Source organism: Pseudomonas sp. BT76 TE3572, from assembly GCF_050435365.1.
Lineage (GTDB): Bacteria > Pseudomonadota > Gammaproteobacteria > Pseudomonadales > Pseudomonadaceae > Aquipseudomonas > Aquipseudomonas fluorescens_W.
The window spans coordinates 4,788,513-4,844,443 of sequence record NZ_JBNDKE010000001.1; the positions used below are offsets into that span (position 1 = coordinate 4,788,513).

The following is a 55,931-nucleotide window of genomic DNA, read 5'->3' on the forward strand; positions in this document are numbered from 1 at the left end:
AGGATCTGTCCTCAAGATTCCGATCAGGGCGCGTCATGGACTTCATTCTGTATGCGGTGCCGTTTTTCTTTGTGCTGATAGCCGTCGAACTGCTGGCCGACCGTTGGCGCGGAGTGAGCAATTATCGCGTGGCGGACGCGATCAACAGCATGAGCACCGGCGTGCTGTCGACCACCACCGGCCTGTTGACCAAAGGCGTCGGCCTGGTGACGTATGCGTTTGCCCTCAAGCATCTGGCGCTGTTCCAGCTCTCGGCAGACAGCGTTTGGGTCTGGGTCTTTGCCTTTGTCCTCTACGACTTCTGCTACTACTGGCTGCATCGCATGGGCCACGAACGCAACATCCTCTGGGCGGCGCATTCGGTGCATCACCAGAGCGAGGATTACAACCTGTCCACGGCGCTGCGCCAGACCAGTACCGGCTTCCTGCTGAGCTGGATTTTCTACCTGCCGATGGCCGTGCTCGGCGTGCCGCTGCTGGTGTTCATCAGCGTCGCCTCGCTGAACTTGCTGTACCAATTCTGGGTGCATACCAAACACATTCCCAAGCTCGGCTGGTTCGAGTGGTTCTTTGTCACGCCGTCCAATCATCGGGCCCACCATGCACAGAACGCTCTCTACATGGATCGCAACTACGGCGGGGTGTTCATTATTTGGGACCGTCTATTTGGCTCGTTCCAGGAAGAGGACGACAACGAACCGGTGATTTTCGGTGTCACCACGCCGCTGGCGAGCTGGAATCCGTTGTGGGCGAACGTGCAGTTCTACGCGCAGCTGTGGGATGACTCGCGGCGTGCGCAAAGCACATGGGACAAGCTGCGCATCTGGTTCATGCGCACCGGTTGGCGGCCGGCGGATGTGGCGGCCAAGTACCCGATGAACAAGCCCGACCTGAGTCAGTTCCGTAAATTCGAGGTGCCGCTGGACGGGCGTCAGCAGCTTTACGTCGTGTTGCAGTTCTGCGTCTACATCGCGCTGGGCAGCTACTTGATGAACCTGGAGCAGCGTTTGCCAACCGCCGCGCTGGTGCTCGGCTGGAGTGCCGTGGCGCTGGGTTTGTTTACGTTGGGCGTGGCCCTGGAGAATCGCCCGTGGGCGCTGAAGCTGGAGCTGCTGCGCCTGGCGTCGAATGTGCCGCTGGTATGGCTGGCGCCGGTCGTCGGGCTGTGGCCGGCCAGCGCAGTGGGCTGGGTCGGCCTGCTGAGTTACAGCCTGCTCAGTGGTATCGGTCTCTACTGTTGCAGAAACCGTTTCACTCGACTGGCGTCGTAGGTTCGTTGGTTTTGGCTTGTTCCGCTTTCAAGGCCTGCTCGTCGGCGTAGATCTTCTTCGCCAGACGGGCGTTCTTGAGGCGCCGGCGTAACCACAGGCAAAAGCCCAGTATCAGCAGGGCACCAAGCACCCACAGTTCGTACTTCTTGACGCTGCCCAGCATGCCTTCGAGCACTGCACCGAAGTGATACGCGGCAGCAGCCAGCGCGGCGGCCCAGATCGCGGCACCAATCCCGTTGAGCAGCAGATAACGTCCCGGCGGATAGCCCGACAGGCCGATCGCCACTGGCATCACCGTGCGCAGGCCATAGACAAAGCGGAAGCTCAGTACCCAGATGTCCGGGTGCCTGCGGATGTGTTCCAGCGCCCTGTCACCCATCAATTGCCAGCGCGGTTTGCGCGCCAGCAACTTGCGGCCGTGCTTGCGCCCCAGGAAATACCACAGCTGATCACCGGCATAACTGCCGAGGAACGCCACGATCATAACCACTTTGAGGTCCATGTATCCGCGGAACGCGAGGAAGCCTGCGAGCACCAGAATGGTTTCGCCTTCGAAAAACGTGCCGAGAAAGAGGGCGAAGTAGCCGAATTCCTGAAGAAATTGTTGGAGCATTGTCTGGATGCTGGCGAAATGAACGCGCAGCCTAACCCTTCGGGAACATTCATGAAAGTGTCCAAATGTGTCTCGACGTGAACATTTCCTACAAGGACAATGGAATGCGACTACCTGTCACAGGGGTGCGCACAACTGTAATACGTTCGTCATAATGGCCGCTTATAACTGTCACGCTCGCCCGCCAGCGCGGGCTCAGGAGTCTGCCGTGAGCTTTACCCCCGCCAACCGTTTGTTTCCAGCAACCCGCCTGCGTCGCAATCGTCGTGATGATTTCTCGCGTCGACTGGTCCGTGAAAACGTTCTGACCGTCGACGATCTGATCCTGCCGGTGTTCGTGCTGGACGGTGAAAACCGTCGCGAAGCGGTGGCGTCGATGCCAGGCGTCGAGCGCCTGACCATCGATCTGTTGCTTGAAGAAGCGGCCAAGTGGGTCGAGCTGGGGATTCCGGCATTGGCGTTGTTCCCGGTGACGCCGCCGGAGCTCAAGTCCCTGGACGCCGCCGAAGCCTGGAACCCGAACGGGATTGCCCAGCGTGCCACCCGCGCGTTGCGTGCGCAGTTCCCTGAGCTGGGCGTAATCACCGATGTCGCCCTGGACCCGTTCACCACTCATGGCCAGGACGGTATCCTCGACGAAGAAGGCTACGTGCAGAACGACATCACCGTCGACGCGCTGGTCAAGCAGGCGCTGTCCCACGCCGAAGCCGGTGCTCAGGTGGTAGCCCCGTCGGACATGATGGACGGTCGCATCCAGGCAATCCGCGAAGCACTGGAACTGGCCGATCACGTCAACGTGCGGATCATGGCCTACTCGGCGAAGTACGCCAGCGCCTATTACGGCCCGTTCCGCGATGCGGTCGGTTCGGCGCTGAACCTGGGCAAGGCCAACAAGGCCTCGTATCAGATGGACCCGGCCAACAGCAATGAAGCCCTGCATGAAGTAGCGGCGGACTTGTCAGAAGGCGCGGACATGGTCATGGTCAAGCCAGGCATGCCGTATCTGGACATCCTCTACCGGGTCAAAGAAGAATTTAAAGTGCCGACCTTTGTTTATCAGGTCAGCGGTGAATATGCCATGCACATGGCGGCGATCCAGAATGGCTGGTTGAGCGAAGGGGTTATCCTCGAATCCCTGACCGCTTTTAAACGTGCAGGCGCTGATGGCATCCTGACTTACTTTGCCGTCCGTGCTGCTCAATTGTTACGAGAGCAAAAATAGCCCTCCCAGGAACATTCGATGAATACCGAAGTGCTCACTGAAGTTGCCGTAAAAGACGCTCAACCTGTGGTGGAGCAAATCGCTGAAACCCCGCCGGAACTGGAGCCTGTTGCTCCCGCGGTGGTGGCCGAGCCCGCAATAGCGGCGCCAGCGATTGCCATTCCCGGCCTGGATGACAGCAGCCTGTACATCCATCGCGAGCTCTCGCAACTGCAGTTCAACATTCGCGTGCTGGAGCAGGCGCTGGATGAGTCCTACCCGTTGCTGGAGCGGCTGAAGTTTCTGCTGATCTTCTCCAGTAACCTGGACGAGTTCTTCGAGATTCGTGTGGCCGGCCTGAAGAAACAGATCACCTTTGCCCGTGAACAGGCTGGCGCCGATGGCCTGCAACCGCACCAGGCCTTGGCGCGCATCAGCGAACTGGTGCACGGTCACGTCGACCGCCAGTACGCGATCCTCAATGACATTCTGTTGCCGGAACTGGAAAAGCATCAGGTCCGCTTCATCCGCCGGCGTCACTGGACCACCAAGATCAAAACCTGGGTGCGCCGCTATTTCCGCGACGAGATCGCGCCGATCATTACCCCGATCGGCCTCGACCCGACGCACCCGTTCCCGTTGCTGGTGAACAAGAGCCTGAACTTCATCGTCGAGCTCGAAGGTATCGACGCCTTCGGCCGCGATTCCGGTCTGGCAATCATCCCGGCGCCACGTCTGCTGCCGCGCGTCATCAAGTTGCCGGAAGAAGTGGGCGGCTCTGGCGACAACTACGTGTTCCTGTCGTCGATGATTCATGCGCACGCCGATGACCTGTTCCAGGGCATGAAGGTCAAGGGCTGCTACCAGTTCCGTCTGACCCGAAACGCCGACCTCGCCGTCGACACCGAAGATGTAGAAGACCTGGCCCGCGCCCTGCGCGGCGAGTTGTTCTCCCGTCGCTACGGTGACGCGGTGCGTCTGGAAGTCGCCGATACGTGCCCGAAACACTTGTCCGACTACTTGCTCAAGCAGTTCAACCTGCACGAGACCGAGTTGTATCAGGTCAACGGTCCGGTCAACCTGACCCGCCTGTTCAGCATCACCGGCCTGGACAGTCAGCGAGCGCTGCAATACACGCCGTTTACCCCGCAGATCCCGAAACTGCTGCAGAACAGCGAGAACATCTTCAGCGTGATCAGCAAGCAGGACATCCTGTTGCTGCACCCGTTCGAGTCCTTCACTCCGGTGGTCGACCTGCTGCGCCAGGCCGCCAAGGACCCGCATGTATTGGCGGTCCGTCAGACCCTGTACCGTTCCGGCGCCAACTCGGAAATCGTCGATGCGCTGGTCGATGCCGCGCGTAACGGCAAGGAAGTCACCGCGGTGATCGAGTTGCGTGCGCGGTTCGACGAAGAGTCCAACCTGCAACTGGCCAGCCGTCTGCAAGCGGCCGGTGCGGTGGTGATTTACGGCGTGGTCGGCTTCAAGACCCACGCCAAGATGATGCTGATCTTGCGTCGCGAGGCTGGCGAGATTGTCCGTTATGCCCACTTGGGTACCGGCAACTACCACGCGGCCAACGCCCGTCTGTACACCGACTACAGCTTGCTGACCTCGGATGACGCCTTGTGTGAAGACGTTGGCAAACTGTTCAGTCAGCTGATCGGCATGGGGAAAACCCTACGCATGAAAAAGCTGCTGCACGCGCCGTTCACGTTGAAGAAGGGCATGCTCGACATGATTGCCCGCGAAACCCAGTTCGCCCTCGACGGCAAACCGGCGCACATCATCGCCAAGTTCAACTCGCTGACCGACCCGAAGATCATCCGCGCGCTGTACAAGGCCAGTCAGTCCGGGGTGCGTATCGATCTGGTGGTGCGTGGCATGTGCTGCTTGCGTCCGGGCATCGCCGGGGTTTCGCACAACATCCACGTGCGCTCGATCATCGGCCGCTTCCTGGAGCACACCCGGGTCTTCTACTTCCTCAATGGCGGCGAAGAGCAGATGTTCCTGTCCAGCGCCGACTGGATGGAGCGCAACCTCGACAAGCGCGTCGAGACTTGCTTCCCGGTCGAGGGCAAGAAGCTGATCTTGCGGGTCAAGAAAGAGCTGGAGCTTTATCTCACCGATAACACCCACAGCTGGAGCCTGCAGGCGGACGGTCGTTACATCCGCAACACGCCGACCGGCAACCAGAACCCGCGCAGCGCGCAGGCGACTTTGCTGGAGCGCTTGGGTAGCCCGATTCTGACTGTTCGTTAACGCAGATTCGGATGGGCAAAAAAAGGGCGATCCATATGGATCGCCCTTTTTGGTTCTAGCTACTTACCTGTGGTGAGGGGATAAATCCCCTCTCCACAGAAACGGTGTTAGCGGACGTTAAGCACAAAGCCGACGCGGGTCAGCCACTCTGCTTCCAGGGCGAAGTCGGCCTGGGTCAGTTGGTTTTCGTCCAGCCAGTTTTCCGGGAACAACACATCCAGGCTGTCGCCATTGGCCTGCAGCACGACCTGGGGCATTTCCTGGGTGCCGCGGATGTGATGGAACAGGATCGCAAAGCGCAGCAGTACGCACAGGCGAATCAGCTTGATGCCCTCGTCACCAAAATCCGCAAACCTGTCCCGGGGAATATTGCGGCGGTGGCCACGCACCAGTAACGCCAGCATCAGTTGGTCTTCGCGGGAGAATCCGGCCAGGTCTGAATGCTCGATCAGGTAGGAGCCGTGCTTGTGATACTGATAGTGGGCGATGTCCAGGCCCACTTCATGGACCTTGGCGGCCCAGCCCAGCAGTTCGCGCCAGACGCCGTCATCCAGATCCCAATCTTCGGCGACTTGATCGAAGGCATGCAACGCCTTGCGCTCAACGCGCGCCGCTTGTTCCAGGTCGACGTGATAACGCTCCATCAACGAGCTGAGGGTGCGCTCACGGACGTCTTCGTGATGATGACGGCCCAGCAGGTCATAGAGCACGCCTTCGCGCAGGGCGCCTTCACAGTGGTCCATGCGTTGCAGTTCGAGTGCGTCGAAGATCGCTTCGAGAATTGCCAGGCCCGCCGGGAAGATCGCCCGGCGGTCAGGCTTGATGCCTTCGAAGTCGATCTTCTCGATGTCGCCGAGCTTGATCAGCTTGCGTTTGAGCCAGGCCAAACCCTGGGCGTTGACCTCGCCCGTGCCATGCCCGCCGGCCTTCAGCGCCAGGCCGATGGCGCGAATGGTGCCCGAGGAGCCGATGGCTTCATCCCAGGTCAGGCGATGCAGGGCGTGTTCGATGCTCATGATCTCCAGCCGCGCCGCGGTGTACGCCTGGGCGTAGCGGGCCGGGGTGATCTTGCCGTCCTTGAAATAGCGCTGGGTGTAGCTGACGCAGCCCATTTGCAGGCTTTCGCGCAGCAGCGGCTCGAAGCGCTGGCCGATGATGAATTCGGTACTGCCGCCGCCGATGTCGGCCACCAGGCGTTTGCCCGGAGTGTCGGCGAGGGTGTGGGAAACGCCGAGGTAAATCAGGCGTGCTTCTTCACGGCCGGAGATGACTTCCACCGGGTGGCCGAGAATTTCTTCAGCGCGGCGGATAAATTCGCCACGGTTACGGGCTTCACGCAGGGCGTTGGTGCCGACGATTCGCACGGCGCCGGGCGGCATACCGTTGATCAGTTGGGCAAAACGCTTCAGGCAATCGAGCCCGCGTTGCATGGATTCTTCACTGAGCTGACGCTCATCGTCGATGCCGGCGGCCAGCTGAACCTTCTCCCCGAGACGTTCGAGAATACGGATTTCGCCGTTCTGGGCCTTGGCCACGACCATGTGAAAGCTGTTGGAGCCCAGGTCGATTGCGGCGATCAGGGACAGATTCTTGGCTTGGGATTGCGGCATGGTCAGGGGGTCTCGGTCGATAACCTCGACATCGTGCCACGATCAAACGCTGCCGCCAACGCGCAGTGTTCAATGCCTTGATCCAGCGCACCCTCGCCACAAGGGTTAGCCGACGGTCTCAACCGTCCCAATGAAATTCGCCAGCTCCGCCGTTTGCGGATTGGCAAACAACACCTTCGGATCCCCGACCTCATGCACCTTGCCCTGATGCATGAACACCAATTTGTCCCCAACCTCCCGGGCAAAACGCATCTCATGGGTGACCATAATCAACGTCATCCCTTCCTTGGCCAGTTGCCGAACCACGCTCAACACTTCATTGACCAATTCCGGGTCCAGCGCCGAGGTGATTTCATCGCACAGCAAGACCTTCGGCGACATCGCCAGCGCCCGGGCAATCGCCACCCGCTGTTGCTGCCCGCCAGATAACCGATCCGGGAAGGCATCGAATTTCTCCCCCAGCCCGACCCGCTCCAGCATCTCCCGCGCCAGTTCGGTCGCTTTGGCTTTCGGTACTTTCTGCACCACCTGCGGCGCGAGCATCACGTTCTCGCCGACCGTCAGGTGCGGAAACAGGTTGAACTGCTGAAACACCATTCCGACTTTCTGTCGCAAGCTGCGCAGATCGGCACGGGCGGCGTCGAGGTAGTCGCCGTCGACTTCAATCACGCCGTCGTTGATCGATTCCAGACCATTGAGGGTGCGCAGCAAAGTGGATTTCCCCGAGCCGCTGCGGCCGATGATCGCCACCACCTGGCCTTCCTCGACGCTCAGGTCGATGCCTTTGAGCACATGGTGGTCGCCGTAATATTTATGCAGGGCCGAGATTCTAAGCAGAGGCATGCAGTCTCCTTTCCAGGTAGCGGGCACTGAGGGACAAGGGGTAGCAGAGCAGGAAATAACCAAGGGCCACGAGGCCGTAGACCATGAACGGTTCGAAGGTCGCGTTGGCGAGCATGCCGCCGGTCTTGGTCAGTTCGGTGAAGCCGATGATCGAGGTGACGGCGGTGCCTTTGACCACTTGCACCGAGAAGCCCACGGTCGGCGCCACGGCGATCCGCAGCGCTTGCGGCAGGATCACGTAGCGCAGTTGCTCCAGAGGATTGAGCGCCAGGCTTGATGAAGCTTCCCACTGGCCGTTGGGGATCGACTCGACGCAACCGCGCCAGATCTCCGCCAGGTAGGCGCTGGTGAACAGCGTCAGGGCAATCGCCGCGGCCATCCACGGCGAAATCTCAACCCCGGCCAACGCCACACCGAAGAACACCAGAAACAGCTGCATCAACAGCGGTGTGCCCTGGAACAGTTCGATGTAGGTGCGGGCGAAGCTGCGCGGCAGGGATTTTTTTGAGATGCGCATGACCATGATCAGCAAGCCGATCAGTCCACCGCCAATAAACGCCACCAGCGACAGCGCCAGGGTCCATTGCAGGCCGGTGAGCAGGTTGCGTACGACGTCCCAGAAGGTGAAATCGCTCATTGGCTGCTCCTTGCGACAAAACGGCGGCCGATCCAGTTCAGCAATTGGCGGATCAGTAGCGCCATGCACAGGTAGAGCAGCGTGGTCAGGGCGTAGGTTTCAAAGGCGCGGAAGTTGCGCGACTGAATGAAGTTGGCGGCGAAGCTCAGCTCTTCGGTGGCGATCTGCGAGCAGACCGCCGAACCCAGCATCACGATGATGATCTGGCTGCTCAATGCCGGCCAAACCTTGCCTAGCGCCGGCAGCAGCACCACGTGGCGAAAGGCTTCGAAGCGCGTCATCGCCAGCGCCGCAGCGGCTTCAAGCTGTCCTCGAGGGATGGCTTGAATGCCGGCGCGGATGATCTCGGTGGAATAGGCGCCGAGGTTGATCACCATCGCCAGCACTGCCGCCTGCCACTCGGAAATCTGAACGCCCAGTGACGGCAGACCGAAGAAGATGAAAAACAACTGCACCAGAAATGGCGTGTTGCGGATCAACTCGACGTAGACCCCGAAAATGCCGGCGAACGGACGGATGTTCCACGCCCGCACCAGCGCCCCGACGATGCCCAGACCCACTCCGAGCACCGCGCCGATGGCCGTCAGTTCAAGGGTGAACAGCGCACCGCGCAGCAGCAGGTCGGTGTTTTGCACCACCGGTACGAAATCGAACTGATAAGCCATGTTCAGGCTCCTTGTTTAAACGGCGTCGCAACGACGATCAGAGATCGGCCGGCAGCGGCTCTTTGAGCCAGGTCCGGGAGTTCTTCTCCAGCGCGCCGTCGGTCTTGGCGGTGGCGAGGATCTGGTTGACCTTGTCCAGCAGCGCCGGCTCGTTTTTGTTTACGCCGACGTAGACCGGCGAATCCTTGAGCTTCACTTTCAGCGCCGGAATGCGTTTCGGGTTGCGTTCGCTGATGGTCACCATCACCACGTTGCCACTGGCGATCAGGTCAACTTGCCCGGCGAGGTAAGCGGCGATGGTCGAGTTGTTGTCTTCGAAACGCTTGATGGTCACGCCTTCGGGCGCGACTTTCGTCAGCTCGATGTCTTCGATGGCGCCACGGGTGACGCTGATGGTTTTGCCCTTGAGGTCGTCCAGGCTTTTGATGCTGGCGTCTGGTGGACCGAATACGGCGAGGTAGAACGGCGCGTAGGCACGGGAGAAATCGATAACCTTTTCGCGCTCGGGGTTCTTGCCGAGGCTGGAGATCACCAGGTCGACCTTGCCGGTGGTCAGGAACGGGATGCGGTTGGTGCTGTTGACCGGCGTCAGTTCGAGTTTGACCTTGAGTTGGTCGGCCAGCAGCTTGGCGGTGTCGATATCGAGGTCGCGCGGTTTCATGTCCGGGCCGACCGAGCCGAAGGGCGGGAAGTCCTGAGGCACGGCCACCTTGAGGACGCCGCGCTTGACCACATCCTCCAGACCGTCGGCGTGGGCGGGCGCCTGGCTCAGCATCAGGCTGGCAAACAGGGCGGCGAGGAGGGCGCTGTAACGCTGGGTCATGGCAAATCTCCGAATCGGCGAGAAGTGAATTCTGCGGATCGACAGAGCATGGGCCGTGCCAATATCGGGTTTTGGGGGCGCCAGGCCACGGTTTTACTGGCGTTTATCGGTCTTACTGGTCTGAACAGTCGTGCACGGTTTCGCACCCCGATAGCGCATCGCCGAAATTCGCCGAACCCCCATGGGGCACGACTTGCCGGGCGTCGCGAATAGCTTTACAACTAACCGCTCATTGGCCTGGTTCGTCTGAAAAACCATGAACTCGATCTCTCGCGCCGTACCTGAAGTGGCGCTGCAAGCCATCCGTAAACTGATCACCGAACAGGGCTTCGGGCCTGGGGATGCCTTGCCCTCGCAACGGGATTTGGCGGTGCAATTAGGGGTCAGTCGGGCATCGCTGCGCGAAGCGTTGTCGTCATTGAGTGCATTGGGGGTGATCAGCATCCAGCCGGGCAAAGGCGTGTTCGTGCAGTCACCGGTTGATTTGCCGCGAGGTGATGCGGCGCTGAGTTGGCCGTTCGCGGCCCAGGCCTCGCCGCTCGATATCTTCCAGTTGCGCTATGCCCTGGAAGGTTTTGCCGCCGGTTTGGCGGCGGTGACCCTGAGTACTCACGAGCTCGATGCACTGGAAGATAACGTCGCCGCCATGCGCCTCGAATTGAAGGCCGGCGACTTCGAGGCCGCGGCGCGACTGGATTTCGAGTTTCACCGGCGCATCCTGCTGGCGAGCGGCAATCAGGCGATGCTGAGCATCCTGACGGCCAGCGCCGACATCTTTCTAGAGAGCCAGAAACTACCGTTCATCCGGGCGGAACGGGCCATGGAAACCTGGCAGGAACACCGCAAAATCCTCCGCGCACTGGCCCGGCGGGCGTCTGGCGCGGCGCAGAAGGCCATGCAGGAGCATGTGCGCAATGCAGCCCTGCGCACCGGAATTGCCTTCGTCGCTCCCGCCACCTCGTGACTTGGTCTATACCCAAACTCATGCGGCACCATAGCGAGACTCAATCATCTGCACCTTCCTGAACGAGGGAAGGGCAGCTATGATGGGCCACGTTTTTTTGCTTACAACCTGGAGACTTCCATGAGCAGCGATCTTATTAAACACGTCACCGACGCTAGCTTCGACGTCGACGTCCTCAAGGCCGAAGGCGCTGTACTGGTCGACTACTGGGCTGAATGGTGCGGCCCTTGCAAAATGATCGCTCCTGTTCTGGACGAAATTGCTGAAACCTACAAAGGCAAACTGACCGTTGCCAAACTGAACATCGACGAGAACCAGGAAACTCCGGCCAAGCACGGCGTGCGTGGTATCCCGACTCTGATGCTGTTCAAGAACGGCAACGTTGAAGCGACCAAGGTCGGCGCACTGTCGAAGTCGCAACTGGCTGCTTTCCTCGACGCCAACATCTAAGCGTCGTTTAAAGCGTCATCAAAAAGGCCCCGCACATTGCGGGGCCTTTTCGTTATTGAGGGCTAGACGCTCCGAAACTCAGGTGGTACATTCGGCCCCGCACTGGTTTCTCCACTGCCCCCTGCTAGCCGTCGCCGACGCACTCCTTTTCGAATAAGTACGCGATCCTGTCGCCTTCTCTGCGGCGCGGCCTCATTAAGCCAAAAGCTTAATTTCCCCCCTCCATAAATGATTACGTCATTCCTATATGAATCTGACTGAACTCAAGCAAAAGCCGATTACCGAACTGCTCGAATTGGCCGAACAGATGGGCATAGAAAATATGGCCCGTTCGCGCAAGCAGGACGTGATTTTCTCCCTGCTCAAAAAGCACGCTAAAAGCGGCGAGGAAATCTCCGGTGATGGCGTGCTGGAGATTCTCCAGGACGGCTTCGGCTTCCTTCGCTCCGCTGACGCTTCCTATCTTGCCGGCCCAGACGATATCTACGTCTCGCCGAGTCAGATCCGTCGCTTCAACTTGCGCACCGGTGACACCATCGTTGGCAAGATCCGTCCTCCAAAGGAAGGCGAGCGTTATTTCGCGCTGCTCAAGGTCGACACGATCAACTACGATCGTCCCGAGAACGCGAAAAACAAGATTCTCTTCGAGAACCTGACCCCGCTGTTCCCGACCGTGCGCATGAAGATGGAAGCCGGCAACGGTTCCACTGAAGACTTGACCGGTCGTGTCATCGACCTGTGCGCCCCGATCGGCAAAGGCCAGCGCGGTCTGATCGTTGCACCGCCGAAAGCCGGTAAAACCATCATGCTGCAGAACATCGCAGCCAACATCGCACGTAACAATCCTGAAGTTCATCTGATCGTATTGCTGATCGACGAACGTCCGGAAGAAGTAACCGAAATGCAGCGCACCGTGCGCGGCGAAGTGGTTGCCTCGACGTTCGATGAGCCGCCAACCCGCCACGTGCAGGTTGCCGAAATGGTGATCGAGAAGGCCAAGCGCCTGGTCGAACACAAGAAGGACGTGGTGATCCTGCTCGACTCCATCACCCGTCTGGCTCGCGCCTACAACACCGTGATCCCGAGCTCCGGCAAAGTACTCACCGGTGGTGTCGATGCCCACGCCCTGGAGAAACCGAAACGTTTCTTCGGCGCCGCGCGGAACATCGAAGAAGGCGGTTCGCTGACCATCATCGCCACCGCGCTGGTTGAAACCGGCTCGAAGATGGACGAAGTGATCTACGAAGAATTCAAAGGCACGGGCAACATGGAACTGCCGCTGGATCGTCGAATCGCTGAAAAACGCGTCTTCCCGGCCATCAACATCAACCGTTCCGGCACCCGCCGCGAAGAGTTGCTGACAGCCGACGACGAGTTGCAACGCATGTGGATCCTTCGCAAGCTGTTGCACCCGATGGACGAAATCGCTGCCATCGAGTTCCTGGTCGACAAGCTGAAAACGACCAAGACCAACGATGAGTTCTTCCTGTCGATGAAACGCAAGTAAGTCGATAGACCAGCAGAAGCCGGGGAAACCCGGCTTTTTGCTATCTGATTTTTGATCAATGGCCAGTTCGTGGTTCTGAATAGAGGGGTTCGGCGCTAAACTGCCACCCCCGAACGGCACGGCCAACACGAGGCTCACGCATGCAGTATCGCGACTTGCGCGACTTTATCAGCGGTCTGGAAAAGCGCGGCGAACTCAAGCGCATCCAGGTTCCGGTGTCCCCAGTGCTCGAAATGACCGAGGTCTGCGACCGCACCCTGCGTGCCAAAGGTCCGGCCCTGCTTTTCGAAAACCCTACGGGTTATGACATCCCGGTGCTCGGCAACCTGTTCGGCACCCCTGAGCGCGTGGCGCTGGGGATGGGCGCAGAAGCGGTCAGCGAATTGCGCGAGATCGGCAAGCTGCTGGCGTTCCTCAAGGAACCCGAGCCGCCCAAAGGCCTGAAAGATGCGTGGTCCAAGCTGCCGATCTTCCGCAAGATCATCGCCATGGCACCGAAAGTCGTCAAAGACGCGGTGTGCCAGGAAGTGGTCATCGAAGGCGACGACGTCGACCTCGCGATGCTGCCGGTGCAGACCTGCTGGCCGGGCGACGTCGGCCCGCTGATCACCTGGGGGCTGACCGTCACCAAAGGTCCGAACAAGGATCGCCAGAACCTCGGCATTTACCGTCAGCAAGTGATTGGCCGCAACAAGGTCATCATGCGCTGGCTGAGCCACCGTGGCGGCGCGCTGGATTACCGCGAGTGGTGCGAGAAGCATCCTGGTCAGCCGTTCCCGGTGTCCGTGGCGCTGGGTGCTGACCCGGCGACCATTCTCGGCGCTGTAACGCCGGTCCCGGACAGCCTCTCCGAATACGCTTTCGCCGGCCTGCTGCGCGGCAATCGCACCGAGCTGGTGAAATGCCGGGGCAATGACTTGCAGGTCCCGGCCACTGCCGAGATCATCCTTGAAGGCGTGATCCATCCGGGCGAAATGGCCGACGAAGGTCCATACGGCGACCACACCGGCTACTACAACGAAGTCGACAGCTTCCCGGTGTTCACCGTCGAGCGCATCACCCACCGGATCAAACCGATCTACCACAGCACCTACACCGGCCGTCCGCCGGATGAGCCGGCGATTCTCGGCGTGGCGCTGAACGAAGTGTTCGTTCCGATCCTGCAGAAGCAGTTCCCGGAGATCACCGACTTCTACCTGCCGCCCGAAGGTTGCTCGTACCGCATGGCCATCGTGACCATGAAGAAGTCGTATCCGGGTCACGCCAAGCGGGTAATGCTCGGTGTCTGGTCGTTTTTGCGACAGTTCATGTACACCAAGTTCGTTATCGTCACTGATGACGACATCAACGCACGCGACTGGAACGACGTGATCTGGGCCATCACCACGCGCATGGACCCCAAGCGCGACACGGTGATGATCGACAACACGCCGATCGACTACCTGGACTTCGCCTCGCCGGTTTCTGGCCTGGGTTCGAAGATGGGGCTCGATGCCACGCATAAATGGCCGGGCGAAACCACTCGCGAGTGGGGCCGGGTGATCGTCAAGGACGAAGCCGTTACCCAGCGGATCGATGCCATCTGGAATCAGTTAGGAATAGATTGATGCGTGTAACCTTGCAGCCCTCCGGAGCAGTGCTACAGATTCTGCCCGGCGAGCGGATTCTCGATGGCGCGCGGCGTCTGGGCTATGAATGCCCGCAAAGCTGTCGAAACGGCAATTGCCACGTGTGCGCCGCACTGCTGGTGGAAGGGCGGGTCGAACAGGAAGGCGGTGTGCGCGACCATGGCGAGTTCTACACTTGCATAGCGGAGCCGCTTGAAGACTGCATCGTGCTGTGGGATGGCGTGCTCGCGCTGGGAGAATTGCCGGTGCGCAGCTTGTCGTGTCAGGTCATTGAATGCAGGGATGTCGGCGGCGATACCTGGCGTGTGCGTCTGCGAGCACCGGCCGGCAAGCCACCGCGCTATCACGCCGGTCAGTACTTGATGATCGAGCGCGAGAGTGGCGAGAAATCCGCGTTCTCCCTGGCTTCGGCACCGCATGGCGGGCGTGATCTGGAAATCCATGTGCTGGCGCGCGAAAGCAGTGCGCTAAGCCTGATCGACCAGTTGCAACGCAACCCGATGGTGCGGATCGAAATGCCGTTCGGCGACACCCATCTGGCGGAACTGCCGGACGGTCCGCTGGTGCTGATTGCCGCAGGCACCGGCATGGGCCAGATCCATAGCCTGATCGAACATTGCCGTGCGACGGGCTTCAAGCATCCGGTGCATCTGTATTGGGGCGTGCGTCGTCCTGAAGATTTTTATGCCATCGAACATTGGGATGAATGGCTGAAATTGCCCAATCTGTTCCTGCATAAAGTCGTCAGCGATCAATGCGGCTGGCAGGGGCGTTGCGGGATGCTGCATGAGGCGGTGTGTGAGGACTTCCCTGATCTGAAAGCCTTGCATGTCTACGCCAGCGGCTCTCCGGCCATGGTCTACGGCACGCTGGATGCTTTGGTCAACGCCGGGATGGATGCTCATCAAATGCGCGCGGATGTATTTGCGTACGCGCCTCGATCTTGATCCGCGATTTTGATCTGCGATTTTGATCTGCGATTTTGATCTGCGATTTTGATCTGCGATTTTGATCTGCGATTTTGATCTGCGATTTTGATCCTCGCTCTTAATCGTTATAACTCTCTATATAGCCGATCGGTATTTATAAAATTTTATAAATGCCGGTAGGTTATATGTCATCCAGGCAAATATTTAAGAACTCTGCCATGGCACTTAAATTGCCTTAAAACATATGTGCCTTATTGTTACAGCAGTGCGTTCTATTAAGTAATTCTTCACCCGCGGGGAGCTGAACGCTAATCGCCATGAGCGCCATTGAATCTGCTTTTTTGAATCTGGCTTACCCTCCGCGGCTCGATCTGGGGCCGCAGCTCACGCACGAACAATTGCTCAACTCAATGCAATCGACGATGGCGCGCCACAAGGGCGGGCCGGTGTGGCTGTTCGCTTACGGTTCGCTGATCTGGCGTCCTGAATGCGCAGCGGTGGAACGAGTGCGTGGTCGTGTGCATGGCTACCATCGCGGTTTGTATTTGTGGTCCCACGAGCATCGCGGCACACCCGAAGTGCCAGGGCTGGTATTTGGCCTGGATCGCGGTGGTTCTTGCAGCGGCTTCGCCTATCGCTTGCCTGAAGAACAACTTGAAGCCTCTCTTTACGCACTTTGGCAGCGCGAAATGCCATTCCCGTCTTATCGCCCGCACTGGCTCAACTGCCGTCTTGAAGACGGAAGTCAGGTTCAGGCGTTGGGGTTTGTATTGGAGCGGCATCTGCCCAGCTATGCGGGCAACTTGCCGGATCACGTGCTGAGCCACGTGTTCGAAAACGCTTGCGGGCGTTACGGCACGACTCGCGATTATGTCGAGCAGACCGCCCACGCCCTGCGTAGCCACGCCATGCCAGACCGGAATCTGGAGGCGCGGCTCAAGCGCTGCAAATCAAAGGCCGATCAGGCGATTGCTTCGCGACTCTGACTGGCGACGTTCTTGTGACCCAAAGTGGGTGCCAGGAACGCCATCGCCAGCAGGCAGGCGACGACCAGCAGGATGAAACCGCCATCCCAACCGAAATAGTCCACGGTGTAACCCATCAGGGCGCTGGCCGCGACTGAACCGCCCAAGTAACCGAACAGACCGGTAAAGCCCGCCGCCGTACCGGCAGCCTTTTTCGGTACCAGCTCCAGCGCTTGCAAACCGACCAGCATTACCGGGCCGTAGATCAGAAAGCCGATCGCGAACAGCGAGATCATGTCGATCATCGGGTTGCCCGGTGGATTCAGCCAATACACGATCGTCGCAACGGTCACCAACGCCATGAATACCATACCGGTCAGGCCACGGTTGCCGCGGAAGATCTTGTCCGACATCCAGCCGCACAGCAGCGTGCCGGGAATACCTGCCCACTCGTACAGGAAGTAAGCCCACGAGGTCTTGTCGAAGTCGAAGTGCTTGACCTCTTTGAGGTAAGTCGGCGCCCAGTCCAGGATGCCGTAGCGCAGCAGGTAGACGAAGACGTTGGCCAGGGCGATAAACCAGAGCATTTTGTTGCGCAGCACGTATTTGACGAAGATGTCCTTGGCGCTGAATTCTTCTTCGTGGCTGGCGTCGTAGCCTTCCGGGTAATCGTTCTTGTACTTCTCGATCGGTGGCAGGCCGGTCGATTGCGGCGTGTCGCGCATCACAATGAATGCAAACACGGCGACCAGCAGCGCCACGGCGGCCGGTACATAGAACTTGCTGTGCCAGTCGTTGAACCAGCCCATACCGAGAATGGCCAATGGGCCAATCAAGCCACCGCCAACGTTATGTGCGGTGTTCCAGACCGACACCACGCCGCCGCGTTCTTTCTGCGACCACCAGTGCACCATGGTCCGCCCGCTCGGCGGCCAGCCCATGCCTTGCGCCCAGCCGTTGATGAACAACAGGATGAACATCATGGTCACGCTGGACGTCGCCCACGGTGCGAAACCGAAAACGAACATCACCCCGGCAGATACCACCAGGCCAATAGGCAGGAAGTAGCGCGGATTGGAGCGGTCAGACACGATGCCCATCAAAAACTTGGAAAGGCCGTAGGCGATTGCAATCGCCGACATCGCCACGCCCAGTTGGCCTTTTGTATAGCCTTGGGCGATCAGATCCGGGAATGCCAGGGTGAAGTTCTTGCGTAGCAGGTAGTAACCCGCGTAGCCAATGAAAATCCCGGCGAAGATCTGCCAGCGAAGGCGTCGGTAGGTGTTGTCTATTTCTTCTTCAGGCAATGGAGCCTGATGTGCGGCAGGACGAAAGAAAGCAAACATTCAAGAGCTCCAGATTTCTTGTTTTGACTGCGGATGCGAATGTTACAGTTTCGTTACCGAAAATAGCACCGGTTCGCATTGGTCAAATAGTGGAAATGCTGGAGATTGCATGTTCTTTTATGAACATGTCGCTCAGATATAAATGCAGGGCGTTGTGGGAAACGTTACTTGCAGGTCTACATGCCGCATTTCGGTCCGGCGTAGGACGAGGCTTTGGGAAATGTCCTTCGATTGAATGGGAAGTCGTGGCGTTCTGTTCCCAGTCGTCGAGCCTTAACCTTTACGCAACTGCCAGCTCTGGCATTTCAGTTGCGGGGTTGCTTTAGTCCCGGACAATAAAAAGCGGTCTGAACAACTTCGTTTGAAGTCCAGACCGCTTTCTTTTTTTGGTGGGGGGCTCAGCGAACCTGAACCACCACTTTCCCAACCGCTTTGCGCTGGCCAAGATCATTGATCGCCTGCGCCGCATTGCTCAGTGGATACACTTGCGACACCAACGGCTTCAACTTGCCCTCGGCAAACCAGCCAAACAATTGCTGGAAGTTTGCCGCGTTGTCTTGAGGCTGGCGCTGGGCGAACGAGCCCCAGAACACACCCAGCACCGCTGCACCTTTGAGTAGCGCAAGATTGACCGGCAATTCAGGGATGCGACCGCTGGCAAAGCCGACCACCAGCAGCCGGCCGTTCCAGGCAATGGCGCGGATGGCCTGATCGAACAGGTCGCCGCCCACCGGATCGTAGATCACGTCGGCGCCCTGACCGTCGGTCAGACGCTTGATTTCGTCCCTGAGACTGGTTTCGCTGTAGTTGATCAGCTCATCGGCGCCGGCAGCTTTGGCCACCGCGAGTTTTTCGGCGCTGCTGGCGGCGGCGATCACGCGGGCGCCCATGGCTTTGCCGATTTCCACGGCGGCCAGACCGACACCGCCGGAAGCGCCGAGTACCAGCAAGGTTTCACCCGGTTGCAGGTTGCCCCGTTGCTTGAGCGCGTGCATCGAAGTGCCGTAGGTCATGCTGAAGGCGGCAGCGGTGTTGAAGTCCATCGATGGCGGGATGGGCAGTACGTTGTAGCCCGGCACCGCGATCTGTTCGGCGAAACTGCCCCAGCCGGTCAGCGCCATGACCCGATCGCCGACCTTGAGGTGACTGACCTTTTCGCCGACTTCGCTGACCACACCAGCCGCTTCGCCGCCCGGGGAAAACGGGAAGGGCGGCTTGAACTGATATTTGCCCTCAATGATCAGCGTGTCCGGGAAATTCACCCCGGCGGCGTGCACGTCCAGCAGGATTTCATTCTTCTTCGCGACAGGACTGGCGACGTCTTCCAGCACCAGCGATTCGGCAGGGCCGAAGGCTTTGCACAGCACGGCTTTCATCAGGGCTATTCCTTTGGGAGTGATGGCCGATAAGTGTAGGTGTGTGAGTCGATGGGTCAACGAGCATGCCCGGCCCTGATAGTCAGCCATAAGCTTGTGCTTGAGCGGCGGGTCGTTATGCTAGGCCGCAAACCGGATAAGGAGCGAATTGTGAAAGCGTGGATCATGTTGTTGCTGGCCCTGTCTCTGCCTGTGGCAGCGATGGCCGAAGAAGCCAAAGAAGGTGCAGCTCCGAAGGTCAATTACATCACCCTGAGCCCGCCGTTCGTGGGCAACTACGGGCTGGACGGGACGCCGAAGCTCAAGGTCTACAAGGCCGATGTGGCATTGCGAGTGACCGGTGATGAGGCGACCAAACTGGTGAAAGCCAATGAGCCGTTGATTCGCAATCAACTGGTGGCGTTGTTTGCCCAGCAGACTACTGAAGCGATGAACAACGTCGAGGCCAAGGAAAAGCTGCGTCAGGAAGCCCTGAAGCAGACCCAGCAAATCATGAACGACGAAACCGGTAAGCCGGTGGTTGAGGATCTGTTGTTCAACAACCTGATCATCCAGTAAGTCTTTCGCTGTCCGGGCTGGCCTCATCGCGGGCAAGCCCGCTCCCACAATGGATCTGCGTTCACCGAAGATCCCCCTGTGGGAGTGAGCCTGCTCGCGATGGCATTCTGTCAGGCAATTAATCAATCAAGGCCTTAATGCAATCACCGCTGCCCACTGCTCAGCCGTCACCGACATCACCGACAGTCGCGAGCCTTTCTGCACCAGCGGCATCTCGGCCAGCGCCGCCTGCTGTTTCAGGTAATCCAGCTTAAGCACTTTGGGAAACGTCTCGACATGCGCGACATCGATTGCGCTCCAGGCGTTTTTCTCTGCCGTGGCTTTCGGATCGTAGTAATGACTCTCCGGCTCCAGCGCCGTCGGGTCCGGATACGCGGCTTCGACAATCTTTCCGATCCCGGCGATCCCCGGTTCGGGGCAGCTGGAGTGATAGAAGAAAAACTCGTCGCCCACGGCCATGGCCCGCAGAAAATTACGTGCCTGGTAGTTGCGAACCCCGTCCCAGCGCGCTTTGCCAAGCGTCTCCAGGCCCTTGATCGAGAGCTCGTCGGGCTCGGATTTCATCAGCCAATAAGCCATGGTTTTTGCTCCTTGCGAAGTGGGTGGGCAAGTTGTCGGGGAATTTTATGACAAACCGACGGTCGGTTGACGCCAGCGTTTGCGTGTCGGTTCACGTTGTCGCAGAATGCCGGCCTTCTAAGCTTGACGCTGCTGCACGGCCTACACCTACAACGGAAACCGCTGCTGTCATCGTGTTGATGTGCCTTTGGGGGGCAATCGATGAAACGCAAACCGGATTTACTATGGATTTTGGTTATTTTGTTCGGCCTTGGCGTCGTGACCACCGGCTATGCCCAAAGCCTGTGGAGCATCAAGACCGACGCTCCGATCGAAATCGCGCAGCAACAACAGCCGCCGGCCTTCAAACGCTGAAACTGTCTTCGGACGCCGCTGATTCCAGTGGCGTCTAGCCGGCGAAATACCACGCCTTGTCTGTCACTGTTCCTTGTAACGGCACATCCCAGCTCGCTTGAGCCAATCGCTCGACCTTCTGACATTCATGGGCCAGCCCCAATAGCGTCGGCTTGCGCCAGTTTTTACGTCGTGCCAGGTACGCCAGGCTTCGATCATAGAAACCGCCGCCCATGCCCAGGCGTCCGCCGACATCGTCAAATCCCACCAAAGGCAACAGCACCAGATCGAGCGCCCAGACTTTGCGTTGCCGGGCGAGGTTATGCCGGGGTTCGAGAATACGAAAGCGGTTGGGTTTCAGTTTTTCACCGGGGCGAATTCGCTGGAACACCATTTTGGTTCGTGGCCAGGCGCTGAGCACCGGCAGATACGTTGCCTTGCCACGACGCTGAGCGGCACGCAGCAAAACACGCGGATCGATTTCACCGTCGGTGGGTAGATACAGAGATATATGTTTTGCGCGGCGAAACAGCGGGTGCTGGGCCAATTGCGTGTACAGCCCGCGAGCGGCCTGGCGCTGCTGACTGGCTGTCAGTGCGCGGCGGGCTTTGCGCAGCATGCGTCGAAGTTGCGGGCGGGGCAGCAGCGCAGGTTCGGTCATGAATTCGGGCTTCGGCAGTGCGGGTACATAAAGCGTACCCGTAAAAAAGCCGATGCCGGTATTTAAACCGGCATCGGACTGAAATCAGGCTCCCCGGATGTACCGCTGTCGACTTAGCCCTTGAACCCGAAAGTTCAAGGTGGAAGATGCAGTAGGCTTTAAGGCTTTCCGTCTAGCGGACATGCACACCAGCCCAACGTGCAACCTCCAGGGTATAGCAAATCGGCTCAGGGACATCGCCAACTGGCAAGCACCCCAGGGAGTGATGCGAGTATAACCCAAGCGGTTTCGCGTTTCAGCCCTTGGTGACGTCCGGATCGGTTGCGAGCACCAGATCGACGCGATCCAGCAGGTCGCGAACCTGCTCTCGGGTCGAACCGCTGGCCTGCACATCCGGGCGTTCTTCCTTGTGCAGGAGATCGTGCGTGATGTTCAGGGCGGCCATCACGGCGATGCGATCGGCGCCGATGACTTTGCCGCTGCTGCGGATTTCGCGCATCTTGCCGTCCAGGTAACGGGCGGCGCTCACCAGGTTGCTGCGCTCTTCCTGGGGGCAGATGATCGAATATTCTTTATCGAGGATCTGCACGGTAACGCTATTGCTTGAACTCATGAGTCTTGCTCCAGGGCCTTGAGGCGCGAAATCATTGATTCGACCTTACGCCGGGCGATTTCGTTCTTTTCAATGAGGTGAGCGCGTTCCTCGCGCCAGGTCTTTTCCTGAGCTAATAGGAGTCCGTTTTGACTCTTTAGTTGCTCGACGCGGGTAATTAGCAATTCGAGTCTGGCCATCAGCGCTTGCAGGTCGGTGTCTTCCATTGTGTCCACTGTTGTGTCTGATGAGTGGCAGGGTCTGCACCCGTGCTGGCGGACAGCCTTTAATAGTCTTGGCGAGTCTGTCGATGTAGGATACAAGGCCTTCATTCTAGACATAGCGCCGTCTGGCGCCTAGCTGCCCATGCCCATTCAGAATTCCCCGTACCAAGCCTTCGCCAAACTGCTGACTTCCAGCGGTCATAACGTCTCGCCTGCCGAACTGCATGGCCTGTTGCTCGGCCGCAGTTGCGCCGGCGCCGGTTTCGATGCCGAAGGCTGGCTGATTGATGCCGCCGAGCTGCTCGAAAGCGAGCCGCAGGATAATGTCCGCAACGCCTTGATCGGCTTGCAGGAGATGGTCAAGGGCGAGCTTACCGGCGACGACGTGACCGTCGTGCTGCTGCTGCCGACCGATGACGAGCCACTGGCCGACCGCGCCGCCGCACTGGGCCAATGGTGCCAGGGCTTCCTCAGCGGTTTCGGCCTGAACTGCCGTGACAGCAGCATGCTGAGCACCGAGGCCACCGAAGTGCTTCAGGACCTGGCGGCTATTTCACAGGTGCAAGACGCCCTGGAAGAGTCCGACGACGGCGAAAGCGATTACATGGAAGTGATGGAGTACCTGCGCGTCGCGCCGCTGCTGCTGTTCACCGAAACCAAAAAGCCGGACGCGCCGGCTGCCGCCAAACCGTCGTTGCATTAATCGCGTGCCAGGGAAAGCCATCTGCCCATGATTCATATCCCGAAATCGGAATACAGCCGTCGCCGCAAGGCCCTGATGGCGCAGATGGAACCCAACAGTATCGCCATCCTGCCCGCCGCCGCCGTTGCGATCCGCAACCGCGACGTCGAGCACGTTTACCGTCAGGACAGCGACTTCCAGTACCTCAGCGGTTTTCCCGAGCCCCAGGCGGTCATCGTTTTGATGCCTGGGCGCTTGCATGGCGAATACATACTGTTCTGCCGTGAACGCAACGCCGAGCGAGAGTTGTGGGACGGCTTGCGCGCCGGGCAGGAAGGCGCGATTCGCGACTTTGGCGCCGACGACGCCTTCCCCATCACTGACATCGACGACATCCTGCCGGGCCTGATCGAAGGTCGCGACCGGGTGTATTCGGCCATGGGCAGCAACCCGGAATTCGACCGGCACCTGATGGACTGGATCAACGTGATCCGCTCTAAAGCGCACCTCGGCGCCCAGCCGCCGAACGAATTCGTTGCCCTGGATCATCTGCTTCACGACATGCGCCTGTATAAATCGGCGGCAGAAGTGAAGGTGATGCGCGAAGCCGCACGGATTTCCGCCCAGGCGCACATCCGCGCGATGCAGGCCTGCCGTGCGGGGTTGCATGAGTTCAGTCTCGAAGCCGAGCTCGACTACGAGTTCCGCAAAGGCGGGGCGAAAATGCCGGCCTACGGTTCGATCGTCGCCGCCGGGCGCAACAGCTGCATCCTGCATTACCAGCAGAATGACGCGGTGCTCAAGGACGGCGACCTGGTGTTGATCGATGCCGGTTGCGAGATCGACTGCTATGCCAGCGACATCACCCGCACCTGGCCGGTCAACGGTAAGTATTCAGCGGAACAGAAGGCGATCTACGAGTTGGTGCTGGCGTCGCAAGAAGCTGCATTTGCGGAAATCGCCCCGGACAAACACTGGAATCAAGCCCACGAAGCTACAGTCCGGGTGATTACTGCCGGGTTGGTGAAGTTGGGCTTGTTGCAGGGCGACGTCGACGAGTTGATCGCCAGCGAAGCCTATAAAGCGTTTTACATGCACCGCGCCGGCCATTGGCTGGGCATGGATGTGCATGATGTCGGCGAATACAAGGTCGGCGGCGAATGGCGCGTGCTGGAAGTCGGCATGGCGCTGACCGTGGAACCGGGCATCTACATTGCCCCGGGCAACCAGAACGTGGCGAAGAAATGGCGCGGCATTGGCGTGCGCATCGAGGACGACGTAGTGGTCACCAAAACCGGCTGTGAAATCCTGACCAAAGGCGTACCGAAAACGGTCGCCGAGATCGAGGCCTTGATGGCCGCCGCGCGGACGCAAGCGGCATGAGTCGAGTCAATCTGGCAATCATCGGTGGTGGTCTGGTCGGTGCCAGCCTGGCGTTGGCACTGCAGGCCGGAGCCAAGGCTCGTGGCTGGAAGATCGTGCTGATCGAACCGTTCGCCCCTGGCGACACTTATCAACCGAGCTACGACGCCCGTTCTTCGGCGTTGTCCTACGGCGCCAAGCAGATTTATCAACGGTTGGGCGTGTGGCAGGAAATCTCCCGCCGTGCCGAGCCGATCAAGCAGATTCATGTGTCCGACCGTGGGCGCTTCTCCACCGCGCGATTGTCGGCGATGGAAGAGGGCGTTCCGGCGCTGGGTTATGTGGTGGAAAACGCCTGGCTCGGCCAATGCCTCTGGCAGGGGCTGGACAAGGACGTGATCAGCTGGCGTTGCCCGGCGGAAGTCACGCGCATGGAGCCGCTGATCGATGGCTACCGCCTGACCCTCAATGACGAAACCACTCTGGAATGCGATCTTGCGGTACTCGCCGATGGCGGCCGTTCCGGCCTGCGCGAGCAATTGGGGATCGGCATCAAAAAACGCCCGTACAACCAGAGCGCGTTGATTGCCAACATCACGCCGAGTGAAGCGCACAACGGCATGGCCTTCGAGCGTTTCACCGATGACGGGCCGATGGCCTTGTTGCCGTTGCCGGAAAACCGCTGCGCGCTGGTCTGGACTCGATTGGGCATGGACGCTCAACGGCTGGCGGCCCTCGATGAAAAGAGCTTCCTCAGCGAGTTGCAAGGCGTGTTCGGTTATCGTCTCGGCACTTTGAAGCAGGTTGGCGCGCGGCATTTGTACCCGCTGACATTGATCGAGGCCGAAGAGCAGGTGCGTCCGCATCTGGCGATACTCGGCAATGCTGCCCACAGCTTGCACCCGATTGCAGGGCAAGGTTTCAACCTGTCCTTGCGTGATGCTCAAGCGCTGGCCGATGCGTTGCTGGCCAGCGAAACATCTCCCGGTGATTTTGCGACCTTACAGGCTTACCGCGAGCGTCAGCGTCTGGATCAGAACCTGACCGTGGGCTTCTCCGATCAGGTCACCCGTTTGTTCGGCAGCACTCAACCGCTGGTTTCCCTGGGCCGCAACATCGGTCTGCTCGGTCTCGATCTGCTGCCGCCGGCCAAACGCTGGTTCGCCCGGCAAGCCATGGGTTTGGGTACGCGTCCCGATGCTTAAGTGGCGGTCGGAAAATCCTTTTATAAGCGGCTCAAGCCGCAAGCGAGACAGGCTTAAAGCATGGAAATGCGCGCAGATCTGCTGATTGTCGGGGCCGGAATGGTCGGCAGCGCCCTGGCGCTGGCGTTGCAGGACAGCGGGCTGGAAGTCCTGCTGCTGGACGGCAGCCCCATGAGCGTCAAACCCTTCGATGCCCAGGCTTCGTTCGAGCCGCGAGTGAGCGCCTTATCGATTGCCAGTCAGCGTGTTCTTGACCGTCTGGGCGTCTGGGACGGCATCGCCAATCGGCGCAGCAGCCCCTACACCGACATGCACGTTTGGGACGGCAGCGGCACCGGGCAAATTCATTTCTCTGCGGCCAGTGTGCATGCCGACGTGCTGGGGCATATCGTCGAGAACCGCGTGGTTCAGGACGCCTTGCTCGACCGCTTGCACGACTGCGACCTCGGAATGTTGGCCAACGCGCGCCTGGAGCAAATGCGTCGTTCCGGCGATGACTGGCTGCTGACCCTGGCCGATGGCCGCACCTTGCGTGCACCTTTGGTGATTGCAGCGGATGGCGCTAATTCCGCCGTTCGGCGTCTGACCGGCATGGCGACGCGCGAGTGGGACTATATGCACCACGCGATTGTCACCAGCGTGCGCAGCACCAAACCTCACCAACTGACCGCGTGGCAGCGTTTCACCGACAACGGTCCGCTGGCGTTTCTGCCGCTTGAGCGTGACGGTCAGCAGGATTGGTGTTCGATCGTCTGGTCGACCACGCCGAGCGAAGCCGAACGCCTGATGGCGCTGGACGACGAGGGTTTCTGCAAAGAGCTGGAGCGGGCCTTCGAAGGCCGACTTGGCACCGTGCTCAGCGCCGACCCGCGTTTGTGCGTGCCACTGCGGCAGCGTCATGCCAAGCGTTATGTGGCTGAAGGATTGGCGTTGATCGGTGATGCGGCCCACACCATTCACCCATTGGCCGGGCAGGGCGTGAACCTTGGTTTTCTCGATGCGGCCGTGCTGGCCGAAGTGCTGTTGCAAGCGGCCATGCGTGGTGAGCGTCTGGCGGATGTGAAAGTGCTCAGCCGTTACGAACGTCGGCGCATGCCCCACAACCTGGCGTTGATGGCGGCGATGGAAGGCTTCGAGCGTCTGTTCCAGGCCGATCCGTTGCCGGTGCGCTGGTTGCGCAATGCCGGGTTGAAGATGGTCGACCAGATGCCCGAAGCCAAGGCGCTGTTTGTGCGTGAGGCACTGGGATTGACCGGGGATTTGCCGGCACTGGCCAAGGCCTGAGTCACCCTTGCAGGGCCGCGCGCAACATCTGGTAACGCCTCCGCGAACTGTTCGATTGAGAAGCTAAATGTGAGTCCATATCATTTGGCTTCAATTTTTCAATCGAGAGATCGCTCCCATGTTGGTACCGAAGCGTCTACTGACCGCACTCGCCCTGACCCTGATTGGCAGCACCGCAGCCCAGGCCGCTGACGAGGTGGTGGTTTACTCCTCGCGTATCGACGAGCTGATCAAGCCGGTCTTCGATGCCTACACCGCGAAAACCGGCGTGCAGGTGAAGTTCATCACCGACAAGGAAGCGCCGCTGATGCAGCGGATCAAGGCCGAGGGCGAGAACGCCACCGCGGATCTGCTGCTGACCGTCGATGCCGGCAACCTCTGGCAGGCCGAGCAAATGGGCATCCTGCAACCGTTCACCTCCAAGGTGATCGACGCGAACATCCCGCTGCAATACCGCTCCTCCGCCCATGCCTGGACTGGCCTGAGCCTGCGGGCGCGGACCATCGCTTACTCCACCGATCGGGTGAAACCCGGCGAGTTGACCACCTACGAAGGTCTGGCCGACAAGAACTGGGAAGGCCGCCTGTGCCTGCGCACAGCGAAGAAGGTCTACAACCAGTCACTGACCGCCACGATGATCGAAGTCCACGGCGCCGAAAAAACCGAGAAGATTCTCAAGGGCTGGGTGAGTAACCTGTCCACCGACGTGTTCTCGGATGACATCGCGGTGCTGGAGGCCATCAACGCGGGTCAATGCGACGTCGGCATCGTCAACACGTACTACTACGGTCGTCTGCACAAGCAGAAGCCTGACCTGGCGGTGAAGTTGTTCTGGCCGAACCAGGGCGACCGTGGCGTGCACGTGAACCTGTCGGGCATCGGCCTGACCAAACATGCTCCACACCCGGAAGCGGCCAAGGCCTTGGTGGAATGGATGACCACACCTGAAGCGCAGAAGATCTTTGCTGACGTGAACCAGGAATTCCCGGCCAACCCTGCGGTTCAGCCTTCTGCAGAAGTGGCGAGCTGGGGCAAGTTTGTGGCTGATACGCTGCCGGTGGAAATCGCGGGCAAGCGTCAGGCGGAAGCGATTCGCATGATGGATCGGGCGGGCTGGAACTGAATCTGCTGTTTATTTCGTTGTGGCTTCAAGATCGACCCCTCATCGGAACGCCGCCCGCCCATCCCTCTCCCCAAGGGGGAGAGGGGGAGAGGGGGAAAGGGAGCCGATCTCCATGCTGTTCAAACCCTGAGTTCGACTCGATTTCCTCGGTCGCAAAATATCAAAAAAACAACTCGGTCAGTCCCCTCTACCCCTTGGGGAGAGGGTTAGGGTGAGGGGTCGATCTTGAACCACACACAAAACTCACCGTCTCAGAGACCTTAACTTGGCCCACCCCGCCCAACGCCGCTGGTATCCCCTGGTCTTCGCCATCGCTGCGCTGGTCCTGCTGCCACTTAGCGTTTTGCTGTTGTCATGGCAAACCATCGATCATCAGATCTGGTCCCACCTCTGGGATACCCAGATGCCGCGCCTGCTGGGCAATACCCTGACCCTGGTGCTCGGCGTCGGTATCGGCGTGACGCTCTTGGGTGTGAGCCTGGCCTGGCTTACCAGTCTCTGCGAATTCCCCGGTCGGCGTTGGCTGGACTGGGCGCTGATGCTGCCCTTCGCCATTCCCGCCTACGTGCTGGCATTCGTCTTCGTCGGCCTGCTGGATTTCGCCGGCCCCGTGCAAACCCTGTTGCGCGAATGGTTCGGCACCGGCCTCAGGTTGCCGCGCGTGCGCTCCACCGGCGGCGTGATTCTGGTCCTGGTGCTGGTTTTCTATCCCTACGTTTACCTGTTGGCGCGAACCGCGTTCCTGGCTCAGGGCAAAGGCTTGATGGAAGCGGCGCGAGTCCTGGGGCAATCGCCGTGGCAGGCGTTCTGGCGAGTCGCGTTGCCCATGGCGCGCCCGGCGATCGGCGCTGGCGTGGCGCTGGCGCTGATGGAAACCCTGGCGGATTTCGGTGCGGTGTCGGTGTTCAACTTCGACACGTTCACGACCGCCATCTACAAGACCTGGTACGGATTTTTCAGCCTCTCCAGCGCTGCGCAACTGGCCAGCCTGTTGCTGCTGGTGGTGATGGTCGTGCTGTATGGCGAGCGCCGTGCTCGTGGGGCCAACCGGGCGAGCAACGAACGACCACGGGTCAAGGCGCTGTATCACCTGCGCGGTTTCAAGGCGCTGGCGGCTATGAGTTGGTGCGGTCTGGTGTTCGCCTGCGCTTTTGTCATTCCAGTGCTTCAACTGGTGGTGTGGTTCTGGCAGCGCGGGCGCTTCGACCTGGATGAGCGTTACGCGGGGTTGATCGTCCATACGTTGTACCTGGGCGGCATGGCGGCGCTGATCACCGTCAGTGTTGCTTTAGTGCTGGCGTTTGCCCGGCGCCTGGCCCCGACCCGAGCGATCCGCACCGGTATCAGCCTGGCCAACCTCGGCTACGCCTTGCCGGGTTCGGTGCTGGCGGTGTCGATCATGCTGGCGTTCAGTTACCTGGACCGCGAACTGGTGATCCCGTTGTCGGGTTGGCTGGGGGGCGCCGGCAAGCCATTGCTGCTGGGCAGTTTGTCGGCGTTGTTGTTGGCCTATCTGGTGCGTTTCATTGCGGTGGCTTATGGGCCGCTGGAAAGCAGTCTGGCGCGAATACGGCCATCTTTGCCCGAAGCGGCACGTAGCCTTGGCGTCAGTGGGCCGCGACTGTTTTTCAAAGTGTATCTGCCGTTATTGCTGCCAGGAACGTTGAGCGCTGCGCTGCTGGTGTTCGTCGATGTGCTCAAGGAAATGCCCGCGACCCTTCTGATGCGCCCGTTTGGCTGGGACACGCTGGCAGTACGCATCTTCGAAATGACCAGCGAAGGCGAGTGGGCGAGGGCCTCTTTGCCGGCCTTGACTTTGGTTTTGGTCGGCCTGCTACCGGTCATCGGATTGATTCGACGTTCAGCGCATCGAAACGCCTAGGTGCCAGTCCTACACCTTGAGGCTACAATGCGCGGCATTCGGTGCGGTCCGTCCTACAGACCAGGTAGCTGAAATCGGCTGAAAGCCTTCTATTTCAAGGCTTTCACCCCGTGCAGCACCGGCCCGCACCTTCGCCACGCCCGGAAGGAGAAACCCATGGGACAGCGCACGCCTCTGTATGACCTTCATCTCGCCCTTGGCGCGAAGATGGTCGATTTTGGCGGTTGGGATATGCCTTTGCATTACGGCTCGCAGGTCGAGGAACACCATCAGGTGCGCCGCGATTGCGGGGTTTTCGATGTATCCCACATGACCGTGATCGATGTCAGCGGCCCTCAGGCCAAGGCCTGGCTCCAGCATTTGCTGGCCAATGACGTCGAACGTCTGCACAGCCCTGGCCGTGCCCTGTACAGCACCATGCTCAACGAGCGCGGCGGCATCGTCGACGACATGATCGTCTACCGTCTCGAGGACGGTTATCGTTTGGTGGTCAACGCCTCCACCCGCAATCAGGACCTCGCCTGGATGCAGGCTCACCTCGATGGTTTCGATGTGCAGCTCAACGAGCGCTCCGAGTTGGCGATGCTGGCCATTCAAGGTCCCCAGGCCCGGCACAAAATCTCCGAACTGGTGAGCCAGTCCCGCGGCAACCTGATTCAGATGCTCAAGCCCTTCGAAGGCCAGCCCGATGGTGACTGGTTCATCGCGCGTACGGGTTACACCGGCGAAGATGGCCTGGAAATCGTTCTGCCGGCCAATCAGGCGCCAGGATTCTTTAACGATCTGGTGGGCGCGGGCATCTCGCCGATTGGTCTCGGCGCGCGCGATACGCTGCGGGTCGAAGCCGGCATGAACCTCTACGGTCAGGACATTCATCAAGACGTTTCACCACTGGCCTCCAACATGGCCTGGAGCATTGCGTGGGAACCGGCCACTCGCCAGTTCATCGGTCGCAGCGCTCTTGAAGCCGAACAGGCGGGTGGCGTGCAGCACAAACTGGTCGGTCTGGTCCTTGAGGAGCGTGGAGTTTTGCGCGCTCATCAAGTGGTCCGCATCGCCAATGTTGGCGAAGGGGAGATCACCAGTGGTAGTTTCTCTCCTACGCTTAGCAAGTCGATAGCACTGGCGCGCGTGCCGATGGCGACAGCCGACCGCGCAGAAGTGGAAATCCGTGGCAAGTGGTACCCGGTTCGAGTGGTCAAACCGACCTTCGTACGCCATGGCAAAACCTTGATCTAACCTTTCTGGCGGGCAACGACCGCTGACAATTCTCTTGAGGACACAGAACATGAGCGATATTCCTGCCGACCTGCGTTTTGCCGAAAGTCACGAGTGGGCCCGTCTCGAAGCCGATGGCACCGTCACCGTGGGCATCAGCGATCACGCTCAGGAAGCCTTGGGCGACGTGGTGTTCGTTGAGCTGACCGAAGTCGGAACAGTCTTTGCTGCCGGTGATCAATCCGGTGTGGTTGAGTCGGTTAAAGCTGCTTCGGACATCTACTCCCCGGTTGCCGGTGAAGTGATTGCCATCAACGAAGAACTGAGCGCTAACCCTGAGTTGCTCAACTCCGACCCGTACGGCGCCTGGATCTTCAAGCTCAAGCCAAGCAACGCTGGCGATCTGGACAAGCTGCTCGACGCGGCAGGCTATAAAGCCGCTATCGGCGAATAATCTTCGCCCTGCGAAATCCATGTGGGAGCGAGCAAGCCCGCTCCCACAGGTTTTATGGCTTTAGAACGGCTTTGACCGCTGCTACCGAACGCTCAACATCCGCTTTAGTCATGGCGGTAAACATCGGCAGCGAAACAATCAGGCGACCGACCCGTTCGGCCACCGGGAACATGCCCTCTTTGAACCCGCGCTCGCGGTAAAGGCTCAGCAGGTGAATCGGCGGATAGTGATAGCCGATGCCGATACCCAATGCCTGCATCTGCTCCATGAAGGTAGCCCGTGCCGGTTGGCCATCTTTACGCTCAGGCAGCACCAGCTGAAACAAATGCCAGTTGCTGTTCTCGAAATCCGCCGGGGGTAGTTGAGCCCCGTACTGCGCTTCGAAATCCTCACCAAAACAAGCGAAATAGTGCCTGGCCAGTTCACGGCGATGAGCAGTGATTGCTTCGATGTGAGCAAACTGCCCCAGACCGATGGCCGCCGCAACGTCGGTCATGTTGAACTTGCCGCCCAGCACGTCAACGTCCAGTCCATCGAAGCCGTTACGGGTGACGCCCTGTAAACGGTACTTTTGCGCCAGTCGCACTTCCTCGGCATTGTTCAATACAAGGCAACCGCCCTCTGACGAGGTGACGTTTTTGTTCGCCTGGAAACTGAAGGACACGAAATCGCCGGTCGAGCCAATGCGCTGGCCGTTCCAGCTCGAACCCAAGGCTTGCGCGGCGTCTTCGACAATCCGCAACCCGTGTTTTTTGGCGATCGCATACAACCGGCTCATGTCCACTGGCAAACCGGCGAGGTATACCGGAATGATCGCTTTGGTGCGCGGGGTGATTGCCGCTTCCAGCTGATCCAGGTTGATGTTGCGGGTAATCGGGTCGATGTCGGCAAACACCGGCGTGGCGCCGACTTCCAGAATGACGTTGGCGGTGGCCACCCAGGAAATCGGCGTGGTGATCACTTCATCGCCCGGTCCGACCCCGGCAATGCGCAGGGCGATTTCCATGGTGCAGGTGCCGGAATTGAAGGTGAGTACCGGGCGCCCGCCAAAAAACTCCGAGAGTTGTTGTTCAAAGGCCTGGACCTTGGGGCCGCTGGTAATCCAGCCCGAGCGCAACACGTCGCCAACCGCGGCAATCGTCGCTTCGTCGATGGTGGGTTTGGAGAAAGGCAGGAAAGGCAGTTGATTCATGAGTTCAGAACCCGATCAGCGGATATTAGGTGTGCGCCGAGCATGATGATCCGGATTGATCGACGGCGCCACGCCATCCGCCCGGGTATCGACTGCTATGCTGGTTTGACCGTGTTGCATCGACGTTGAGCGCCAGTCAAGAGAGAGCCCGTCATGTCCCAGTTGCCGTCCTTGAGCCAGTTACGCGACCCCAATGCCTTCCTTCGCCGCCACCTCGGGCCCGATGCCGCCGAGCAACAGGCGATGCTCGACAGCCTCGGCCTCGGCAGCCGGGTCGAGTTGATCGAGCAGACGGTGCCGCCGGGAATCCGCCTGAACAGGCCGCTCGACTTGCCACCCGCGCTCGACGAAGAAGCCGCGCTGGCCAAACTGCGCGGTTACGCCGAGCAAAACCAGGTCTGGACCAGCCTGATCGGCATGGGCTACCACGGCACCCTCACGCCGACCGTCATTGTGCGCAACGTGCTGGAAAATCCCGGTTGGTACACCGCGTACACGCCCTATCAACCAGAGATCGCCCAAGGGCGACTCGAAGCGCTGCTGAACTTCCAGCAGTTGACCATCGACCTCACGGGCCTGGAACTGGCCAACGCCTCGCTGCTGGACGAAGCCACGGCGGCGGCGGAAGCCATGGCACTGGCCAAGCGGGTCGCCAAGTCCAGGAGCAATCTGTTCTTCGTCGACGAAAACTGTCATCCGCAGACCATTTCCGTGGTGCAGACCCGGGCAGAAGGGTTCGGCTTCGAGCTGATCATCGACGCTGTGGATAACTTGAAACAGCACCAGGTGTTCGGCGCGCTCCTGCAATATCCCGATACCCACGGCGAGATCCACGATCTTCGTCCCTTGATCGATCATCTGCATGCGCAGCAAGCCCTGGCGTGTGTCGCCACCGACCTGCTGAGTCTGCTGTTACTGACGCCGCCGGGGGAGTTGGGCGCCGACGTGGTGTTCGGCTCATCCCAGCGTTTCGGCGTGCCCATGGGTTACGGCGGCCCTCACGCGGCGTTTTTTGCCAGTCGCGATGAATACAAACGGGCGATTCCCGGGCGGATCATCGGCGTGTCGAAGGACGCTCGCGGCAACGTCGCTTTGCGCATGGCCCTGCAAACCCGCGAGCAACATATCCGTCGGGAGAAGGCTAACTCGAACATTTGCACCGCTCAGGTGCTGCTGGCCAACATTGCCAGTTTCTATGCGGTCTACCACGGTCCGGAAGGGCTCAAACGCATTGCCCAACGCGTCCATCGGCTGACCTGCATCCTCGCCGCTGGCCTGGAGCGCCACGGCATCACCCGCCTTAATAAACACTTTTTCGACACGCTGACGCTGGAGGTCGGTGGCACTCAGACGGCAATCATCGAAAGTGCCCAGGCTGCACAGATCAACCTGCGCATTCTCGGGCGCGGGCAGTTGGGGCTGAGCCTCGACGAGACCTCTGACGAATCCACCGTCGCGAAGTTGTTTGATGTGTTCCTCGGGTCCGATCACGGGCTTAACGTCGACGAACTGGACGCTGAAACCCTTGCTTCCGGCATTCCCGCAGGTCTGCTGCGTACCTCACCTTATCTGCGTCACCCGGTGTTCAGCGCCCATCACAGCGAAACCGAGATGCTGCGTTACCTCAAGCAACTGGAAAACAAGGACCTGGCGCTCAATCAATCGATGATCCCGCTGGGCTCCTGCACCATGAAGCTCAACGCCACCAGCGAGATGATCCCCATCACATGGCCGCAGTTCGCCAACCTGCACCCGTTTGTGCCGAAAGAGCAGGCGGTCGGTTATTCGCTGATGATCGAAGAACTGGAGCGCTGGCTCTGCGCGATTACCGGTTTTGATGCGATCTGCATGCAACCCAACTCCGGCGCCCAAGGCGAGTACGCCGGGTTGCTGGCGATCCGCAAATATCATGAGAGTCGTCATGAGGGCGCGCGGGATATCTGCTTGATCCCGTCCTCGGCCCACGGCACCAACCCGGCGTCGGCGCAGATGGCCGGGATGCGGGTGGTGATCGTCGAATGCGACGAGGCGGGCAACGTTGATCTGGATGACCTCAAAGGCAAAGCCGCAGAGGCCGCAGACAAACTCGCCTGCCTGATGGCGACGTATCCTTCGACCCACGGCGTATACGAGGAAGGCATCAGCGAAATCTGCGAAGTTATCCACAGCCACGGCGGCCAGGTGTACATGGATGGCGCCAACCTTAACGCTCAGGTCGGACTGGCGCGCCCGGCGGACATTGGTGCCGACGTGTCCCACATGAACCTGCACAAGACTTTCTGCATTCCACATGGCGGCGGCGGGCCGGGCATGGGGCCGATTGGTGTGCGGGCGCATCTGGCGCCGTTCGTGGCCAACCACCCGGTGGTGCCGATCGAAGGGCCACTGGCGCAGAACGGCGCAGTCAGCGCGGCGCCTTGGGGCAGTGCGAGCATTCTGCCGATCAGTTGGATGTACATCGCGATGATGGGGCCGCAGCTGGCAGATGCCAGTGAGGTGGCGATCCTCGCCGCGAATTACCTGGCGCAGCACTTGTCCGGGGCGTTTCCGGTGCTTTACACCGGGCGCAACGAGCGGGTGGCGCACGAATGCATTCTTGACCTGCGGCCACTCAAGGCGTTGACCGGGATCAGCGAGGAGGACGTCGCCAAGCGGCTGATGGACTATGGCTTCCATGCGCCGACCATGTCGTTTCCGGTACCGGGGACGTTGATGGTGGAACCCACCGAAAGTGAATCGAAGGCAGAACTGGACCGGTTCATCGGGGCGATGTTGAGTATCCGCGCGGAAATCACCGAGGTGCAAAACGGCAACTGGCCGGCCGATGACAACCCGCTGAAACGCTCACCGCATACCCTGGCGGATATCACCGGGGTTTGGGAACGGCCCTACAGCATCGAGCAGGCGGTTACGCCGGATGCTCACACCAAGGCGCATAAGTACTGGCCGGTGGTGAACCGGGTGGACAATGTTTACGGTGATCGCAATCTGTTCTGTGCGTGTGTCCCGGTAGATGATTACCGCTGACAGCGGTTTTGCAGCGGGCAAAAAAATGCCGCTCATGTGAGCGGCATTTTTGTTCAGCCGTAAAGCTTATTCCGACGCGACAGCATTCTTCGCCAGGATCGCGTTCGCCAGTTCCATGTCCGTGGCCTGCAGGCCAGGGTTGTCGGCACGGACTTTCTGCATCGCGGCCTCCAGGTATGGACCGCGAATGCCGCCGTCACTGGCGACAAAGCTGCCAGCATCGTCTTGTGCGGCAACGATCAGCTTGTGATCCTTGAAGGTCAGGTAGGTCGAGCCGGTGGTGGCACCGGACGAGATGACATTACGCCAAAAGCTATCGGCCATCGCCGAACCGACAGGAAGGGACAACAAGGCGATGGTAGCGACAGCAAGTTTGAGACGCATATTGAGTGACTCCACTGGGTTAACTACGGCGTTGGATTGCCAATCCCCCAATCGAGTTCCATGACGGTCACGCCTACTTTTGTTCGCTCTGCGGCGTTACTCGCAGCACCTCCTCGATCGTCGTCAAACCCGCTGCGACTTTTTGCGCCCCTGACAATCGCAAACTGCGCATGCCTTCCTTGAACGCCTGACGCCGCACGGCCAGCAAATCGGTGTCGGGGTTGATCAGCGCTTTGACGCCGTCCGTCAGCTGCATGATTTCGTAGACCCCGGCGCGACCGCGGTAACCGGTATCGCGGCATTCCAGGCAACCGATGGCGCGATGTGCGTTGTTCGGCAACGGTGCGTTCCAGGGCCGGGTCAAGGTTTGCCAGTCTTCTTCACCCAGCGTCAGCGGTGCCTTGCAATGCGGGCACAAGGTGCGGACCAGGCGCTGGGCCATGACGCCAAGCACCGTGGCTTTGATCAGGTAATGCGGCACACCCAGCTCCAGCAAGCGGCTGATCGCGCTCGGTGCATCGTTGGTGTGCAGCGTCGACAGCACCAAGTGACCCGTGAGCGCTGCCTGGATTGCCATTTCAGCGGTTTCCAGATCACGGATCTCACCGATCATGATGATGTCCGGATCCTGCCGCATCAGTGCGCGCACACCGGCGGCGAAAGTCAGGTCGATGTTGTGCTGGACCTGCATCTGGTTGAACGCCGGCTCGACCATTTCGATCGGGTCTTCGATGGTGCAGAGGTTGACCTCCGGCGTCGCCAGTTTCTTCAGGGTGGTGTAGAGCGTGGTGGTCTTGCCGGAACCGGTCGGGCCGGTGACCAGAATGATGCCGTTGGGCTGGGTCGTCATGTCCTGCCAGCGGCGCAAGTCGTCGGCGGAGAAGCCCAACTGATCAAAGTTCTTGAGCAGTACCTCCGGGTCGAAGATCCGCATGACCATTTTTTCGCCGAATGCAGTAGGCAATGTCGACAGCCGCAACTCGACTTCGCCACCGTCCGGGGTTTTGGTCTTGACCCGGCCGTCCTGGGGTTTGCGTTTTTCCGCGACGTTCATCCGCCCAAGGCTTTTCAGGCGGCTGACAATGGCCATGGTCACTTGCGGCGGGAATTGATAGACGTTGTGCAGCACGCCGTCGATGCGAAAGCGCACCGTGCCTTGCTCGCGCCGGGGTTCGATGTGGATATCGCTGGCGCGCTGCTGGAACGCGTACTGGAATAGCCAATCGACGATGTTGACGATGTGCGCGTCATTGGCGTCCGGTTCCTGGTCGCTGGCGCCGAGGTTGAGCAGCTGCTCGAAGTTGCCCAGGGTGTTCATCTGCTGATCGGTGTTGGTCGCGCCGCTGACCGATTTGGCCAGGCGGAAGAACTCCACGCTGAAGCGCTGGATGTCGACCGGGTTGGCGACCACACGCTTGATCGGCAGTTTCAGCACATGGGTCAGGTCGGCTTCCCAGCCGGTGACGTAGGGCTGGGCGCTGGCCACGGTGACTGCCTCGCGGTCGATAGACACCGCAAGAATCTTGTGGCGCTGGGCGAACGCGTAGGACATCAGCGGCGTAATCGCGGCGACGTTGATCTTCAGCGGGTCGATACGCAGATAAGGCTGACCGGCCTGCTGCGACAGCCACAGGGTCAGGCTTTCCAGGTCGAGGTGTTTGCCGGGACGGCTGAGATCGTCCAGGAGTTGGCTGGCGATGAATTCCAGTGGGTGCATCTGGCCATTGGTGGCGTGACGGCGTCGAGCATTGAGCGCGAGTTCGGCCGAGTCCTGACTGATGAAGCCTTGGGCGACCAGTTCACGCAGCAAATCATTGAGATCCAGCCAGCGGTCCTGAATGGCGAGTTGAACGGACATGCGGGCTCCTCATGAACAACAGTTCGCAAAGGATAGTCGCGGACCTGCAGACCGTTGGGCCACTACACGACGAAGCCGTGTCGAGTTTTTTCAGCCCGCCGCCTGAGCCGGTTCATCCCATGCGCATTCAGCCGCTTGCAGCTCAACGGAACAGACGCTGATCAGGTTACGTAATTTTTCTGCGATCACTTGGGCGCGGTGCCAGCTCAGGCCGTCTATCACGATGTCGATCGACAGCAGATCGTCCATCCGCTGCACGTTGACCTGTTGCGGCGTCAGAAACTGCAAAGCGAACAGGTTGAGCGCCCGGCACAGCAGGTCCGGTTCGGCCTCGGCGAGCAATTGATAGTGAACGCGGCAGTGGGCGTTGCTGACGTTCCAGACATCGGCGCGGGTGTGCGGGGTGTTGACGGCTTCTAAATGCGGCATGGTCGGTCTCCAAAATCACTGGAGGAATTTTTACATTCGGTGCTGGGCATTTCTTATCTATGATTGGGCTTATTGGCGATTATTTGAATTGCTTGATTCGGTAAGTTATCAATCAAAGGTTTTTTTATGCACAGCGAGCTGGATGGCTACGACCGCAAGATTCTCGCGTTGCTGCAAGAGGACGCTTCGCTCTCCAGCGCGCAGATCGCCGAGCAGGTGGGGCTGTCGCAGTCGCCGTGCTGGCGGCGGATTCAGCGGATGAAGGAGGAGGGGATTATTCGCGGGCAGGTGACGCTGCTTGATCGGAAGAAAATCGGTCTGAACACGCAGATCTTCGCTGAAATCAAACTCAACGCTCACGGGCGTTCGAACTTCACCGAATTCACCGAGGCGATTCGCGGCTTTCCCGAAGTGCTGGAGTGTTATGTGCTGATGGGGTCGGTGGATTTCTTGCTGCGGATTGTGACGGCGGATATTGAGGCGTATGAGCGGTTTTTCTTCGAGAAGCTGTCGATGGTGCCGGGGATTCAGGAGGTGAACTCGATCGTGGCGTTGTCGGAGATCAAGTCCACGACGAGTTTGCCGGTCTGAAGATTTACGGTGAAAGTTCTGGCCTCTTCGCGGGCAAGCCTCGCTCCTACAGGTTTATATCTGCCGCGAAAATGGCGCATGACCTGTAGGAGCGAGGCTTGCCCGCGAAGGCGTCCTTACATACGCAGCAGCATCTTCCACGCACGATTCTGATACACCGCAATCGCCTGCTGCTTGCGCGCATCCAGCGATTCATCGGTGATCGGCTCGTTAGCAAGCAGAGCAAGCTGTTTCAGCTCACCGTACAAGCGATCCATTTCCGGGATGTCCAGCACGCTGCGGGCGTGGTGCAGCCAGGCCTGGATGCGTTCGATGCGCGGCAGTTGCTCGGCCAGGTCTTCCGGCTGTTGCTGATAACGCTGCAGTTGCAGGGAAGTCGCTTCTTCACCCAGCAAACGCGGCAGCCAGCTGCCCAGTTGCGCAGCGCCTTGGCGATTGCCACGGACGTTGCGGTCGGCAGCCCAAGTGCGGGCCAGCAACCAGCGCGAAGTGTTCAGCGAGAACAGGCCCCAGCGTGGATCTTCGAGTTCTTCGAGGAACTGCTCAGGCGCGGCTTTGCGCACGTCTTCGTCGTCGATACCGGCTTGCACCAGCGGACGCCAGTCTTCGAGCAAGGCATCCAGCGCGATGCGTAGATCGTGCGTCGACTGACGCGGCGCGGCTTGGCCCAGGCTGCTCAGCAGCGCGCGCAATTCAGCCAGGTTTTCGACCCAGTCCAGCAACAGGCGCCAGTGGCCGTTGAAGCGATACTGCTCGGCCAGACGCTGGCTGCTGCTCAGCAAGTGCCAGCTCAATGCAGCGAAAGCGTCATCCAGCGGGGTTTCGGCGGTAATCTGCGGCGCCGGCAGGCTCAGCGAGTAGCTGTTGGCGTCGTACAGGCGATAACCGCGCTCGGCCTTGCTGATGTCACACGGCATCAGGGCCAGGGTTGCGGCCAGTTCGGCGGCCAGTTCCAGCAACGCGGCCGGTTCGCCTTCGCGCAGTTCCAGTTCCAGCTCGCAGATTTCTTCTTTCTGCTTGCCTACGATCACGTGACCCAGATCCAGTGCGGCTTCGATGACCACTTTGGTCTTGCCACGGCCCCAGGCGATTTCTGCGCGTTCGCGGACGAAGTCGGTGGTGAAGATCGGCTTCAGGGTTTTCTTGTCCAGCTCGGCCAACTCTTCAGGCCAGCATTCGCCGTCAAGTTTCTTCACGTCGAGCTTGGCTTTGGGCAGGTTCCAGTCGTATTCGTTACGCTCGGACAAACCGGCAACGCTATGGCCGCGGGTCTTGAGGGTCTGAATCACTTCTTCGCCATCGCGGCGCAGGCGCAGGGCAACCTTGGCGCGGGCCAGGTCGCGCTCAGGCGTGTCGAAGTACTGGTTCATCAACTCACGGCGTTCCCAGCCACTTTTGTTGCGTTTTTTCAGGAGCGGGTGCTCGCGCAGGGCCGCGAGAGTTTCTCGGCTGACGCGGAGTTTGATTTCGGTTTCTTTCTGCATGGCCGGAAAATCCAGGATCGGGAGCGCAGCCGGGGGGAATGTGTGGCTGCCAAGGTCGTGCAGTGTACAGGACTCATCAGCCCTACGCGCCGCGGCGGTTTATTCCTGTCGCCAGATGGTTCTATGATGGAGTTCAAATCGGGAGTTGGGAGTCAGCGATGCTTTTGCCATCCATGAAAGATCAGTTCGCTGCGCTGATCGCTGCGCCGTCCGTCAGTTGTACGCAGGCCAGCCTCGATCAAACCAACCGTCCGGTGATTGATTTGCTGGCGACGTGGCTCGGCGATCTGGGTTTTACCTGCGACATCCAGCAGGTCAGCCCCGGCAAATTCAACCTGCTGGCCAGTTTCGGTTCCGGCCCCGGTGGCCTGGTGCTGGCCGGTCACAGCGACACGGTGCCGTTCGATGAGGCGTTGTGGCAGACCGATCCGCTGAAGCTGACCGAAGTCGACGGCCGCTGGGTCGGACTTGGCAGCTGCGACATGAAGGGCTTTTTCGCGCTGGCCATCGAAGCCGTCATACCGCTGCTCGACCAGCCGTTCAAGCAACCGCTGCTGATCCTCGCTACCTGCGATGAAGAAAGCTCGATGTCCGGCGCTCGCGCCCTGGCCGAAGCCGGGCGTCCGCTCGGTCGTGCGGCGGTGATTGGCGAGCCGACCGGGCTGAAGCCGATCCGCATGCACAAAGGCATCATGATGGAGCGCATCGACATCCTCGGTCAGAGCGGCCACTCCTCGGATCCGCGCCTCGGCCACAGCGCCCTCGAAGCCATGCACGATGCCATCGGTGAACTGCGTGGTTTGCGGTTGGCGTGGCAGCGTGAATTCCGTAATCCACAGTTCAGCGTGCCGACGCCGACCCTGAATTTCGGCTGCATCCATGGTGGCGATAACCCCAACCGTATTTGCGGCCAGTGTTCGCTGGAGTTTGATCTGCGCCCGTTACCGGGCATGGACCCCAATGCCCTGCGCGCGGAGATTCTGCAGAAGCTCAAGCCCATTGCCGAGTGGCACCAGGTGAAGATCGATTACGCGCCGCTGTTCCCCGAAGTGCCGCCGTTCGAGCAGGCCGAGGACGCCGAATTGGTCCGGATCGCGGAAAAGCTCACCGGCCATCGTGCCGAAGCAGTGGCGTTCGGCACCGAAGCGCCTTATCTTCAGCGTCTTGGCTGCGAAACCCTGGTGCTCGGCCCTGGCGACATCGCCTGTGCGCACCAACCGGGGGAATACCTCGAAATGTCACGTTTGCAGCCTACGGTGCATCTATTACGTCAACTGATTGAACATTACTGCCTGACACCGGCCGAAACACCGATGACAGTCAGTTGAGCGAGGTTCCTGTAGGAGTGAGCCTGCTCGCGATAGCGGTGTGTCAGACACTTCAGTATCGACTGACATTTCGCTATCGCGAGCAGGCTCACTCCTACAGGGGCTGTGTCATGGCTGACAAGACTTGTAAATTGCCAATGTCCCAACCCGTATTCATGAGGAGAGCGCGCGTGTCGCCAAGCCTGTTCCGACGATAACCATCAGCCCGCTGTGCGTTTTCTGTTTCGCCCATTTTTTGGCTGCTATTTATTACAGGCCCAGGTTCATGCCCGAATACGTTAATTGGCTTCGTCACGCTTCGCCTTACATCAACGCTCACCGCGATTGCACCTTCGTCGTCATGCTGCCCGGCGACGGCGTGGAGCACCCGAACTTCGGCAATATCGTCCACGACCTGGTGCTGTTGCACAGCCTGGGCGTGCGACTGGTGCTGGTTCACGGTTCCCGTCCGCAAATTGAAACCCGCCTGGCTACGCGCGGCCTGACCCCGCATTACCACCACGGCATGCGCATCACCGATGCCGCAACGCTGGAGTGTGTGATCGATGCGGTGGGCCAGCTGCGTATCGCCATCGAGGCGCGGCTGTCGATGGACATGGCTTCATCGCCGATGCAGGGCTCGCGTCTGCGGGTGGCCAGCGGCAACCTGGTGACGGCGCGGCCGATTGGCGTGCTCGAAGGTGTCGACTATCACCACACCGGCGAAGTGCGTCGGGTCGACCGCAAGGGCATCAATCGCCTGCTGGATGAGCGTTCCATCGTGCTGTTGTCGCCACTGGGTTACTCGCCGACCGGTGAGATTTTCAACCTGGCCTGCGAAGACGTTGCCACTCGCGCGGCCATCGATCTGGGGGCGGACAAGCTGCTGTTGTTCGGTGCCGACCTGGGTCTGATCGATGAAAACGGTCGTCTGGTTCGTGAGTTGCGTCCGCAACAAGTGCCGGCGCATCTGCAGCGTCTGGGCAGCAACTATCAGGCTGAGCTGCTGGATGCGGCCGCTGAGGCCTGCCGCGGCGGCGTGGCGCGCAGTCATATCGTCAGCTACGCCGAAGACGGCGCGCTGCTGACCGAACTGTTCACCCGTGACGGTGGCGGTACGCTGGTGGCCCAGGAGCAATTCGAGGTTGTGCGCGAAGCGGCCATCGAAGACGTTGGTGGTTTGCTGGATTTGATCAGCCCGCTGGAAGAGCAGGGCATTCTGGTGCGGCGTTCCCGCGAGGTGCTGGAGCGTGAGATCGAGCAGTTCAGTGTAGTCGAGCGCGAAGGCATGATCATCGCGTGTGCGGCGCTGTATCAGATTGCTGATTCGGATGCGGGGGAGTTGGCGTGTCTGGCGGTGAACCCGGAATACCGCCATGGCGGTCGTGGTGATGAATTGCTGGAACGCATCGAAACCCGCGCCCGGGCGCAGGGGTTGAAAACCTTGTTCGTACTGACGACCCGGACCGCTCACTGGTTTCGCGAGCGTGGGTTTGTGCCGAGCAGCGTAGAGCGTCTGCCGTCGGCGCGTGCGTCGCTGTACAACTATCAGCGTAATTCGAAGATCTTCGAAAAGACCCTGTAACAATGTGGCGAGGGAGCTTGCTCCCGCTGGGCTGCGGAGCGGCCCCAAAACCAGCGACCGCGGTATGACAGATTCACCGCGTTGTCGGGGTTGGGAGTCCTCCGGCCTCCAGCGGGAGCAAGCACCCTCGCCACAGGGTTCTGCGCGTTACTCAGCCACAAACTTCGCGCTGACATACGGCGAATAGTCCGGCAGCACCGTCTCGACCTTCCCTTGTTCCTTCAAGAACTTCGCCGTCTCGCCAATCGCCTTGGCCGTGCCGCCGTCCAGCAGCGCGGTGGTCTGTTGGGCTTTAGCCTCCGGGAACGTAGAGCCGGCCAGCAACTCCGGCACATCGACGGCATTGGCTCCGGTCAGTTTGGCGATTTTTTGCACCGGTACCGAGTCAGCAGTCCAGCTGTCTTTATGCGCGGCATAGTCGGCGAACGAGTCCAGCGTGACCTTGGCAAATTTGGCCACAACCTCTGGGTGCTTCTCGGCGTAATCCTTGCGCGCGACCCAGACCTCGAAGGTCGGCGCACCCCATTGGCCGACCTGTGCCGCGTCGGTCAAGGTCTTGCCGGTCTTGCGAATTTCCCCCAGCGCGGGTGACCAGACAAACGCACCATCGATGTCACCACGCTTCCACGCCGCCGCGATTTCCGCCGGCTGCAAATTCACTACTTTGACTTTCGAGGCGTCCAGGCCCCAATGCTTCAACGCCCCTAGCAAACTGTAGTGGGAGGTTGAAACGAAGGGGGTGGCGATGGTCTTGCCGATCAGATCTTCCGGTTTATCGATGCCGCTGCCGTTACGCACCACGAGGGCTTCAGCGGCGTTGATCTGGGCGGAAACGATGAACGCGACAATCGGCAGATTGCGCGAAGCAGCGGCTGCCAGCGGACTTGAGCCGAGGTTGCCAATCTGCACGTCGCCGGAAGCAATGGCAGTAACCACTTCCGGGCCGCTATTGAAACGACGCCAGTCAATTTTCTGGCCTAGGGTTTTCTCGTACAGTCCGTCTGCCTGGGGGACTTTGCTGGGGTCGATGCCGGTTTGATAACCGATCGTGAGGTTCGCCGCATGTGCGCTAAAAGATATTATTAGCGATACATAAACTGTAACAATTGAACCGGATAGTGCGCGTTTGGTCGTCATGGCGCTGCCTTTCGATAGGGATTGATCGTGAATTGCATCAAAGCTAATCGATCTAAAAAAAGGCTTACAAATACCATTTAGGAATTAGCTTATGAGCCGGTACCCGTGTCCCGGTTCAAGGGGTAGGGCGGAGCTAAATTCCTAAACGGTATGAAAAAGAATTGGGTGATTCTTTTTGGGTTTATGGCCCGACAAGGAAGAAATTTATTGGGGATTAGACCATGGTCGTAGACACACAAAGTTACGATTGACTTGTGGGTCACGGTCTGGCGCTAATCGCGCATCTTAGGATCCGAGGCAATTAACCCCGGACCAGGAACACAAGAATTAGAAACGATAGGAGCGAAACAATGAACAAGTCGACCTTGGCTCTGGCCGTGGCGGTAGGGGTTTTGGCGCAGCAGGCAGGCGCCGCGGGTTTCCTGGAAGACAGCAAGGCTTCCGTCAGTTCTCGCACCATGTATTTCAACAACGATAACCGAGAAGGCGGCGCGGATCAGAGAGAGACCGCTGAAGGCCTCAAGTTCGATTATCTGTCCGGTTTCACCCAAGGTACTGTCGGCTTCGGTATCGACGCCCAGGCCCTCGTGGGTATCCATCTGGACGGCGGCAAGGGTCACCACCCAGCCCTCAACAACACATTCTTCCCAAGCGACACCGATGGTTCGGCCGTGGACGAGTGGAGCCGCGCGGCAGCCAACGTCAAGGCGCGCTTCTCGAAGACTGAAGCCCACCTGGGTGGCGCTCTGCAACCGAACATGCCGATCCTGGTAGCGAACGACAGCCGCCTGCTGCCACAGACCTTTGACGGTGGCACCATCACCTCGAAGGAAATCGACAACGTGACCCTCAACGCGGGTCAGTTGGAACACTCGGCGGGTCGTGCCTCTTCAAACTCCACCGGCCTGGCCGTGGCTGGCGGTACTCAGGACAGCAATCAGTTCCGTTACGCCGGTGCTGACTGGAAGGTCACCAAAGACCTGACCCTGCAGTACTACCACTCGAATCTGAAGGATTACTACAAACAGGACTTCCTTGGCCTGATCCACGTTTTCCCGATCGACGCCAACCAGTCCTTCAAGACAGACCTGCGCTATTTTGACAGCAGCTCCATTGGCAAAAATGGCGACGCCGGCTACCGCTTCAACAACAACAACGGTTTTGCCAGGACCCCGGGCGAGGTCGATAACAAGACCTGGAGCGCCATGTTCACCTACACCCTGGGTGGCAACGCCTTCTTGCTCGGTCACCAGCGTGTCAGCGATGACGGCGGTTTCGTCTACCTGAACCAGGGCAACGTTGTTGATGGCAATGGTCGTCCGGAAGCGAACGGAGGCGCGAGCTTCTACCTGTTCACCGATGCCATGATTAACGGTTTTGTCCGTGCCGGTGAAAACACCACCTTCGGCCAGTACTCCTATGACTTCGCTGCGCTGGGTGTGCCAGGCCTGAAAACCTCGATTGCCTACCTGCACGGCGACGACATCAAAGCAACGAACGGCAGTGGTCCTGATTCGTCTGAGTGGGAACGCGACATGCGGATCGACTACACCATCCAGCAGGGCACCCTCAAAGGTTTCGGTGTGACGTTGCGTAACGGTGTCTATCGCGGCAGTGAAGTCTCCAACAACCCTGATGTCGACCAGACCCGTCTGATCTTCAACTACACCTACAGCTTCTTGTAATAGCCGTCTGAAAAAGCCTCGCCCCCCGGCGAGGTTTTTTTTTGTGTTTTTTCAATATTCCAATTAAAGCTTACTTAGTAATTTTTTATTCTTTTTAGCTTTTAAGCCGAACGCCTAAAGTGGGTGGCTTACGAGCCGATACCTTGGTCCCGACTCAGAGTAATAGCGCGAAGCTATATTCCTGAATGGCATGAAAAATGATGAAATAATTCTTTTTGTGTTTATCATGCGGGCAAAAATCACAGGGGGCAGGCCATCGCCGTTGTCACACGGTCTGGCACTCACCGAGCACTTAAGGATCCAGGGCATTCGACCCAGGACCTCAAAAATTAGAAACGATAGGAGCGAAACAAATGAACAAGTCCACCTTGGCCCTGGCTGTGGCCGTAGGGGTTTTGGCGCAGCAGGCAGGCGCCGCCGGTTTCATCGAAGACAGCAAAGCTACTTTGGGGCTGCGTAACTTCTACATCAACACGGATTACCGTGACGGCACTGCCGAGCCAAGCAAAAACGAAGAGTGGGGCCAAGGCTTCGATCTGCGCTTCACTTCCGGTTATACCCAAGGCACTGTCGGCTTCGGTATCGACGCCATCGGCCTGCTGGGTGTACGTCTGGATTCGGGCGGCGGCACCAATGGCAACGTTAACGCCAATGGCACCCCTGGTAGCGCTTATGGCGGCACTGTTTTCCCAAGCGAGTCCAACGGCCAAGCGGTGGATAACTTCTCCAGCCTGGGCCTGACTGCCAAAGCCAAGATCTCCCAGACCGAACTGAAGCTGGGTACCCTGCAGCCGAAGAACCCGGTCATCGTGACCAACGACGGTCGTCTGCTGCCACAAACCTTCCAGGGTGGCCAGATCACTTCGGGCGAGATCAAGGACCTTACACTGGTCGGCGGTCAGATCGAGCACGCCAAAGGTCGTAACTCCAGCAACAACGAAGAGTTGTCGATCGCTGGTGCGAACTCGCGCGGTACTAAATTCCGTGACAGCAACAAGTTCATCTACGGTGGCGGTGACTACAAAATCACCAAAGACCTGACTGCCCAGTACTACTACGGCAACCTGGAAGATTTCTACAAGCAGCACTTCCTGGGTCTGCTTCACAACTGGGCAATCGGCCCGGGCGTTCTGAAATCCGACCTGCGCTACTTCAACAGCCGGGATGACGGTGCCAACGGTCACGACGCCAACTACTTCACCTCTGGCAATTACAATGCGCCAAGCGGTAAAGGCAAGGTCGACAACAACCTGTATAGCGGGCTGTTCCTGTATACCGTTGCCGGCCACACCTTCGGCGGCGGCTATCAGGTCAGCAACGGCAGCAGTGACTTCCCTTACTTGAACCAGGGTGACGGCGCTTCGGCTTACCTGACTACCGACATGCAGATCCAGAAGTTCGCCCGTGCCGGCGAGCGCACTTGGCAAGCACGCTACTCGTATGACTTTGCCAAGGTCGGTGTACCAGGTCTGACGGCCGGTGTGGTCTACCTGAAAGGTGATGAAATCGATACCGTCAACTCTCGCGGTGGCGAATTGGCGAACGGTGCTTCCGAGTGGGAACGCGACCTGACTCTGGCTTACGTCGTACAAGAAGGCGCGCTGAAAAACCTTGGTGTCACGTGGAAAAACGCTATGTGGCGTACCGATCTGCCGAACACTCGTTCGCAGGACGAAAACCGTCTGATCGTCAGCTACTCGATCCCGCTGCTGTAATAGCGCTCGCGTAACCGCTGACAAAAAAGCCCCGCCCGGCATCTCGCCGGGCGGGGCTTTTGCGTTTTCAAGTCAGGCTCACCCCCGTAAACCCGCCTCGAAATTTCCCTCTCTGTGCAGCAACTCAAGGCCTTCTCGAACCTTGTGAGCGATAGTCGTCCTGACCGCCGCCAAGGTCCAGTGAACACATTTTTAATATTCGTTTACGATCTAAATAAATCGATATTTATTCTTTTTAATGAATAAGAAATGCAGGCACAGTTGACCCCGACAAGCACTCACCAGGAGCAGCACCATGAGCCTCAGACTGGGCGATATCGCCCCCGACTTTGAACAGGATTCCAGCGCCGGCACCCTCCGTTTCCACGAATGGCTGGGCGATAGCTGGGGCGTGCTGTTTTCCCATCCGGCGGACTTCACTCCGGTGTGCACCACCGAGTTGGGCTTCACTGCCAAGCTCAAGGACGAGTTTGCGCAGCGCGGTGTGAAAGCCATTGCCCTGTCCGTGGACCCGGTGGACTCGCACCACAAGTGGATCGAAGACATCAACGAAACCCAGAACACCCTCGTCAACTTCCCGATCCTTGCCGACGCCGACCGCAAGGTCTCGGACCTCTACGACCTGATCCACCCGAACGCCAACGACACCCTGACTGTGCGTTCGCTGTTCGTGATCGACCCGAACAAAAAGGTTCGGCTGACCATTACCTACCCGGCGAGCACCGGCCGTAACTTCCATGAAATCCTGCGGGTTATTGACTCGCTGCAACTCACCGACAACTACAAGGTGGCCACCCCGGCCAACTGGCAGGACGGTGATGAAGTAGTGATCGTGCCGTCGCTCAAGGACGAAGACGAAATCAACAAACGCTTTCCCAAGGGCTATCGCGCAGTGAAGCCGTACCTGCGTCTGACGCCGCAACCAAATCGTTGACGGACGATCGTTCCCACAAAGCAGGGGATTTCAGGCCGTTTTTACGGCCTGTTTTTTTGCCCGGGAAAAGCCATTTCATATAGATCCGTAAAGAATAACCAAATGAATAAATATGATTTATGGATATAACAATCACCTGTTAAGGTCACTTCCATCAAAGCGAGATCGCAAACCGCGAATCGCCAACACCGTTCAAGGAATTGTCGAATGCTGGTTGTCTCACTCGGTGGCAGTCCCAGCCAACGCTCCCGTTCCGGGGTGCTGCTGGAGCGCTCCCAACGCTGGTTGCAGGAGCAAGGTGTGGAAGTGGTGAGTTACCAGGTACGGGACTTCCCGGCCGAAGACTTGCTGCATGCACGCTTCGACAGCCCGAAGGTGATCGACCTGCTGCAACAGATTGAAAACGCCGATGGCCTGCTGATTGCCACGCCGGTCTACAAAGCGTCGTTCTCCGGTGCATTGAAAACCGTGCTGGACCTGCTGCCCGAGCGTGCCCTGGCCCACAAAGTGGTTTTGCCAATGGCTACCGGCGGCAGCATCGCTCACATGTTGGCGGTGGATTACGCGCTCAAGCCGGTGCTGTCGGCGTTGAAAGCCCAGGAAATGCTCCACGGGATTTTCGCCGTGGACAGCCAGATCGCTTACGGCGAAGGCAGCGTCCAGGCGCAGCTGGCACCGGAGCTGGAAGAAAGACTGAATGAATCACTGGAGCTGTTTTTCAGCGCCATGGCCCGACGGCCCAAGCCGATCGATCCGAACCTGTTGAATGAACGTTTGTTGAGTGCTCGCTGGAGCATTTAAGCCTCATAAGCCTCACCCGAAATTGATGTACTGGCCTTACTCGCCCGCTAACGGGCAAGCAGGTGCAGCCAAAACCTAACTGCAAAAAGGAGAGCGCCATGCGCACTGTCATTTTGCGTCGTGGTCTGGTCGCTCTGTTTGCTGCGGCTGTAACCTTCGGCGCCATTACTCAAGCTCAAGCCGAGACTCTTCGAATCGGTTATCAAAAGTACGGCACCCTGGTGCTGCTCAAAGCCAAAGGCACACTCGAAAAACGCCTCGCCGCCCAAGGCGTGGACGTGCAATGGACTGAATTCCCCGGCGGTCCGCAACTGCTCGAAGGCCTGAACGTCGGCTCCATCGACTTCGGCGTTACGGGTGAAACGCCACCGGTATTCGCTCAAGCAGCCGGCGCCGATCTGCTCTATGTCGCCTACGAACCGCCAGCACCGCACAGTGAGGCGATCCTGGTGCCGAAGGACTCGCCGATCAAATCGGTGCAGGACCTCAAGGGCAAGAAAGTCGTCCTGAACAAAGGCTCCAACGTTCACTACCTGTTGGTCCGCGCACTGGAAGATGCCGGCCTCAAATACACCGACATCCAGACCGTATTCCTGCCGCCGGCCGATGCCCGCGCTGCGTTCGAACGTGGCAGCGTCGATGCCTGGGTGATCTGGGACCCGTACCAGGCTGCCGCCGAACAGCAATTGCAAGCACGCACCCTGCGTGATGGCCAAGGCATCGTCGACAACCATCAGTTCTACCTCGCGACCAAGCCTTATGCGCAGAAAAATCCTGAGGTGATCAAGACCCTCGTGGAAGAAGTGCGCGCAGTCGGCGAATGGTCCAAGGCCAATCCCGAAGACGTGACCCAACAAGTCTCGCCACTGCTCGGCCTGCCGGCGGACATCACCCTGACTGCGGTGAAACGCCAAGGCTACGGGGCGCTGTTGCTCACGCCTGAAGTGGTCGCCGCGCAACAGAAAATCGCCGACAGCTTCTACCAGCTCAAGCTGATTCCAAAGCCGCTGAGCATCAAAGACGTGATCTGGACGCCTCCGGCGGCCGTTGCCAAAGCTCAGTAATTCGAATCCCTAAGGAGACCACTCCATGAGCCTCAATATCTTCTGGTTCCTGCCTACCCACGGCGACGGCCATTACCTTGGCACCGCCGAAGGCGCTCGCGCCGTCGATCACGGTTATCTGCAACAAGTCGCGCAAGCGGCGGATCGACTTGGCTTCGGCGGGGTGCTGATTCCTACCGGGCGCTCTTGCGAAGATTCGTGGCTGGTGGCCGCGTCGCTGATCCCGGTGACCCAGCGTTTGAAATTCCTCGTCGCCCTGCGCCCCGGGATCATTTCCCCGACGGTGGCAGCGCGTCAGGCCGCAACGCTGGATCGCCTGTCCGGCGGCCGCGCGTTGTTCAACCTGGTAACCGGCGGTGATCCGGAAGAATTGGCCGGCGACGGTTTGTTCCTGACTCACGAAGAACGCTATCAAGCCTCGGTGGAATTCACCCGCATCTGGCGCCGCGTGCTGGAAGGCGAAACCGTCGATTACGACGGTCAGCACATCAGCGTGAAGGGTGCCAAATTGCTCTACCCGCCGATCCAGCAACCGCGTCCGCCGCTGTACTTCGGCGGTTCTTCGGAAGCGGCGCAAGACCTCGCGGCAGAGCAAGTTGAAATGGTCCTGACCTGGGGCGAACCTCCGGCCGCCGTTGCCGAGAAGATCGAACAAGTACGCGCCAAAGCCGCGAAGCTCGGGCGCACCGTGCGCTTCGGTATTCGTTTGCATGTGATCGTTCGTGAAACCAATGCCGAAGCCTGGCAAGCGGCGGATCGGCTGATCTCTCATCTGGATGACGAAACCATCGCTCGTGCCCAAGCCTCGCTGGCGCGCTTCGACTCGGTCGGTCAGCAACGCATGGCCGCGCTGCACGGCGGCAGCCGTGACAACCTCGAAGTCAGCCCCAACCTGTGGGCCGGTGTCGGTCTGGTGCGCGGTGGGGCCGGCACAGCGTTGGTGGGCGACGGTCCGACCGTGGCCGCCCGCGTGAAGGAATACGCGGACTTGGGCATCGACACGTTCATCTTCTCCGGTTACCCGCATCTGGAAGAGTCTTACCGCGTCGCCGAACTGCTGTTCCCACACCTCGATATCGAGCGTCCGGAATTGCCGAAAAGCGCCGGTTACGTCAGCCCGTTTGGTGAGATGGTCGCCAACGACATCCTCCCCAAAGCCGCGTCGCAGAGCTGAGGCGCGCCATGAAGAAACTTATCCATAGCCTCGCGCCTTGGGCGTTACCGGTGCTGCTGTTGGCGGTGTGGCAGTTGTCGGTGTCGGCGGGCTGGTTGTCGACACGGATTCTGCCGGCGCCAATCGCCGTCATCGAAGCCGGCGTCAGCCTGGTGCGCAGCGGTGAAATCTGGACGCACCTGGCGATCAGCGGCTGGCGTGCAGCGCTGGGCTTCGCCATTGGCGGCAGCATCGGCCTGACCTTGGGTTTCATCACCGGCCTGTCGAAATGGGGCGAGCGTCTGCTCGACAGTTCGGTGCAGATGATCCGCAACGTGCCGCACCTGGCGCTGATTCCACTGGTGATCCTGTGGTTCGGCATCGACGAGTCGGCGAAGATTTTCCTGGTGGCGTTGGGCACGTTGTTCCCGATCTACCTCAACACCTATCACGGCATCCGCAACGTCGATCCGGCGCTGGTGGAAATGTCCCGCAGTTATGGCTTGTCCGGTTTCAGCCTGTTCCGTCAGGTGATTCTGCCGGGGGCGCTGCCTTCGATTCTGGTCGGCGTGCGGTTTGCGCTGGGCTTCATGTGGCTGACGTTGATCGTCGCGGAAACCATTTCCGCCAGCTCCGGCATTGGCTACCTGGCGATGAATGCCCGGGAGTTCTTGCAAACCGACGTGGTGGTACTGGCGATTCTTTTGTACGCCGTGCTCGGCAAACTCGCCGACCTCGCGGCCCGCGGACTTGAGCGCGTGTGGTTGCGCTGGCACCCGGCCTATCAGGTAGTTAAAGGAGGTGCGGCATGACGGCTCAACAACCTCCACGCCTGCTGCGCGGGATTCCGCTGGTGGTGCGCAAACTGCAAAAAACCTTCGGCGCGCGGCAAGTGCTGCGTGAGATCGATCTGCACATTCCGGCCGGTCAGTTTGTCGCCGTGGTTGGTCGTAGTGGCTGCGGCAAAAGTACCTTGCTGCGCTTGCTCGCCGGTCTCGACAAACCCACGGGCGGTGAATTGCTCGCAGGTTCCGCGCCGCTCAGTGAGGCGCGGGAAGACACCCGATTGATGTTCCAGGAAGCGCGTTTGCTGCCATGGAAAAAGGTCATCGACAACGTCGGCCTCGGGCTCAAGGGCAACTGGCGTCCGCAAGCGCTGGAAGCGTTGGAGTCGGTCGGTCTGGCCGACCGCGCCAATGAATGGCCGGCCGCCTTGTCCGGTGGCCAGAAGCAACGTGTGGCGCTGGCCCGCGCGCTGATCCATCAACCGCGTTTGCTGTTGCTGGACGAACCGCTGGGCGCACTGGACGCACTGACCCGAATTGAAATGCAGCAGCTGATCGAACGGCTCTGGCAGAAGCACGGTTTCACCGTGTTGCTGGTCACCCACGATGTCAGTGAAGCGGTGGCGATTGCCGACCGGGTGATCCTGATCGAAGAGGGCGAAGTCGGCCTCGACCTGCACGTTGAGCTGCCGCGCCCTCGGGTTCGTGGCTCCCATCGGCTGGCGGCGCTGGAAACCGAAGTCCTCAATCGCGTGCTGGCGTTGCCCGGCGAACCGCCGGCACCGGAACCTGTTTCACCATTGCCCACGCAATTGCGTTGGGCTCAATAACTCAAGCCTTATCCACGACGGGAATCAACACCATGACTATCAAAGCCATCAACGTTCGTAACCAGTTCAAAGGCTCCATCAAGGAAATCGTACTCGGCGACGTACTGTCCGAGATCGACGTGCAGACCGCTTCCGGCATCGTCACCTCGGTGATCACCACTCGTTCGGTGAAAGAGCTGGAACTGGTGGTCGGCAGCGAAGTGATCGCGTTTGTGAAATCCACCGAGGTGTCGATCGCCAAGTTGTAAGCGCGTGCATTGCGCACAACCCCGAAGGGTGTGAACCCTTCGGGGTTTTTTATGCACGGGTGTTCAGGGCTCGGGCGCGCAGCGCCAACCGGCGGCGGGCGCGTAGGTGCCGAGTGAAGACAGCAGGCGTGGGTCGCTGAATAGTTCGCTGGCGTGCGGATCGATGTCAGCCGACAACAAGGGTTGGCCGACCTGCCCAGGCAGTGTGGAGTAGTCGATGTGCCACGGGTTTTTCCCGCCGTGGTGGCGACCGAACGAGAGTTCGCAGGCAAGCTGTTGCGGTGCGGTTGCCGCATCGATGTGTTCACGCAAATGGCCGCCTGGATTCAGCGCAACGGCACGGCTGGCGGCGAACAGAAAGTAGTCACCGGCCAGCACCAGGCAGGCCACGCGCGCTGGATCATCGACCGCCTGCAACCACTGGCCGCGACAGGTGCCGCGAGAGTCCGGCAGCCGCTCCCAGATCTCGTAGTAACTGTCGTCCAGGGCTGTTTCGACCAGGCGCTCGCTGGTTTCAAAGTGCATGCGCCCGATGTCTTCTTCGGTGCTGACCGGTTGGTAGTCGAGTTTGCGATGCCACTGGCAAATGTCGCCGTTGACTTCGGTTACGCCGGCGAAGCCTTTTTGCTCGCTCAGGGTCAGCCAATCAGCGTGATTCAGTTGTTCCAGCGACAAGGCTGGAAGCGGGACAGGCGGGATACGCAGGTCGGCAAACAAGCGTGGGGTCTGCAGCCAGAAAACCGCTGTTTCGCTGTCGACGCGCCCCGACTGGAATTTGATCAGGCGTCGTTGCCACACGCCAAGGTAGTTGTCTGGAACGTGTGCCATGAACACCTCGTTGCGTTACACGCCGCGCTTGGGCAGGTAGGGCGGCAAATACAGGCCCAGATAGGCGTCAAATACCCGCATGCCTTCTTCGGCCATGCGAGGGGTGATCTGCCCGTGTTGTTGCACCGAGCGCGCATAGACGCGGTCGCCGAGCTCCATGGCCAACGCAAACACATCAACGTCCGTCGGCAGTCTCGGCAGCTCGAAGTGGTGGTCGAAGAGTTTGTGCATCAGGTCGCCGAGTTCGATGTCGTGCTGACGGTCGGCCTGGGTGACTTCGGTCAGTCCGTGCTGCGCGAGGATCAGTTGGCGGGCTGCGGCATCTTCGTCGTAGATGTCGAGCATGCGTTGTTCCACCAGTCGCGACAGATCGCGCCAGCCGTTCAGGGCTTCGTGATCGATAGGCGCTTGCAGGCAGGCGCGGAACGCCGCGTGGACGTCGGCCGTCAGGGCTTCGAGCAGCGCCGGGACGCTGGCAAAGAAGTGGTAGACGGAGGAGGGCGGGATTTCCGCGCGTTCGGCGACGCTATAGATCGACAGACTGGCCACGCCCTCGGCCGCCAGCAGCGTGCGGGCGGCATCGAGTATTGAATCGATCCGGGCCTGGCTGCGGGCGCGGGGTTTGCGTGGGGTGGCGAGTCGGGTCATGGGTGTCTCCTGCGGGGCAGCGGGCATTGTACGCAGAGCAGGCCAATGTTCCATATCCCCTGTGGTGCCTGCAGTCCCCTGTGGCGAGGGAGCTTGCTCCCGCTGGAGGCCGAAGGACTCCTTTAATCCGAAATGCGGTTCTGTCAGGCACACCGCATCGATCGGTTTGGGATCGCTTCGCGACCCAGCGGGAGCAAGCTCCCTCGCCACAGGGTTTGATGTCAGCCATAAAAAAACGCCGCAAGCCTTATCAGCCTGCGGCGTTGTTTTTACTGCAACCGCTTACACGGTATGCAGGTACCAGTTGTACTCGAGGTCGGAGATGGAGTGTTCGAACTCCTCCAGCTCGCTCTCTTTACAGGCGACGAAGATATCGATGTATTTCGGATCGATGTACTTGGCCATGACTTCGCTGTCGTCCAGCTCACGCAATGCATCGCGCAGGTTGTTCGGCAGGCTTTGCTCGTTCTGCTCGTAGGAGTTGCCTTCCACGGGTGCGCCAGGCTCGATCTTGTTGACCAGACCGTGGTGCACGCCTGCCAGGACCGAAGCCATCAGCAGGTACGGGTTGGCATCGGCGCCGGCAACGCGGTGTTCCAGACGGACCGCGTCGGCGGAACCCGTTGGTACACGCACCGCAACAGTACGGTTGTCCAGGCCCCAGCACGGAGCATTCGGCACGTAGAACTGTGCGCCGAAACGACGGTAGGAGTTGACGTTCGGGCAGAGGAAAGCCATCTGCGCCGGTAGGGTCTCGAGCACACCGCCGATCGCGTGACGCAGTGCGGCGTTCTGCTCGGGATCCTCACTGGCAAAAATGTTTTTGCCTTCTTTATCAAGAATCGAGATGTGGACGTGCAGACCGTTGCCCGCCTGGCCCGGGTAAGGCTTGGCCATGAAGGTGGTGTCCATTTCATGGTCGTAGGCGATGTTTTTGATCAGACGCTTGAGCAGGACCGCGTAGTCGCAGGCCTTGATCGGGTCGGCCACGTGGTGCAG

53 protein-coding genes and 1 other RNA gene (1 of these 54 only partly in view) are annotated in these 55,931 nt (G+C 59.6%); 32 read left to right on the forward strand and 22 right to left on the reverse strand.

What is annotated here, in order from left to right; all coding sequences use genetic code 11:
* Positions 1–35 precede the first annotated feature (35 nt).
* Positions 36–1,271: a sterol desaturase family protein gene (locus ABH912_RS21680; RefSeq protein WP_429511622.1), complete on the forward strand. Its 1,236-nt coding sequence runs from the start codon at positions 36–38 to the stop codon at positions 1,269–1,271.
* Here the strand turns inward: ABH912_RS21680 and ABH912_RS21685 are convergent.
* Positions 1,252–1,884 carry a DedA family protein gene (locus tag ABH912_RS21685; protein WP_008150321.1) on the reverse strand — a complete coding sequence of 211 codons (633 nt, stop codon included), beginning with the start codon at positions 1,882–1,884 and terminating at the stop codon, positions 1,252–1,254. The two genes, ABH912_RS21680 and ABH912_RS21685, sit on opposite strands and share 20 nt — an antisense overlap.
* A 208-nt stretch (positions 1,885–2,092) precedes the next feature.
* Here ABH912_RS21685 and hemB point away from each other — a divergent pair, with 208 nt between their 5' ends.
* Together hemB and ppk1 are read left to right on the forward strand one after the other, a co-directional pair.
* Positions 2,093–3,106, forward strand: a complete 1,014-nt coding sequence (gene hemB, locus ABH912_RS21690) for a porphobilinogen synthase (RefSeq protein WP_008150323.1) — start codon at positions 2,093–2,095, stop codon at positions 3,104–3,106.
* 18 nt (positions 3,107–3,124) lie between these two features.
* Positions 3,125–5,347, forward strand: coding sequence for a polyphosphate kinase 1 (gene ppk1 / locus ABH912_RS21695; protein WP_033060650.1), 2,223 nt, complete (start codon positions 3,125–3,127; stop codon positions 5,345–5,347).
* A gap of 107 nt (positions 5,348–5,454) precedes the next feature.
* Here the strand turns inward: ppk1 and ppx are convergent, their stop codons facing one another.
* The 5 genes from ppx to ABH912_RS21720 form a co-directional block, all read right to left on the reverse strand.
* On the reverse strand, positions 5,455–6,957 hold the full coding sequence (gene ppx, locus ABH912_RS21700; RefSeq protein ID WP_033060648.1) for an exopolyphosphatase: 1,503 nt from the start codon (positions 6,955–6,957) through the stop codon (positions 5,455–5,457).
* Between the two features lie 105 nt (positions 6,958–7,062).
* Positions 7,063–7,800 (reverse strand): amino acid ABC transporter ATP-binding protein, encoded by a 738-nt coding sequence (locus tag ABH912_RS21705; protein WP_429511623.1) that lies wholly within the window; start codon positions 7,798–7,800, stop codon positions 7,063–7,065.
* Complete coding sequence (locus tag ABH912_RS21710) at positions 7,787–8,437, reverse strand: amino acid ABC transporter permease (protein ID WP_033060645.1); 651 nt, start codon at positions 8,435–8,437, stop codon at positions 7,787–7,789. The genes ABH912_RS21705 and ABH912_RS21710 overlap by 14 nt, the downstream gene beginning before the upstream one ends.
* Positions 8,434–9,102, reverse strand: coding sequence for an amino acid ABC transporter permease (locus tag ABH912_RS21715; protein ID WP_033060643.1), 669 nt, complete (start codon positions 9,100–9,102; stop codon positions 8,434–8,436). Before ABH912_RS21715 ends, ABH912_RS21710 begins: the two co-directional genes overlap by 4 nt.
* Positions 9,103–9,139: 37 nt before the next feature.
* A complete protein-coding gene (locus tag ABH912_RS21720; RefSeq protein ID WP_429511624.1) occupies positions 9,140–9,925 on the reverse strand; it encodes a transporter substrate-binding domain-containing protein in 786 nt (261 codons plus the stop codon).
* 256 nt (positions 9,926–10,181) lie between these two features.
* On the opposite strand from ABH912_RS21720, the gene ABH912_RS21725 reads away from it, so the two are divergent.
* The 6 genes from ABH912_RS21725 (at position 10,182) to ABH912_RS21750 (ending at position 16,389) form a co-directional block, all read left to right on the forward strand.
* Entirely contained in the window at positions 10,182–10,889 is a 708-nt protein-coding gene (locus ABH912_RS21725; RefSeq protein WP_429511625.1) for a FadR/GntR family transcriptional regulator, read from the forward strand.
* 120 nt (positions 10,890–11,009) lie between these two features.
* Entirely contained in the window at positions 11,010–11,339 is a 330-nt protein-coding gene (gene trxA, locus ABH912_RS21730) for a thioredoxin TrxA (protein ID WP_008150340.1), read from the forward strand.
* Between the two features lie 247 nt (positions 11,340–11,586).
* On the forward strand, positions 11,587–12,846 hold the full coding sequence (rho, locus tag ABH912_RS21735; protein WP_007942421.1) for a transcription termination factor Rho: 1,260 nt from the start codon (positions 11,587–11,589) through the stop codon (positions 12,844–12,846).
* 140 nt (positions 12,847–12,986) lie between these two features.
* Entirely contained in the window at positions 12,987–14,453 is a 1,467-nt protein-coding gene (gene ubiD, locus ABH912_RS21740) for a 4-hydroxy-3-polyprenylbenzoate decarboxylase (RefSeq protein WP_007899385.1), read from the forward strand.
* Positions 14,453–15,421, forward strand: a complete 969-nt coding sequence (locus ABH912_RS21745) for a CDP-6-deoxy-delta-3,4-glucoseen reductase (protein WP_429511626.1) — start codon at positions 14,453–14,455, stop codon at positions 15,419–15,421. Before ubiD ends, ABH912_RS21745 begins: the two co-directional genes overlap by 1 nt.
* 299 nt (positions 15,422–15,720) lie before the next feature.
* Positions 15,721–16,389 carry a gamma-glutamylcyclotransferase gene (locus ABH912_RS21750; protein WP_033060635.1) on the forward strand — a complete coding sequence of 223 codons (669 nt, stop codon included), beginning with the start codon at positions 15,721–15,723 and terminating at the stop codon, positions 16,387–16,389.
* Here the strand turns inward: ABH912_RS21750 and glpT are convergent.
* Together glpT and ABH912_RS21760 are read right to left on the reverse strand one after the other, a co-directional pair.
* The gene (gene glpT, locus ABH912_RS21755; RefSeq protein WP_429511627.1) at positions 16,365–17,714 is read right to left on the reverse strand and encodes a glycerol-3-phosphate transporter; all 1,350 of its coding nucleotides are present in this window, start codon (positions 17,712–17,714) and stop codon (positions 16,365–16,367) included. The genes ABH912_RS21750 and glpT overlap by 25 nt on opposite strands.
* A gap of 398 nt (positions 17,715–18,112) precedes the next feature.
* The gene (locus ABH912_RS21760; RefSeq protein WP_429511628.1) at positions 18,113–19,090 is read right to left on the reverse strand and encodes an NADPH:quinone oxidoreductase family protein; all 978 of its coding nucleotides are present in this window, start codon (positions 19,088–19,090) and stop codon (positions 18,113–18,115) included.
* 150 nt (positions 19,091–19,240) lie between these two features.
* Here ABH912_RS21760 and ABH912_RS21765 point away from each other — a divergent pair, with 150 nt between their 5' ends.
* Positions 19,241–19,648, forward strand: a complete 408-nt coding sequence (locus ABH912_RS21765; protein WP_033060630.1) for a flagellar basal body-associated protein FliL — start codon at positions 19,241–19,243, stop codon at positions 19,646–19,648.
* Positions 19,649–19,774: 126 nt separating this feature from the next.
* On the opposite strand, the gene ABH912_RS21770 is transcribed toward ABH912_RS21765, so the two are convergent.
* Positions 19,775–20,227, reverse strand: a complete 453-nt coding sequence (locus ABH912_RS21770; protein ID WP_429511629.1) for an EVE domain-containing protein — start codon at positions 20,225–20,227, stop codon at positions 19,775–19,777.
* 201 nt (positions 20,228–20,428) lie between these two features.
* On the opposite strand from ABH912_RS21770, the gene ABH912_RS21775 reads away from it, so the two are divergent.
* Positions 20,429–20,581, forward strand: coding sequence for a hypothetical protein (locus tag ABH912_RS21775; protein WP_429511630.1), 153 nt, complete (start codon positions 20,429–20,431; stop codon positions 20,579–20,581).
* A 34-nt stretch (positions 20,582–20,615) separates the two neighbouring features.
* Here the strand turns inward: ABH912_RS21775 and ABH912_RS21780 are convergent, their stop codons facing one another.
* The 4 genes from ABH912_RS21780 to ABH912_RS21795 form a co-directional block, all read right to left on the reverse strand.
* Entirely contained in the window at positions 20,616–21,221 is a 606-nt protein-coding gene (locus ABH912_RS21780; RefSeq protein ID WP_429511631.1) for a 5-formyltetrahydrofolate cyclo-ligase, read from the reverse strand.
* Between the two features lie 86 nt (positions 21,222–21,307).
* Positions 21,308–21,486, reverse strand: a non-coding RNA gene (ssrS, locus tag ABH912_RS21785) — 6S RNA.
* A gap of 30 nt (positions 21,487–21,516) precedes the next feature.
* Positions 21,517–21,834, reverse strand: a complete 318-nt coding sequence (locus tag ABH912_RS21790) for a cell division protein ZapA (RefSeq protein ID WP_007942435.1) — start codon at positions 21,832–21,834, stop codon at positions 21,517–21,519.
* Positions 21,831–22,040, reverse strand: a complete 210-nt coding sequence (locus ABH912_RS21795; RefSeq protein ID WP_007982902.1) for a TIGR02449 family protein — start codon at positions 22,038–22,040, stop codon at positions 21,831–21,833. The genes ABH912_RS21790 and ABH912_RS21795 overlap by 4 nt, the downstream gene beginning before the upstream one ends.
* A gap of 139 nt (positions 22,041–22,179) precedes the next feature.
* Between ABH912_RS21795 and ABH912_RS21800 the strand changes: the two genes are divergently transcribed.
* The 8 genes from ABH912_RS21800 (at position 22,180) to gcvH (ending at position 31,247) form a co-directional block, all read left to right on the forward strand.
* Complete coding sequence (locus tag ABH912_RS21800) at positions 22,180–22,740, forward strand: YecA family protein (protein ID WP_033060626.1); 561 nt, start codon at positions 22,180–22,182, stop codon at positions 22,738–22,740.
* Positions 22,741–22,767: 27 nt separating this feature from the next.
* Positions 22,768–24,102 carry a Xaa-Pro aminopeptidase gene (gene pepP / locus ABH912_RS21805; RefSeq protein ID WP_033060624.1) on the forward strand — a complete coding sequence of 445 codons (1,335 nt, stop codon included), beginning with the start codon at positions 22,768–22,770 and terminating at the stop codon, positions 24,100–24,102.
* Positions 24,099–25,286: a 2-octaprenyl-6-methoxyphenyl hydroxylase gene (gene ubiH, locus ABH912_RS21810; protein WP_033060622.1), complete on the forward strand. Its 1,188-nt coding sequence runs from the start codon at positions 24,099–24,101 to the stop codon at positions 25,284–25,286. Before pepP ends, ubiH begins: the two co-directional genes overlap by 4 nt.
* Before the next feature lie 66 nt (positions 25,287–25,352).
* Positions 25,353–26,570, forward strand: a complete 1,218-nt coding sequence (locus tag ABH912_RS21815) for a 2-octaprenyl-3-methyl-6-methoxy-1,4-benzoquinol hydroxylase (protein WP_429513140.1) — start codon at positions 25,353–25,355, stop codon at positions 26,568–26,570.
* A gap of 118 nt (positions 26,571–26,688) precedes the next feature.
* Positions 26,689–27,693 carry an extracellular solute-binding protein gene (locus tag ABH912_RS21820; protein ID WP_033060618.1) on the forward strand — a complete coding sequence of 335 codons (1,005 nt, stop codon included), beginning with the start codon at positions 26,689–26,691 and terminating at the stop codon, positions 27,691–27,693.
* A 265-nt stretch (positions 27,694–27,958) separates the two neighbouring features.
* Positions 27,959–29,575 (forward strand): ABC transporter permease, encoded by a 1,617-nt coding sequence (locus ABH912_RS21825; protein ID WP_429511632.1) that lies wholly within the window; start codon positions 27,959–27,961, stop codon positions 29,573–29,575.
* A 156-nt stretch (positions 29,576–29,731) separates the two neighbouring features.
* Entirely contained in the window at positions 29,732–30,814 is a 1,083-nt protein-coding gene (gcvT, locus tag ABH912_RS21830; RefSeq protein WP_429511633.1) for a glycine cleavage system aminomethyltransferase GcvT, read from the forward strand.
* 49 nt (positions 30,815–30,863) lie between these two features.
* A complete protein-coding gene (gene gcvH / locus ABH912_RS21835; protein WP_033060614.1) occupies positions 30,864–31,247 on the forward strand; it encodes a glycine cleavage system protein GcvH in 384 nt (127 codons plus the stop codon).
* 52 nt (positions 31,248–31,299) lie between these two features.
* Here gcvH and ABH912_RS21840 read toward each other — a convergent pair whose 3' ends face one another.
* The gene (locus ABH912_RS21840; protein WP_033060613.1) at positions 31,300–32,439 is read right to left on the reverse strand and encodes a DegT/DnrJ/EryC1/StrS family aminotransferase; all 1,140 of its coding nucleotides are present in this window, start codon (positions 32,437–32,439) and stop codon (positions 31,300–31,302) included.
* 153 nt (positions 32,440–32,592) lie between these two features.
* On the opposite strand from ABH912_RS21840, the gene gcvP reads away from it, so the two are divergent.
* Positions 32,593–35,466 carry an aminomethyl-transferring glycine dehydrogenase gene (gcvP, locus tag ABH912_RS21845; RefSeq protein ID WP_429511634.1) on the forward strand — a complete coding sequence of 958 codons (2,874 nt, stop codon included), beginning with the start codon at positions 32,593–32,595 and terminating at the stop codon, positions 35,464–35,466.
* Between the two features lie 66 nt (positions 35,467–35,532).
* Here gcvP and ABH912_RS21850 read toward each other — a convergent pair whose 3' ends face one another.
* The 3 genes from ABH912_RS21850 to ABH912_RS21860 form a co-directional block, all read right to left on the reverse strand.
* Positions 35,533–35,850, reverse strand: coding sequence for a DUF2388 domain-containing protein (locus ABH912_RS21850; RefSeq protein WP_010466645.1), 318 nt, complete (start codon positions 35,848–35,850; stop codon positions 35,533–35,535).
* A gap of 73 nt (positions 35,851–35,923) precedes the next feature.
* Complete coding sequence (locus ABH912_RS21855; protein ID WP_033060609.1) at positions 35,924–37,708, reverse strand: GspE/PulE family protein; 1,785 nt, start codon at positions 37,706–37,708, stop codon at positions 35,924–35,926.
* Between the two features lie 90 nt (positions 37,709–37,798).
* On the reverse strand, positions 37,799–38,137 hold the full coding sequence (locus ABH912_RS21860) for a hypothetical protein (protein WP_429511635.1): 339 nt from the start codon (positions 38,135–38,137) through the stop codon (positions 37,799–37,801).
* Positions 38,138–38,263: 126 nt separating this feature from the next.
* On the opposite strand from ABH912_RS21860, the gene ABH912_RS21865 reads away from it, so the two are divergent.
* The gene (locus ABH912_RS21865; RefSeq protein ID WP_046045137.1) at positions 38,264–38,728 is read left to right on the forward strand and encodes an Lrp/AsnC family transcriptional regulator; all 465 of its coding nucleotides are present in this window, start codon (positions 38,264–38,266) and stop codon (positions 38,726–38,728) included.
* Positions 38,729–38,844: 116 nt separating this feature from the next.
* On the opposite strand, the gene ABH912_RS21870 is transcribed toward ABH912_RS21865, so the two are convergent.
* The gene (locus ABH912_RS21870) at positions 38,845–40,212 is read right to left on the reverse strand and encodes an inorganic triphosphatase (RefSeq protein WP_429511636.1); all 1,368 of its coding nucleotides are present in this window, start codon (positions 40,210–40,212) and stop codon (positions 38,845–38,847) included.
* 158 nt (positions 40,213–40,370) lie between these two features.
* On the opposite strand from ABH912_RS21870, the gene argE reads away from it, so the two are divergent.
* A complete protein-coding gene (gene argE / locus ABH912_RS21875; protein ID WP_429511637.1) occupies positions 40,371–41,540 on the forward strand; it encodes an acetylornithine deacetylase in 1,170 nt (389 codons plus the stop codon).
* A gap of 265 nt (positions 41,541–41,805) precedes the next feature.
* Positions 41,806–43,104 (forward strand): amino-acid N-acetyltransferase, encoded by a 1,299-nt coding sequence (gene argA, locus ABH912_RS21880; RefSeq protein WP_033060603.1) that lies wholly within the window; start codon positions 41,806–41,808, stop codon positions 43,102–43,104.
* Between the two features lie 147 nt (positions 43,105–43,251).
* On the opposite strand, the gene tauA is transcribed toward argA, so the two are convergent.
* Positions 43,252–44,241: a taurine ABC transporter substrate-binding protein gene (gene tauA / locus ABH912_RS21885; protein ID WP_033060601.1), complete on the reverse strand. Its 990-nt coding sequence runs from the start codon at positions 44,239–44,241 to the stop codon at positions 43,252–43,254.
* Positions 44,242–44,591: 350 nt separating this feature from the next.
* Between tauA and ABH912_RS21890 the strand changes: the two genes are divergently transcribed.
* From ABH912_RS21890 to ABH912_RS21930, 9 genes are all read left to right on the forward strand, one after another.
* Positions 44,592–45,926, forward strand: coding sequence for an OprD family porin (locus tag ABH912_RS21890; RefSeq protein ID WP_033060600.1), 1,335 nt, complete (start codon positions 44,592–44,594; stop codon positions 45,924–45,926).
* Between the two features lie 353 nt (positions 45,927–46,279).
* Complete coding sequence (locus ABH912_RS21895; protein WP_429511638.1) at positions 46,280–47,641, forward strand: OprD family porin; 1,362 nt, start codon at positions 46,280–46,282, stop codon at positions 47,639–47,641.
* Positions 47,642–47,936: 295 nt separating this feature from the next.
* Positions 47,937–48,575, forward strand: a complete 639-nt coding sequence (locus ABH912_RS21900; protein WP_046053759.1) for a peroxiredoxin — start codon at positions 47,937–47,939, stop codon at positions 48,573–48,575.
* Between the two features lie 207 nt (positions 48,576–48,782).
* Positions 48,783–49,376 carry an NADPH-dependent FMN reductase gene (ssuE, locus tag ABH912_RS21905; RefSeq protein ID WP_008150435.1) on the forward strand — a complete coding sequence of 198 codons (594 nt, stop codon included), beginning with the start codon at positions 48,783–48,785 and terminating at the stop codon, positions 49,374–49,376.
* Between the two features lie 98 nt (positions 49,377–49,474).
* On the forward strand, positions 49,475–50,440 hold the full coding sequence (locus ABH912_RS21910; protein WP_033060595.1) for a sulfonate ABC transporter substrate-binding protein: 966 nt from the start codon (positions 49,475–49,477) through the stop codon (positions 50,438–50,440).
* A 25-nt stretch (positions 50,441–50,465) separates the two neighbouring features.
* The gene (ssuD, locus tag ABH912_RS21915) at positions 50,466–51,614 is read left to right on the forward strand and encodes an FMNH2-dependent alkanesulfonate monooxygenase (RefSeq protein ID WP_154856029.1); all 1,149 of its coding nucleotides are present in this window, start codon (positions 50,466–50,468) and stop codon (positions 51,612–51,614) included.
* A gap of 8 nt (positions 51,615–51,622) precedes the next feature.
* Entirely contained in the window at positions 51,623–52,405 is a 783-nt protein-coding gene (gene ssuC / locus ABH912_RS21920; RefSeq protein WP_033060593.1) for an aliphatic sulfonate ABC transporter permease SsuC, read from the forward strand.
* Complete coding sequence (ssuB, locus tag ABH912_RS21925) at positions 52,402–53,208, forward strand: aliphatic sulfonates ABC transporter ATP-binding protein (RefSeq protein ID WP_033060592.1); 807 nt, start codon at positions 52,402–52,404, stop codon at positions 53,206–53,208. The genes ssuC and ssuB overlap by 4 nt, the downstream gene beginning before the upstream one ends.
* Before the next feature lie 32 nt (positions 53,209–53,240).
* Entirely contained in the window at positions 53,241–53,456 is a 216-nt protein-coding gene (locus tag ABH912_RS21930) for a TOBE domain-containing protein (RefSeq protein ID WP_003229256.1), read from the forward strand.
* Between the two features lie 63 nt (positions 53,457–53,519).
* Here the strand turns inward: ABH912_RS21930 and ABH912_RS21935 are convergent, their stop codons facing one another.
* From ABH912_RS21935 to ABH912_RS21945, 3 genes are all read right to left on the reverse strand, one after another.
* Positions 53,520–54,284, reverse strand: coding sequence for a hypothetical protein (locus tag ABH912_RS21935; RefSeq protein ID WP_033060590.1), 765 nt, complete (start codon positions 54,282–54,284; stop codon positions 53,520–53,522).
* Positions 54,285–54,299: 15 nt separating this feature from the next.
* Positions 54,300–54,932, reverse strand: coding sequence for a TetR/AcrR family transcriptional regulator (locus ABH912_RS21940; protein WP_429511639.1), 633 nt, complete (start codon positions 54,930–54,932; stop codon positions 54,300–54,302).
* A gap of 282 nt (positions 54,933–55,214) precedes the next feature.
* Positions 55,215–55,931, reverse strand: the 3' portion of a protein-coding gene (locus ABH912_RS21945) for a glutamine synthetase family protein (RefSeq protein WP_033060587.1). It continues 660 nt past the right edge of the window; only the last 717 of its 1,377 coding nucleotides appear in the window; the start codon falls outside the window, past its right edge — the gene reads right to left on this strand; it ends in the stop codon at positions 55,215–55,217.

What these genes read in the sequence shown, in the direction of transcription:
- ABH912_RS21860 (WP_429511635.1), bottom strand. Translation starts at nt 38,137, where the DNA reads ATGCCGCATTTAGAAGCCGTCAACACCCCGCACACCCGCGCCGATGTC.
- gcvT (WP_429511633.1), top strand. Translation starts at nt 29,732, where the DNA reads ATGGGACAGCGCACGCCTCTGTATGACCTTCATCTCGCCCTTGGCGCG.
- ABH912_RS21855 (WP_033060609.1), bottom strand. Translation starts at nt 37,708, where the DNA reads ATGTCCGTTCAACTCGCCATTCAGGACCGCTGGCTGGATCTCAATGAT.
- ssuE (WP_008150435.1), top strand. Translation starts at nt 48,783, where the DNA reads ATGCTGGTTGTCTCACTCGGTGGCAGTCCCAGCCAACGCTCCCGTTCC.
- ABH912_RS21900 (WP_046053759.1), top strand. Translation starts at nt 47,937, where the DNA reads ATGAGCCTCAGACTGGGCGATATCGCCCCCGACTTTGAACAGGATTCC.
- ABH912_RS21815 (WP_429513140.1), top strand. Translation starts at nt 25,353, where the DNA reads ATGCGCGCAGATCTGCTGATTGTCGGGGCCGGAATGGTCGGCAGCGCC.
- ABH912_RS21865 (WP_046045137.1), top strand. Translation starts at nt 38,264, where the DNA reads ATGCACAGCGAGCTGGATGGCTACGACCGCAAGATTCTCGCGTTGCTG.
- ABH912_RS21685 (WP_008150321.1), bottom strand. Translation starts at nt 1,884, where the DNA reads ATGCTCCAACAATTTCTTCAGGAATTCGGCTACTTCGCCCTCTTTCTC.
- ppx (WP_033060648.1), bottom strand. Translation starts at nt 6,957, where the DNA reads ATGCCGCAATCCCAAGCCAAGAATCTGTCCCTGATCGCCGCAATCGAC.
- trxA (WP_008150340.1), top strand. Translation starts at nt 11,010, where the DNA reads ATGAGCAGCGATCTTATTAAACACGTCACCGACGCTAGCTTCGACGTC.
- ABH912_RS21720 (WP_429511624.1), bottom strand. Translation starts at nt 9,925, where the DNA reads ATGACCCAGCGTTACAGCGCCCTCCTCGCCGCCCTGTTTGCCAGCCTG.
- ABH912_RS21760 (WP_429511628.1), bottom strand. Translation starts at nt 19,090, where the DNA reads ATGAAAGCCGTGCTGTGCAAAGCCTTCGGCCCTGCCGAATCGCTGGTG.
- ABH912_RS21890 (WP_033060600.1), top strand. Translation starts at nt 44,592, where the DNA reads ATGAACAAGTCGACCTTGGCTCTGGCCGTGGCGGTAGGGGTTTTGGCG.
- ABH912_RS21895 (WP_429511638.1), top strand. Translation starts at nt 46,280, where the DNA reads ATGAACAAGTCCACCTTGGCCCTGGCTGTGGCCGTAGGGGTTTTGGCG.
- ubiD (WP_007899385.1), top strand. Translation starts at nt 12,987, where the DNA reads ATGCAGTATCGCGACTTGCGCGACTTTATCAGCGGTCTGGAAAAGCGC.
- ABH912_RS21910 (WP_033060595.1), top strand. Translation starts at nt 49,475, where the DNA reads ATGCGCACTGTCATTTTGCGTCGTGGTCTGGTCGCTCTGTTTGCTGCG.
- ABH912_RS21935 (WP_033060590.1), bottom strand. Translation starts at nt 54,284, where the DNA reads ATGGCACACGTTCCAGACAACTACCTTGGCGTGTGGCAACGACGCCTG.
- ABH912_RS21790 (WP_007942435.1), bottom strand. Translation starts at nt 21,834, where the DNA reads ATGAGTTCAAGCAATAGCGTTACCGTGCAGATCCTCGATAAAGAATAT.
- ubiH (WP_033060622.1), top strand. Translation starts at nt 24,099, where the DNA reads ATGAGTCGAGTCAATCTGGCAATCATCGGTGGTGGTCTGGTCGGTGCC.
- gcvP (WP_429511634.1), top strand. Translation starts at nt 32,593, where the DNA reads ATGTCCCAGTTGCCGTCCTTGAGCCAGTTACGCGACCCCAATGCCTTC.
- ABH912_RS21770 (WP_429511629.1), bottom strand. Translation starts at nt 20,227, where the DNA reads ATGGCTTATTGGCTGATGAAATCCGAGCCCGACGAGCTCTCGATCAAG.
- ABH912_RS21795 (WP_007982902.1), bottom strand. Translation starts at nt 22,040, where the DNA reads ATGGAAGACACCGACCTGCAAGCGCTGATGGCCAGACTCGAATTGCTA.
- ABH912_RS21780 (WP_429511631.1), bottom strand. Translation starts at nt 21,221, where the DNA reads ATGACCGAACCTGCGCTGCTGCCCCGCCCGCAACTTCGACGCATGCTG.
- ABH912_RS21715 (WP_033060643.1), bottom strand. Translation starts at nt 9,102, where the DNA reads ATGGCTTATCAGTTCGATTTCGTACCGGTGGTGCAAAACACCGACCTG.
- ABH912_RS21850 (WP_010466645.1), bottom strand. Translation starts at nt 35,850, where the DNA reads ATGCGTCTCAAACTTGCTGTCGCTACCATCGCCTTGTTGTCCCTTCCT.
- tauA (WP_033060601.1), bottom strand. Translation starts at nt 44,241, where the DNA reads ATGACGACCAAACGCGCACTATCCGGTTCAATTGTTACAGTTTATGTA.
- ssuC (WP_033060593.1), top strand. Translation starts at nt 51,623, where the DNA reads ATGAAGAAACTTATCCATAGCCTCGCGCCTTGGGCGTTACCGGTGCTG.
- ABH912_RS21710 (WP_033060645.1), bottom strand. Translation starts at nt 8,437, where the DNA reads ATGAGCGATTTCACCTTCTGGGACGTCGTACGCAACCTGCTCACCGGC.
- ABH912_RS21840 (WP_033060613.1), bottom strand. Translation starts at nt 32,439, where the DNA reads ATGAATCAACTGCCTTTCCTGCCTTTCTCCAAACCCACCATCGACGAA.
- ssuD (WP_154856029.1), top strand. Translation starts at nt 50,466, where the DNA reads ATGAGCCTCAATATCTTCTGGTTCCTGCCTACCCACGGCGACGGCCAT.
- pepP (WP_033060624.1), top strand. Translation starts at nt 22,768, where the DNA reads ATGATTCATATCCCGAAATCGGAATACAGCCGTCGCCGCAAGGCCCTG.
- glpT (WP_429511627.1), bottom strand. Translation starts at nt 17,714, where the DNA reads ATGTTTGCTTTCTTTCGTCCTGCCGCACATCAGGCTCCATTGCCTGAA.
- ABH912_RS21680 (WP_429511622.1), top strand. Translation starts at nt 36, where the DNA reads ATGGACTTCATTCTGTATGCGGTGCCGTTTTTCTTTGTGCTGATAGCC.
- ABH912_RS21820 (WP_033060618.1), top strand. Translation starts at nt 26,689, where the DNA reads ATGTTGGTACCGAAGCGTCTACTGACCGCACTCGCCCTGACCCTGATT.
- ABH912_RS21705 (WP_429511623.1), bottom strand. Translation starts at nt 7,800, where the DNA reads ATGCCTCTGCTTAGAATCTCGGCCCTGCATAAATATTACGGCGACCAC.
- ssuB (WP_033060592.1), top strand. Translation starts at nt 52,402, where the DNA reads ATGACGGCTCAACAACCTCCACGCCTGCTGCGCGGGATTCCGCTGGTG.
- gcvH (WP_033060614.1), top strand. Translation starts at nt 30,864, where the DNA reads ATGAGCGATATTCCTGCCGACCTGCGTTTTGCCGAAAGTCACGAGTGG.
- argA (WP_033060603.1), top strand. Translation starts at nt 41,806, where the DNA reads ATGCCCGAATACGTTAATTGGCTTCGTCACGCTTCGCCTTACATCAAC.
- ABH912_RS21800 (WP_033060626.1), top strand. Translation starts at nt 22,180, where the DNA reads ATGCCCATTCAGAATTCCCCGTACCAAGCCTTCGCCAAACTGCTGACT.
- ABH912_RS21745 (WP_429511626.1), top strand. Translation starts at nt 14,453, where the DNA reads ATGCGTGTAACCTTGCAGCCCTCCGGAGCAGTGCTACAGATTCTGCCC.
- ABH912_RS21775 (WP_429511630.1), top strand. Translation starts at nt 20,429, where the DNA reads ATGAAACGCAAACCGGATTTACTATGGATTTTGGTTATTTTGTTCGGC.
- ABH912_RS21870 (WP_429511636.1), bottom strand. Translation starts at nt 40,212, where the DNA reads ATGCAGAAAGAAACCGAAATCAAACTCCGCGTCAGCCGAGAAACTCTC.
- argE (WP_429511637.1), top strand. Translation starts at nt 40,371, where the DNA reads ATGCTTTTGCCATCCATGAAAGATCAGTTCGCTGCGCTGATCGCTGCG.
- ppk1 (WP_033060650.1), top strand. Translation starts at nt 3,125, where the DNA reads ATGAATACCGAAGTGCTCACTGAAGTTGCCGTAAAAGACGCTCAACCT.
- ABH912_RS21750 (WP_033060635.1), top strand. Translation starts at nt 15,721, where the DNA reads ATGAGCGCCATTGAATCTGCTTTTTTGAATCTGGCTTACCCTCCGCGG.
- rho (WP_007942421.1), top strand. Translation starts at nt 11,587, where the DNA reads ATGAATCTGACTGAACTCAAGCAAAAGCCGATTACCGAACTGCTCGAA.
- ABH912_RS21940 (WP_429511639.1), bottom strand. Translation starts at nt 54,932, where the DNA reads ATGACCCGACTCGCCACCCCACGCAAACCCCGCGCCCGCAGCCAGGCC.
- ABH912_RS21725 (WP_429511625.1), top strand. Translation starts at nt 10,182, where the DNA reads ATGAACTCGATCTCTCGCGCCGTACCTGAAGTGGCGCTGCAAGCCATC.
- ABH912_RS21930 (WP_003229256.1), top strand. Translation starts at nt 53,241, where the DNA reads ATGACTATCAAAGCCATCAACGTTCGTAACCAGTTCAAAGGCTCCATC.